General features: G+C 52.8%; 55 protein-coding genes, 1 other RNA gene and 1 riboswitch. Of the genes, 36 read left to right on the top strand and 20 right to left on the bottom strand.

The window, feature by feature from the left end:
- Positions 1-547 precede the first annotated feature (547 nt).
- Complete coding sequence (locus EKM83_RS09680) at positions 548-1153, top strand: ATP-binding cassette domain-containing protein (RefSeq protein WP_225418653.1); 606 nt, start codon at positions 548-550, stop codon at positions 1151-1153.
- Between the two features lie 123 nt (positions 1154-1276).
- Entirely contained in the window at positions 1277-1411 is a 135-nt protein-coding gene (locus EKM83_RS09685) for a type II toxin-antitoxin system RelE family toxin (protein WP_125576889.1), read from the top strand.
- A 146-nt stretch (positions 1412-1557) separates the two neighbouring features.
- Here EKM83_RS09685 and EKM83_RS09690 read toward each other — a convergent pair whose 3' ends face one another.
- Together EKM83_RS09690 and recU are read right to left on the bottom strand one after the other, a co-directional pair.
- A complete protein-coding gene (locus EKM83_RS09690; RefSeq protein ID WP_125576891.1) occupies positions 1558-3885 on the bottom strand; it encodes a transglycosylase domain-containing protein in 2328 nt (775 codons plus the stop codon).
- 44 nt (positions 3886-3929) lie between these two features.
- Positions 3930-4532: a Holliday junction resolvase RecU gene (gene recU, locus EKM83_RS09695; RefSeq protein WP_125576893.1), complete on the bottom strand. Its 603-nt coding sequence runs from the start codon at positions 4530-4532 to the stop codon at positions 3930-3932.
- A gap of 251 nt (positions 4533-4783) precedes the next feature.
- On the opposite strand from recU, the gene EKM83_RS09700 reads away from it, so the two are divergent.
- The 5 genes from EKM83_RS09700 to EKM83_RS09720 all read left to right on the top strand — a co-directional run bounded on the left by EKM83_RS09700 (position 4784) and on the right by EKM83_RS09720 (position 7902).
- The gene (locus EKM83_RS09700; protein WP_125576895.1) at positions 4784-5353 is read left to right on the top strand and encodes a DUF1273 domain-containing protein; all 570 of its coding nucleotides are present in this window, start codon (positions 4784-4786) and stop codon (positions 5351-5353) included.
- 55 nt (positions 5354-5408) lie between these two features.
- On the top strand, positions 5409-5762 hold the full coding sequence (gene gpsB / locus EKM83_RS09705; RefSeq protein ID WP_125576897.1) for a cell division regulator GpsB: 354 nt from the start codon (positions 5409-5411) through the stop codon (positions 5760-5762).
- A 19-nt stretch (positions 5763-5781) separates the two neighbouring features.
- An RNA gene (rnpB, locus tag EKM83_RS09710) (RNase P RNA component class B) lies at positions 5782-6161 on the top strand.
- Positions 6162-6365: 204 nt separating this feature from the next.
- The gene (locus EKM83_RS09715; RefSeq protein WP_125576898.1) at positions 6366-7508 is read left to right on the top strand and encodes a THUMP domain-containing class I SAM-dependent RNA methyltransferase; all 1143 of its coding nucleotides are present in this window, start codon (positions 6366-6368) and stop codon (positions 7506-7508) included.
- 4 nt (positions 7509-7512) lie between these two features.
- On the top strand, positions 7513-7902 hold the full coding sequence (locus EKM83_RS09720; RefSeq protein WP_125576900.1) for an HIT family protein: 390 nt from the start codon (positions 7513-7515) through the stop codon (positions 7900-7902).
- A gap of 77 nt (positions 7903-7979) precedes the next feature.
- Here EKM83_RS09720 and EKM83_RS09725 read toward each other — a convergent pair whose 3' ends face one another.
- The 3 genes from EKM83_RS09725 to EKM83_RS09735 form a co-directional block, all read right to left on the bottom strand.
- A complete protein-coding gene (locus tag EKM83_RS09725) occupies positions 7980-8864 on the bottom strand; it encodes an AraC family transcriptional regulator (RefSeq protein ID WP_125576902.1) in 885 nt (294 codons plus the stop codon).
- Positions 8865-9066: 202 nt separating this feature from the next.
- On the bottom strand, positions 9067-9717 hold the full coding sequence (locus tag EKM83_RS09730; RefSeq protein WP_125576905.1) for a sugar O-acetyltransferase: 651 nt from the start codon (positions 9715-9717) through the stop codon (positions 9067-9069).
- Positions 9718-9731: 14 nt separating this feature from the next.
- Positions 9732-12008: an ATP-binding cassette domain-containing protein gene (locus EKM83_RS09735; protein WP_125576907.1), complete on the bottom strand. Its 2277-nt coding sequence runs from the start codon at positions 12006-12008 to the stop codon at positions 9732-9734.
- A 127-nt stretch (positions 12009-12135) separates the two neighbouring features.
- On the opposite strand from EKM83_RS09735, the gene EKM83_RS09740 reads away from it, so the two are divergent.
- The 6 genes from EKM83_RS09740 to EKM83_RS09765 all read left to right on the top strand — a co-directional run bounded on the left by EKM83_RS09740 (position 12136) and on the right by EKM83_RS09765 (position 17832).
- Complete coding sequence (locus EKM83_RS09740) at positions 12136-13056, top strand: helix-turn-helix domain-containing protein (protein WP_125576909.1); 921 nt, start codon at positions 12136-12138, stop codon at positions 13054-13056.
- A 220-nt stretch (positions 13057-13276) separates the two neighbouring features.
- Positions 13277-14614 (top strand): ammonium transporter, encoded by a 1338-nt coding sequence (locus EKM83_RS09745; protein WP_125576911.1) that lies wholly within the window; start codon positions 13277-13279, stop codon positions 14612-14614.
- Positions 14615-15260: 646 nt separating this feature from the next.
- On the top strand, positions 15261-15455 hold the full coding sequence (locus EKM83_RS09750; protein WP_125576913.1) for a hypothetical protein: 195 nt from the start codon (positions 15261-15263) through the stop codon (positions 15453-15455).
- Positions 15456-15558: 103 nt separating this feature from the next.
- Entirely contained in the window at positions 15559-16677 is a 1119-nt protein-coding gene (locus EKM83_RS09755) for an acyltransferase family protein (protein ID WP_125576915.1), read from the top strand.
- Complete coding sequence (locus EKM83_RS09760; RefSeq protein WP_125576917.1) at positions 16632-17105, top strand: 8-oxo-dGTP diphosphatase; 474 nt, start codon at positions 16632-16634, stop codon at positions 17103-17105. Before EKM83_RS09755 ends, EKM83_RS09760 begins: the two co-directional genes overlap by 46 nt.
- A gap of 382 nt (positions 17106-17487) precedes the next feature.
- On the top strand, positions 17488-17832 hold the full coding sequence (locus tag EKM83_RS09765; protein ID WP_125576920.1) for a hypothetical protein: 345 nt from the start codon (positions 17488-17490) through the stop codon (positions 17830-17832).
- A 59-nt stretch (positions 17833-17891) separates the two neighbouring features.
- Here the strand turns inward: EKM83_RS09765 and EKM83_RS09770 are convergent, their stop codons facing one another.
- A complete protein-coding gene (locus tag EKM83_RS09770; protein ID WP_125576922.1) occupies positions 17892-18557 on the bottom strand; it encodes a CPBP family intramembrane glutamic endopeptidase in 666 nt (221 codons plus the stop codon).
- Positions 18558-18757: 200 nt separating this feature from the next.
- Between EKM83_RS09770 and EKM83_RS09775 the strand changes: the two genes are divergently transcribed.
- From EKM83_RS09775 to EKM83_RS09790, 4 genes are all read left to right on the top strand, one after another.
- Positions 18758-19282, top strand: coding sequence for a TetR/AcrR family transcriptional regulator (locus EKM83_RS09775; RefSeq protein ID WP_125576924.1), 525 nt, complete (start codon positions 18758-18760; stop codon positions 19280-19282).
- 219 nt (positions 19283-19501) lie between these two features.
- Entirely contained in the window at positions 19502-21010 is a 1509-nt protein-coding gene (locus EKM83_RS09780) for a carboxypeptidase M32 (RefSeq protein WP_125576926.1), read from the top strand.
- A 99-nt stretch (positions 21011-21109) separates the two neighbouring features.
- On the top strand, positions 21110-21712 hold the full coding sequence (locus tag EKM83_RS09785) for a nitroreductase family protein (protein ID WP_125576928.1): 603 nt from the start codon (positions 21110-21112) through the stop codon (positions 21710-21712).
- A 254-nt stretch (positions 21713-21966) separates the two neighbouring features.
- Entirely contained in the window at positions 21967-23091 is a 1125-nt protein-coding gene (locus tag EKM83_RS09790; protein WP_125576930.1) for an NAD(P)/FAD-dependent oxidoreductase, read from the top strand.
- Here EKM83_RS09790 and EKM83_RS09795 read toward each other — a convergent pair.
- Positions 23067-23471, bottom strand: a complete 405-nt coding sequence (locus EKM83_RS09795; protein ID WP_125576932.1) for a ribonuclease HI family protein — start codon at positions 23469-23471, stop codon at positions 23067-23069. The genes EKM83_RS09790 and EKM83_RS09795 overlap by 25 nt on opposite strands.
- A 36-nt stretch (positions 23472-23507) precedes the next feature.
- On the opposite strand from EKM83_RS09795, the gene EKM83_RS09800 reads away from it, so the two are divergent.
- Together EKM83_RS09800 and EKM83_RS09805 are read left to right on the top strand one after the other, a co-directional pair.
- The gene (locus tag EKM83_RS09800; protein WP_125576934.1) at positions 23508-23924 is read left to right on the top strand and encodes an EbsA family protein; all 417 of its coding nucleotides are present in this window, start codon (positions 23508-23510) and stop codon (positions 23922-23924) included.
- On the top strand, positions 23924-25582 hold the full coding sequence (locus EKM83_RS09805) for a formate--tetrahydrofolate ligase (protein ID WP_125576936.1): 1659 nt from the start codon (positions 23924-23926) through the stop codon (positions 25580-25582). The genes EKM83_RS09800 and EKM83_RS09805 overlap by 1 nt, the downstream gene beginning before the upstream one ends.
- A gap of 614 nt (positions 25583-26196) precedes the next feature.
- Here the strand turns inward: EKM83_RS09805 and EKM83_RS09810 are convergent.
- Positions 26197-26943, bottom strand: a complete 747-nt coding sequence (locus tag EKM83_RS09810) for an alpha/beta hydrolase (RefSeq protein ID WP_125576938.1) — start codon at positions 26941-26943, stop codon at positions 26197-26199.
- Positions 26944-27261: 318 nt separating this feature from the next.
- Here EKM83_RS09810 and lspA point away from each other — a divergent pair, with 318 nt between their 5' ends.
- The 5 genes from lspA (at position 27262) to EKM83_RS09835 (ending at position 33003) form a co-directional block, all read left to right on the top strand.
- Positions 27262-27726: a signal peptidase II gene (lspA, locus tag EKM83_RS09815; protein WP_125576940.1), complete on the top strand. Its 465-nt coding sequence runs from the start codon at positions 27262-27264 to the stop codon at positions 27724-27726.
- A complete protein-coding gene (locus EKM83_RS09820) occupies positions 27726-28649 on the top strand; it encodes an RluA family pseudouridine synthase (protein ID WP_125576942.1) in 924 nt (307 codons plus the stop codon). The genes lspA and EKM83_RS09820 overlap by 1 nt, the downstream gene beginning before the upstream one ends.
- A gap of 137 nt (positions 28650-28786) precedes the next feature.
- A complete protein-coding gene (gene pyrR / locus EKM83_RS09825; protein WP_125576944.1) occupies positions 28787-29320 on the top strand; it encodes a bifunctional pyr operon transcriptional regulator/uracil phosphoribosyltransferase PyrR in 534 nt (177 codons plus the stop codon).
- A gap of 24 nt (positions 29321-29344) precedes the next feature.
- Complete coding sequence (locus EKM83_RS09830) at positions 29345-30424, top strand: carbamoyl phosphate synthase small subunit (protein WP_125576947.1); 1080 nt, start codon at positions 29345-29347, stop codon at positions 30422-30424.
- A 2-nt stretch (positions 30425-30426) separates the two neighbouring features.
- Positions 30427-33003, top strand: coding sequence for a carbamoyl phosphate synthase preATP-grasp domain-containing protein (locus tag EKM83_RS09835; RefSeq protein WP_125576949.1), 2577 nt, complete (start codon positions 30427-30429; stop codon positions 33001-33003).
- 470 nt (positions 33004-33473) lie between these two features.
- Here the strand turns inward: EKM83_RS09835 and EKM83_RS09840 are convergent, their stop codons facing one another.
- Positions 33474-35180: an NFACT RNA binding domain-containing protein gene (locus EKM83_RS09840; protein WP_125576951.1), complete on the bottom strand. Its 1707-nt coding sequence runs from the start codon at positions 35178-35180 to the stop codon at positions 33474-33476.
- Between the two features lie 199 nt (positions 35181-35379).
- Between EKM83_RS09840 and EKM83_RS09845 the strand changes: the two genes are divergently transcribed.
- The 6 genes from EKM83_RS09845 (at position 35380) to EKM83_RS09870 (ending at position 40781) form a co-directional block, all read left to right on the top strand.
- Positions 35380-35808, top strand: coding sequence for a MarR family winged helix-turn-helix transcriptional regulator (locus EKM83_RS09845; RefSeq protein ID WP_125576953.1), 429 nt, complete (start codon positions 35380-35382; stop codon positions 35806-35808).
- Between the two features lie 115 nt (positions 35809-35923).
- Positions 35924-37192: an alkaline phosphatase family protein gene (locus EKM83_RS09850; protein ID WP_125576955.1), complete on the top strand. Its 1269-nt coding sequence runs from the start codon at positions 35924-35926 to the stop codon at positions 37190-37192.
- Positions 37179-38426: an MFS transporter gene (locus EKM83_RS09855; RefSeq protein WP_125576957.1), complete on the top strand. Its 1248-nt coding sequence runs from the start codon at positions 37179-37181 to the stop codon at positions 38424-38426. Before EKM83_RS09850 ends, EKM83_RS09855 begins: the two co-directional genes overlap by 14 nt.
- A 61-nt stretch (positions 38427-38487) precedes the next feature.
- Positions 38488-39354 (top strand): DegV family protein, encoded by an 867-nt coding sequence (locus EKM83_RS09860; protein ID WP_125576959.1) that lies wholly within the window; start codon positions 38488-38490, stop codon positions 39352-39354.
- A 50-nt stretch (positions 39355-39404) separates the two neighbouring features.
- Positions 39405-39502: riboswitch (THF riboswitch) on the top strand.
- Positions 39503-39526: 24 nt separating this feature from the next.
- Positions 39527-40069, top strand: a complete 543-nt coding sequence (locus tag EKM83_RS09865; protein WP_125576961.1) for a folate family ECF transporter S component — start codon at positions 39527-39529, stop codon at positions 40067-40069.
- Positions 40070-40340: 271 nt separating this feature from the next.
- Positions 40341-40781, top strand: a complete 441-nt coding sequence (locus tag EKM83_RS09870; RefSeq protein ID WP_125576963.1) for a GtrA family protein — start codon at positions 40341-40343, stop codon at positions 40779-40781.
- A 433-nt stretch (positions 40782-41214) separates the two neighbouring features.
- Here EKM83_RS09870 and EKM83_RS09875 read toward each other — a convergent pair whose 3' ends face one another.
- From EKM83_RS09875 to EKM83_RS09885, 3 genes are all read right to left on the bottom strand, one after another.
- Positions 41215-41724: a VanZ family protein gene (locus tag EKM83_RS09875; RefSeq protein WP_125576965.1), complete on the bottom strand. Its 510-nt coding sequence runs from the start codon at positions 41722-41724 to the stop codon at positions 41215-41217.
- A gap of 552 nt (positions 41725-42276) precedes the next feature.
- On the bottom strand, positions 42277-43416 hold the full coding sequence (locus EKM83_RS09880) for a DUF916 and DUF3324 domain-containing protein (protein WP_125576967.1): 1140 nt from the start codon (positions 43414-43416) through the stop codon (positions 42277-42279).
- Between the two features lie 28 nt (positions 43417-43444).
- Positions 43445-44173, bottom strand: coding sequence for a WxL domain-containing protein (locus EKM83_RS09885; protein ID WP_225418654.1), 729 nt, complete (start codon positions 44171-44173; stop codon positions 43445-43447).
- A gap of 507 nt (positions 44174-44680) precedes the next feature.
- On the opposite strand from EKM83_RS09885, the gene nudC reads away from it, so the two are divergent.
- The 3 genes from nudC (at position 44681) to EKM83_RS09900 (ending at position 48179) form a co-directional block, all read left to right on the top strand.
- The gene (nudC, locus tag EKM83_RS09890) at positions 44681-45502 is read left to right on the top strand and encodes an NAD(+) diphosphatase (protein WP_125576969.1); all 822 of its coding nucleotides are present in this window, start codon (positions 44681-44683) and stop codon (positions 45500-45502) included.
- 170 nt (positions 45503-45672) lie between these two features.
- Positions 45673-47202 (top strand): endonuclease MutS2, encoded by a 1530-nt coding sequence (locus EKM83_RS09895; protein ID WP_125576971.1) that lies wholly within the window; start codon positions 45673-45675, stop codon positions 47200-47202.
- A gap of 128 nt (positions 47203-47330) precedes the next feature.
- Positions 47331-48179 (top strand): alpha/beta hydrolase, encoded by an 849-nt coding sequence (locus EKM83_RS09900; RefSeq protein WP_125576974.1) that lies wholly within the window; start codon positions 47331-47333, stop codon positions 48177-48179.
- A 163-nt stretch (positions 48180-48342) separates the two neighbouring features.
- On the opposite strand, the gene EKM83_RS13355 is transcribed toward EKM83_RS09900, so the two are convergent.
- Positions 48343-48480, bottom strand: coding sequence for a hypothetical protein (locus EKM83_RS13355; RefSeq protein ID WP_164505644.1), 138 nt, complete (start codon positions 48478-48480; stop codon positions 48343-48345).
- A 13-nt stretch (positions 48481-48493) separates the two neighbouring features.
- Positions 48494-48919: an SRPBCC family protein gene (locus EKM83_RS09905; protein WP_125576976.1), complete on the bottom strand. Its 426-nt coding sequence runs from the start codon at positions 48917-48919 to the stop codon at positions 48494-48496.
- A gap of 219 nt (positions 48920-49138) precedes the next feature.
- Between EKM83_RS09905 and EKM83_RS09910 the strand changes: the two genes are divergently transcribed.
- Positions 49139-49789 (top strand): endonuclease III domain-containing protein, encoded by a 651-nt coding sequence (locus EKM83_RS09910; protein WP_125576978.1) that lies wholly within the window; start codon positions 49139-49141, stop codon positions 49787-49789.
- Between the two features lie 55 nt (positions 49790-49844).
- On the opposite strand, the gene EKM83_RS09915 is transcribed toward EKM83_RS09910, so the two are convergent.
- Positions 49845-50348, bottom strand: coding sequence for an LURP-one-related/scramblase family protein (locus EKM83_RS09915; protein ID WP_125576980.1), 504 nt, complete (start codon positions 50346-50348; stop codon positions 49845-49847).
- Positions 50349-50745: 397 nt separating this feature from the next.
- On the opposite strand from EKM83_RS09915, the gene EKM83_RS09920 reads away from it, so the two are divergent.
- Both EKM83_RS09920 and EKM83_RS09925 read left to right on the top strand, forming a co-directional pair.
- Positions 50746-51303 (top strand): hypothetical protein, encoded by a 558-nt coding sequence (locus EKM83_RS09920; protein WP_125576982.1) that lies wholly within the window; start codon positions 50746-50748, stop codon positions 51301-51303.
- A gap of 330 nt (positions 51304-51633) precedes the next feature.
- Positions 51634-52131 carry a cysteine hydrolase family protein gene (locus EKM83_RS09925; protein WP_125576984.1) on the top strand — a complete coding sequence of 166 codons (498 nt, stop codon included), beginning with the start codon at positions 51634-51636 and terminating at the stop codon, positions 52129-52131.
- Between the two features lie 231 nt (positions 52132-52362).
- Here EKM83_RS09925 and EKM83_RS09930 read toward each other — a convergent pair whose 3' ends face one another.
- From EKM83_RS09930 to msrB, 5 genes are all read right to left on the bottom strand, one after another.
- Positions 52363-53340 (bottom strand): aldo/keto reductase, encoded by a 978-nt coding sequence (locus tag EKM83_RS09930; RefSeq protein ID WP_125576986.1) that lies wholly within the window; start codon positions 53338-53340, stop codon positions 52363-52365.
- Positions 53341-53411: 71 nt separating this feature from the next.
- Positions 53412-54476: a tyrosine recombinase XerS gene (gene xerS, locus EKM83_RS09935; protein WP_125576988.1), complete on the bottom strand. Its 1065-nt coding sequence runs from the start codon at positions 54474-54476 to the stop codon at positions 53412-53414.
- 1048 nt (positions 54477-55524) lie between these two features.
- The gene (locus EKM83_RS09940) at positions 55525-55974 is read right to left on the bottom strand and encodes an NUDIX hydrolase (protein ID WP_125576990.1); all 450 of its coding nucleotides are present in this window, start codon (positions 55972-55974) and stop codon (positions 55525-55527) included.
- 47 nt (positions 55975-56021) lie between these two features.
- Positions 56022-56543: a peptide-methionine (S)-S-oxide reductase MsrA gene (gene msrA / locus EKM83_RS09945; RefSeq protein ID WP_125576992.1), complete on the bottom strand. Its 522-nt coding sequence runs from the start codon at positions 56541-56543 to the stop codon at positions 56022-56024.
- Between the two features lie 14 nt (positions 56544-56557).
- Positions 56558-57001 (bottom strand): peptide-methionine (R)-S-oxide reductase MsrB, encoded by a 444-nt coding sequence (gene msrB / locus EKM83_RS09950; RefSeq protein WP_125576994.1) that lies wholly within the window; start codon positions 56999-57001, stop codon positions 56558-56560.
- Positions 57002-57097 lie beyond the last annotated feature (96 nt).

Here is a 57097-nt window from a genome sequence, read left to right on the forward strand (position 1 = left end):
AGCGATAATTTCTGTGGTAAGTTCATTCATGGGGAATGCCTCCTGTGATGTTTTCTGTGATTACTAAATATCATAAGGGAAGGCATTCCCTATTTCTATACAATTCAGAAATCTTTTATGCATTTACACAAGATATTTTACGCTCTCAACATATTGGGGGATATACCAATATTAAGAGTTATGCTAGTAAAATATATCAAGAGCAACGGTCAAAGGTGATGCAGTTATCAATTATTTTGGGGTTAATGGTTGGGTTGTTTGTTTTTGAATGTGTGTTGGCATGTTCTCTCTACTTTGGAATCTATCAGCGCACTCATGCAATACGCACGCTAATGGGTCAGTCCTTATTGAAGACACACTATAGGTTTGGACTAGTCTTGGCTGCACTGATCATTAGTGAATGGATGGCTAGTCTGATTATTAGTCAGAGTTTACATCTTACATCAGTGTATTATCTTGTCGATTCTCTAATTACGTTTTTGATTTTCTACGTTAAATCCAAGAAAAATATTACGCACATTGGGGCTAGTCTGAAGGGAGACAACTAATGTTAAAAATATCAATGGCTGCAAAAGCTTTTAATGGCCACCAAATTTTCGAGGACCTGAGCCTGAAGTTTCAGCCGGGGAAAATTTATGCAATTTCAGGTGCATCGGGTGCCGGTAAATCAACGTTGTTGAATTGTATTGCCACCCTAGAGAGCTTAGATAGTGGAACTATTCACTTTCGAGACCAGAACATTAGTGATATTAACAACCGCCGTTACTTACGTGACTACTTAGGGTATCTATTTCAAAACTACGCGCTCATTGATGACGAGACAGTAAAAGCTAACCTAGTGATTACTAAAAAGTATGGTTTAGAACAATTAGAGTTAGCGTTAAAGCAGTTTGGTTTAGATGAATCTTACTTGAATCGAAAGGTTTTTACATTATCTGGCGGCGAATGCCAGCGTGTTGCATTAGCTAGAATGTTACTGAAAGATCCTCCGATAATTTTGGCTGATGAGCCGACTGGAGCTTTAGATGCTGAGAATGAGAATATGGTACTGGATAGTCTAAGGAACTTTGCTCAGATGGGCAAGGTAGTAATCGTTACAACTCATTCTCAGTCTGTGTTGGCAAAGTCTGATGAGGTTGTTCATCTGAGCTAAGATTACAAACGGATAGCAGTAAATATTCGTGGTATTGGATTGGTTGATGATAGTGTAAGGCTTCTCAGAATGGAACACAAGCGTGCAGATTGCCACGAGAGACTGAAATTATGGTACTAATTGATGGCAAACTATTCTGGATATTGGCGTTATCGCGTTGGCAATTATCGACTGATAGCTGTTATCAAAGAACACGAAGTTGTCATTGAGATTATTGCTGTAGGTCATCGACGGATGATTCATCAGCCAAAAAAGTAATGATAATCCTGAAACTGAACGGGGATTATGGTTTCGTTGCGCCTATTTGGCGAACGATAGATAGCCAACTTCTCAAGCTTCTTAATTAAAAAACGCGTCCCCACACCAGGTCCATCGACCGGTGCGGGGGCGCGTTTGTCATTCAGTTAATCATCGTCGTTACTCTTGTCAGGGCTCTTTTGCGTAGTCGTCGTGGCTGATGAGGATTCCGTAGTCGACGTGGAGTTGCTCGTCGTATTGTCATCGTCATCCCCCGCATTGCCGCCACCAGGTGTTTGCTCAGTGCTAGAGGATTCCTTGCTGGTACTGGATTCCGTAGTCGAGGAGCTGGTCTGGGTGGTGTTGGAGTTGGTCGTGACCTGATTGTTGCTACTGTAGGCCGACGAACTTGTGGTATTGGTCGAGCCGTATTGACTCGTCGCTGTGGTATCGGCGACCGTGCCGGCGTGACCCGTGATGTAGTACTCCTTCGACCCGTTCTGCGTGGTCTCGGTGACCGTGCTAGGGGCCGTCCAATCCGTGTTGGTGGACTTGCTAGCCAGGTAGGACATTTCGTACTTGTAGATCTCTTGGGCGATGGTCGTTTGGGCCTCACTGACGTAATGGCCGGTCTGGAACTGCTTGTCATAACCAGTCCAAACGGAGACGGCGTAGTTCTTGGTGTAACCCGTGAACCAGGAGTCCATGGTTGCGCCGTCTGGGACCTTGTCCGCATAGTCGTCAGGGTAAGAGTCCGTCCCGGTCTTCCCGGCTTGATACAGCCCGGAAATGGCCGCTGAACGTCCGGAGCCATTTTCGTTGGTCATGACTCCCTTCATCATATCCGTCAACATGAAGGCCGTGGCCGCGGACATGGCGCGTTTGCCAGTCGCACTGTACTTGTGGGCCTTGCCGTCTTGGGTGACGACCTTGGAGACCAGGTAGGGCTTGTAGTAGGTCCCGCCGTTAGCAAATGCCGCGTAGGCCGCCGCTTCTTGTTCGGAGGAAATGTACAGGCCAATCCCATTTTGCAGGGTCAGCGTCTTGTCAAACGTCATCCCCAAGCCTTTCAGGAAGGCCGTGGCCCGTTTGATGCCGACGTTTTGTAAGGTCCGAACGGCAGGGATGTTTCGGGATTCGACCAGGGCTTTGCGCATGGTGATGGTCCCTTGGTAGCGCCGGTCCCAGTCGTAAAGGTTCTTATCCGTCCCAGGGTAGGTGAAGGCCGTATCCTTGACGGGTTCATAAGTCGGGTAGTACAGGTGCTCAATGGCCGGACCGTAGTCCATCAAAGGCTTAGCCGTCGAGGCACTGGACCGGTCCGTTTGGACGGCACGGTTCAACCCGAAGGTCACGTTGCCAGTCTTCCGACCACCAATCATGGCGACGACTTGACCGTTGTTTGGATTGACAATGGTCGACCCGACCTGGAAATTGTCGGATGGGAAGCTGATGTAGCCAGTGCCGTTGACGATATCGTACAACCGCTTTTGCGCGCCCATATCGAGGTTAGTGTAGACTTTCAAGCCCCCGGTCGTGGTGTTGTAGCCTTTAGACTTCAACTCGGCGTAAACCTGCTTGAGGTAGGCGTCAATGACCTTGGTGGTCTTGGGGTTGGTGCTGGTCGACTTGTGAGTCTTGGTCAAGCCAGCACTGATGCTGGTAGCTTCGGCTTGTTGCGCCTGGGCGGAGGTGATGACGTTGTTTTTGGCCATGGCCTCTAAGACCAGGTCCCGCCGTTTCTTCGCTAAAGCGGGGTAGGTCGTTGGGTCATAGTTGGTAGGTGACTGTGGCATCCCGGCCAGCAAGGCCAACTGCGCCAAGTCGAGGTGCTTGAGCGTCTTACCGTAGTAGTATTGTGCGGCCGTCTGCATGCCGTAGACGCCGTTACCCATGTAAACCTTGTTAATGTAGTATTCCAAAATTTGGTTCTTGGAGTAATCATGATCCACCTTGAGGGCTAACCAGGCTTCTTGGGCCTTACGCTTCAAGGTCCGGTCGGAAGCGGCCGTTGAGAAGACGGACAGCTTGACCAGTTGTTGGGTCAACGTACTCCCACCTTGCATCCCCAGCGAAGAGCCAGTGACGTTGGCGAAGGCCGCCCCCATGATTCGAATCGGGTCGACCCCGTTGTTCTTATAGAAACGCCGGTCTTCGGTCGAAACGACGGCTTTTTTCAAGGTGTCCGGAATGTTTTTATTTTTGACGTAATTCCGGTTCTGCGCCCCCAACCGGGAAATCACCCGGCCGTTGGCATCGTAGACGCGCGTCGAGGTGTCACTGGACAGGGCGCCCGCGGTGATCTTCGGGGCGCTTTGGGCGTAGAAGAAGAACAACCCAGCGCCAGCCAGCAGGCCCAAGACCACGATGGCGACGATGACAAATAAGATACGGCGGAAAGTCCGCCAACCCGTGTGCGGCTTTTGCGGACCGCTGGGAGTCCGCTCGGCATTGCGGCTCATGCGCGTCTGGCGGGTTTGATTGTTACTAGACATGGTAATCTCCTTTGCGTTTTAACGTGTTTGGCCACTCTGAGGTGCTAGAGCAGTTGATCCACGGCTTTGAGATAGGGGATGGGTAACTGAAGCTCTGCGGTGATTTGAATACCCTTAGCCGCGATATCGGCGTAAGGGATCGACTTGCGACCACCGGTTTGTTGCGCATCCCAAAAGGCATACAGGTCCGTCGCTCTGTACAAGAAGACTTCTTGGCGAGTGACAAATTTAATAATAGCAAAACAAATTCCGCCTTGCGCGGAACAGGCCCGCATGTGGTCGATCTGGTGTTGATGAAAGTTCTTGAGGGGAAACGCGGATTTGTTCCGGGTCTCCTTGGCGTCAAAATCCAGGTAGTGTCCCTGGTAAACGCCGTTGTAGTCGGTGGTCGAGGCGGTACTGAAGTAGGCTTCTTTGATGACCGCCGCGCTACGCTTGGGGTAGTCGACCTTGACGATCTTGATGGGGGTCGGTTTCTTGTGAACGACGGCCTGACCCGTTACTTCATAGTAGGTATTGCTTTCGTTCAGTTCCTCTTCCAACGTCATTCCCCGTTTGCCATAGTTGGTGTAGGTGCTGGGAAACTTGGGCCCCGTTGGTGTTGCTGGTGCTTGATAGGCATTCCCATTGGGATACCGAATAGTCATTGACTCCTCACACTCCTTGCCTGAAAAAAACATCTGCGCAGCCCCGGGCCTGAGCGCCGTTTGACACAACGCCGGCGGCAACGGGCTGAACAGTCTGGTGGCCCAGTTATTGATATTATACCAAGCTGACCCAGAAATAAAAACTCTAACTGGTCTATAAATGGTCAAATTCCCCGAATTTAACCGGAATTTAATTGCGTCGCGCGATTTTTTTCGCTACACTAGTGAGGTACACTTAAAGGGGGAGTGACATGAGTCGGTTATGGTTGACGGGTTACCGCAGTTATGAGCTGGGGATTTTCGGCAGTCAAGACCCGAAACTCCTGGTGATCAAGGCCACCCTCAAGCAGGTCTTGATCAATAAGATTGAAAATGGCACGGACTGGCTGATTACGGGTGGTCAACTGGGGACCGAGCAGTGGGCCGCTGAAGTTGGTCTGGCCTTGAAGGCAGACTACCCAGAACTAAAGATTGCGATGATGACGCCGTTTGCGGAATTTGGCAGCAATTGGAATGAGGCCAACCGCAGTTTGTACGCGCAACTGGCCAGCCGAGTAGATTTTCACCAATCCGTTAGTGAACAACCTTATCATGGGCCCCAACAGTTAAGAAACTATCAAGAATTTATGTTGACCCATACAGATGAGGCCGTAATGGTTTATGATTTAGAGCATGAAGGAAAACCACAGTACGATTACCGCGCCATACAGCGTTTTGGCGAGCAACATGCGTACCCGTTGACCCTGATTGATATGGACTGGCTACAAGAAAGTGCCAATGAATATCAAGAAAATTTAAATAATGGTTCCCAAATGGAATAAAAACTGGTATTATAGATATCGCCGGTTTGATTACGATAACGAGGTGTAATGATCGATGGAAAACGTTAATTTCACTCCTAAAGAGATTTTGCAAAAGCAATTCCGTCAAAAGATGCGCGGTTATGATCCTGACGACGTTGACAGCTTCTTGGATAACGTCATCAAGGACTATGACACTTTTGTGAAGGAGAATCAACGGCTTCAAGACGAAAACGAACGGTTGTTGGCCAAGGTCGACGAATTGACCCGCCAAGTACAAGTTGGCGCTAGTCAGCCCGCTGCCACCACAACCAGCCAAGCAACTTCAAGTGTCACCAATATGGACATTTTGAAGCGGCTCTCCAATTTGGAACGGCACGTTTTCGGCTCACAATTAGATAATGATCCAAACGAGTCACATCGTTTGTAGAATTATAAAGACTGGTGTAAATCCTGAGTAATCGCGGTCGGCTTAAGTCGGCTGAGGAAAGTCCATGCTCGCACAGACTGCGATGTCTGTAGTGTTCGTGCTCGGTGAAAAAATAAGCCGGGGGACGTTAGCAATAACGTTACGGCGGGAAAACACGGCTACGGCTTCGGCTATGCCCTAGTATCCCTGAAAAGTGCCACAGTGACGATACGTCTAAGGAAACTTAGGCGGTGGAACGCGGTAAACCCCTCGAGCGGGCAACCCAAACTTTTGGTAGGGGCGCTTCACATATGGAAATGAACGAAATGTGGGGGGAGAGGAAACTCTCGAGATAGATGATTACTGCCAGTCAGTCGTTTGCCTGAAACGGCTGGGTGGTACAAAACATGGCTTACAGGGATTTACACCATGTCAGGTGGGTGGGAGCTTGCTCCCGCCTTTTTTTGTACGTAAATTTAAAGTGACTGGCTAGCCGGGCCTGTCGGCGAATCCAGAACTATTTCGCCAGAGTGGTATCAGGTGACCGGATAAGATGGTAAAATAGGCTAGGTAGAAAGTTAACTGACCGGCTTAAAAGAGCCAAATTGAAGGAGTACAACTTACATGAAGAAATTTCATTTATACGCGGCCACTGCCAGTGGAATCGAAGCCATTGCTGGCCGTGAATTACGGGACCTGGGGTACGAGACCCAAGTCGAAAATGGCCGGGTGCGGTTTGACGGCACGATTGAAGACGTGTTGCGGGCTAACCTGTGGCTCCGGACGGCCGACCGGGTGCGGATCATCGTGGCCGAATTTGATGCTGTGACCTTTGATGAGCTGTTTGAAGCCACCAAGGCCGTGGCCTGGGATGAACTGTTGCCAATGGACGCGGCATTTCCCGTCGAAGGGCGCTCCAAGAAGTCGCAATTGCACAGTGTGCCCGACGCCCAAGCCATCGTGAAAAAGGCGGTCGCCACTAAGCTCGCGGCCGTCTATCACCGGCGGACGCGGATGCCCGAAACAGGGGCCACTTACCCGCTGGAAGTCATGATCGACAAGGACCACGTGATGTTGACGTTAGACACGACCGGTTCTAGCCTGTTCAAGCGTGGTTACCGGGTCGGCAAGGGGGGCGCGCCACTGAAGGAAAATATGGCAGCCGCCTTGATTGCTTTGACCAGTTGGCACAAAGACATGCCGTTCTGGGATCCCGTGTGTGGGTCCGGGACGATTCCCATCGAAGCCGCAATGATTGGTCGCAATCTAGCACCGGGCTTTAACCGGGATTTCACTTGCGAAAGCTGGGATTGGGTTCCCCAAGAACTCAGCGACAAGTTACGTGACGAAGCTGACGCCAAAGCCGACTACGACACGCCGCTCCAGATCTTTGGGACCGATATCGATGAGAACATGGTCGCCATCGCCAAGCGTAACGCCCAAGAGGCTGGCTTGTCTCAAGACGTGACCTTCAGTCAATTGGCCGTACAAGACTTCAAGACGGACCTCAAGCACGGGGTCATCGTGGCCAACCCACCATACGGGGAACGGCTGAGCGACCAGGCTTCCGTGCGTGAGCTTTACAAGCAGATGGGTCAAGTTTTCAAGCCGTTGACGGACTGGTCGAAATACATTTTGACCGCCGACCTGGAGTTTGAACACTTCTACGGTCAAAAGGCCACTAAGACGCGGAAACTCTACAACGGGGCGCTACGGACGGACTACTTCCAGTTCTGGGCCAAGCGGCAACCACGGCACCGGGACTAAGCCCATGATCGAAGCGGATTGTGTTTTTTGCCAAAAGAGTGAAATCGTGTTGGAAAATGACCTGGCCAAGGCCTTTTGGGATATTCATCCCGTGCGCAGGGGCCACCTGCTGATCGTGCCCAAGCAGCATTACGCCACGTACTTCGATGTGCCAGCGACCACTCGTCAGGCCATGGATGACTTGACGTTTCAGGCCAAGGCACTGTTGGATGAAAAATTCGCGCCGGCCGGTTACAACATTGGCATCAACGTCGATGCGGCTGCCGGGCAGACCGTGATGCATGCCCACATTCACCTGATTCCCCGGTATGTGGGGGATGTTAAGGACCCGCGCGGCGGAATTCGCAAGATGATTCCGCGGGCGGTGCGCCGTCTAGGGACGAAGCGAAAATAAGCGCAAACTAAAAAGTGACCAACCATTGTTAATCCTAATGATGGTTGGTCACTCTTTTTGAATGTATACTTCATATTTCAAGACACTGAATCGCCCACTGTGGGTTGTCGCGATTGAGGGGTCACGGCAATCCATATTTCACTTTTTACATCGGCGCTACCGAACTGAGAAAAAGAAATCTCGGGCGCATCGACCAATTCGTAGCCAGAAGTAGGTAACCACTCGCTGTAAATGCGGCCCCAGGTCTCTTGAAGCCGTTGCGGGAAGGGACCCTGGTTCGGGAAGATAGCCCAAGTGTGGCGGGAAACCGCCAGCTGGGTCAAGTCAGCATAGGGGTTTTCCTGGGTGGTGGCAAATCCAATCAACTGGGTAAGTTGACCTTGCTCGACTAACCGGCCGTCATCAAAGGCGTAAGACGCGTTTAAAACCTGATGGGGGTAGAGATCACCTAGCGCGTGCATATGGCTTTTTTGCGCGGGAGTGATGCTTTGTGCCAGCGCTTGGATGGCGGGGTTTTGTCCGGAAAACTGAATAGGGATACGCTTGGTGACACCGACTAGGTTAAAGGCGGGTTTCTGTTCAATTTTGAAGTTCATGGGAATGCCTCCTTTGATTTCGAGGTGAAATGAGAGTCTAGGGAAGGTCTTCTGCAAGCCGCTCTGACGGACTTCAGATGGAAGATGGCCGCTCCAGTTACGAAAGGCTCGGGAGAATCCCTCAACGGACTGATAGCCGTACTTAAAGGCCACGGTGGTGACGGCTTGGCCATTGACCAAATCACCATTGGCCGCGGCTAGCCGTCGGTTGTGGACGTAATCATGGAGCGACATGCCAGCGATAAAGGAAAAGGTCCGGCGCAGATGGTATTCTGATAGACCGACCTGATGTGCAACGACCGAAAACGAGATATCGTCTGTCAGGTGGTCTTCGATGTAGTCGATGAGCTGGTTGAATGGTTGCATGGAAATCCCCCTTCATTTCAAGCTTCAGTCTATCCGATAAGTCACCGTCGGACTTGATAAGTGGCGGTCAAATTTGGTCGGATAATTACTGATACTTTTAGTGTACAACATCAGGGCCAAGACGGGGCGGCAAATCTTTTGGTAAACGTTGGTCGCAAAAAGGACCCGAAACAATTTGTCTCCGGTCCCCTAAAACTTAATTTTACAAATAACGGTCCTGAATTTCTTGCGGAACGCGTTTGCCCTTTTCGTAGAAGACATCGTCGTCAGGGGTGATGTCGCGTAGCTTTCTAGCAGGATTACCGACGACGATCGTGTTGGCAGCCACGTCCTTGGTCACGACACTACCGGCTCCCACGACGGCGTTATCGCCAATGGTGACGCCGGGTAGGATCGTGGCGTTGGCGCCGACCCAGATATTGTTGCCCAGCCGAATGGGGTGGTTGAACTGCAACTTGTGGCGCCGCAATTTAGGTGAAATTGGGTGTAGTGCGGTAGCGAACGTCACGCCGGGGCCGACCATACAGTCGTCACCGATATAAATATCGCCGTCGTCTACGAAGTTACAGTTGAAGTTGATCACAACGTTTTGGCCGAAATGCACATTGCTCAAGCCGGAGTTCGCATAGATTGGGGGGATGACGTAAAGGTTTTGGCCGTAGGTGCCGACCATGTCGCGCAGGAGACGTTCGCGTGTTTGGAGACCAGCCGGTGTTTCGGCAGTATTGTTATAGTCTAAGACTTTTTGGACCAGAGTGTGCTGGTAGGTGATGAATTCATCATCCATGCTGGCGTAGATGTCGCCTGAGTTCGTGAGTTGTTTGAATTGGTTAATTTTTTCTGGTGAGATCATAAGTTTACGCTCCTTTAGTTAGTGGCTAGCCGCAGATATTTTGCGGTCAGCGAATTTTGACAAGTTAATAAATCAGCGGGGGTTCCCGCAAAGTTGAGCTGGCCACCGCGTTCGCCGCCGTGGGGACCGAGGTCAATGACCCAATCCGCTTGGCTGATGAGGTCTAAATTGTGCTCGATCAAGATGACGGTGTTTTGGTTGGTGACCAATTGGCGTAGTAGTCGTAAGAGGACCTGAACGTCTTGAGGGTGCAGGCCCGCGCTGGGTTCATCCAAAACGTAAGTAGCCCCCTGCTTTTGTAATTCAGCGGCGATCTTGATCCGTTGAGTTTCACCGCCAGACAGGGTGCTGGTTGGTTGGCCCAATGTCAGGTAGTCGAGACCGACGTTGGCCAAGCCGGTCAGTTTAGCCGTAATTTTCGCGTCGTTGAAGAAGTCAAGAGCTTGGGCAATCGTCAGTGCTAAGACCTGTTCAATCGACTTTCCTTGAAAGCGATAGCTGAGTGCCTGGGAGTTGTAGCGGCGACCTTGACACGCTTCGCAAGTGACCTCGACCGCGTCGGCGAAGGCCATGTCATATTTGATGACCCCCTTGCCATGACAGATAGGGCAGGCCCCTTTGGCATTGAAGCTGAACCATGACGGCGAAACGCCATTGGCCTGGCCGAAAAGCTTGCGGATGTCATCCATGACCCCCGTATACGTCGCGGGGGTCGAACGAATGGAAGTGCCAATGGGTTGCTGGTTGATGGTGATTGTCTGCGGATGTTGTGCGACGAATTCTTTGCTGATCAGCGTACTTTTTCCCGAACCTGCGACACCGGTCACTGCGGTCAACACCTGTTTAGGAATCGAAACGTTAAGGTGTTTGAGGTTGTGTCGATGGGCATCGGTGATCGCGTAGCTGTCGTGCCACGGTCGCGGCGTTGGATTCACGGTGAGGCGGCGGCGTAACGCCTCGCCAGTCGGGGTCGACAACTGTTGAATATTGGCGACGGATCCCTGGTAGCTAATCTCACCACCCTGGCTGCCGGCCAAGGGACCAATATCAATGAGTTGGTCGGCAAGCCGCATGATCTGCGGGGCGTGTTCGACGACCAGCACGTTGTTATGGGCGTCGCGCAACTGCTGCAGCATGGTCCCGATTTTGCGAATATCTGCGGGGTGGAGACCGGTCGTAGGTTCGTCGAAGATATAGGTGATGTTATTCAGGCTACCACCGAGATTACGGACGATTTTGAGCCGTTGTAATTCGCCGCCGGACAAGGTGTTAGCGGGCCGGGCTAAAGGCAAATAGCCAATGCCGATATCGACCATGCGCTGAAGCGTGGTGGTCAACTGATTGACCAGGGAGATGCCCCGGGGTTCAGTGATACCGGTCAAGATGGTCAGCAGCTGTTCGACGGTGAGTCGCATCATGTCGATGATGTTGTGGCCGTTGATCTTAGAGGCTAAGGCCTTGGCATTCAGTCCAGTTCCCTGGCAGGCCGTACAAGGGACGGTCGTGATGTGTTGGGTAATCTCAGTGCGGAGTTTCTTGGCGAGTTTCCCGATGTCGCGATTGAGATACAGACGCTTGAACCGGGGGATGACGCCTTCATAGGCGACTTGATCGACGCGTCCCGAAGTGTTTGAACGAATCTCGACCTTGAGGGGGTCTTGCGGGCCGTCGCGAAGAAACTGCCATTCGGCTGGCGTGAAGTCACGTAATTGTTTGTGGGGGTCTAAGACAGAATTATCGGTATACAGGGTGCTTTGCCAACTAGCGCTGAATTGACTGAAGGTGATGGCGCCCTCAGCTAAGCTCTTGGTCGGGTCAAATAGACTATCGGCGTTGAGCTCCTGTCGTTTACCGAGGCCGGTACAAACGGGACACATGCCGGCCGGGTGGTTTAAGGAATACGCCATAGAGCCACCGGCGCTGGGATGGCCGATTCGGGAGAACAACAGGCGGAGTAGCGGTGCGGTATCCACGATAGTGCCGACCGTAGAACGCCCACTAGGTGTCGTGGCCCGCTGGCGAATGACGATGGCCGGGGTGAGATTTTGAATCTGATCGACCTGGGGGCGGGTGTAGTGCGGCATCTTGTTGCGAATGTATTGCGAGTAGGATGCTTGCCATTGACGCTGGCTCTCAACAGCTAGGGTGTCAAAAACCAATGAGCTTTTGCCAGAACCGGAGACACCGGTGAAGACGACGATTTGATTCTTGGGGATGCTGAGTGAGATGTTTTTCAAATTGTGCTCGTGAGCATTGCTGATGGTGATGGGATCTTCCAGGTAAGTGGACATGATGACGCCCCTCCTATGCGAATTTTTTAGTCAATATGTGATATTATAGTGACATGAATAACGGAATAAAAGCCACATTTGCGAAGAATGATGTCACTATCGTATCAAACACGTTCAGGAGGATGCTATGCCACAGAGAAAATTGATTCAGTTAGAAAGCGACTTGCGCGAGCACATTACCTATGATAATCACGTCATCCCCTTGTCGATTTGTGTGGACCATTTCGATGACTACTATCAGCGGGAATGGGATTGTCACTGGCATGAGGAGTACGAGTTTGGCGTGGTCACACAGGGAAAATTGCGGTATACACTTTACGGCGGAGCAGATGGGCCGCAAGACGTGGTGCTGCATCCGGGAGAAGGTATCTTCATCAACGCCAACGTCTTGCATAGCGCTAAGGCATTAGTGGCCAATACGGTCATCGACTGTTTTGTGTTATCGAAGACTATTTTCAAGTTGAAATTATTTGACGCCTTCGGAGAGCAAGTACTGGAACCAATTGCCCAATCAGGATTGTCCGGGTTGTTTCTGCCACCCCATGACCCGCAGAACCGGGAGATTATTGCCAGTATTCAAAAACTGTGCGCGCTACCAGAAGCGGGAATCACCTACGAATTACAGGGGTTGGAGTTGACCATGCACATCTGGCGTCATCTCATCATTGCGATTCAATCACGCCCCGAAGCGGCCGAATTGGGCGGCTCAACTAAGACGGATGGACGACTCAAACGAATCATTCGCTTCGTGCACGAGAATTACCGGCGAGACATCTTGATCGATGAATTGGCCCAGCAGGCCCACATCAGTCGTGCCGAGTGTTTTCGGATTTTTAAGGCAACGCTGCACAAGACGCCGACGCAGTACGTGACCGACTATCGAATGTCCATGGCCACGATGCTATTGACGGATACGCAGCGAACACTGGCGGACATTGCGGTCTCCTGCGGGTTTAAAACGGCTAGCTATTTCGGGCGCAAATTTCGGGCGCGCTTTGGGATGACTCCCCGGCAATATCAGGCAAAGATGGCTCAAGAAAATGCGTAACTAGGACGGCGCTGGGGCCTTGATGTGCGCGTTCAATACTGAAATGTCAGAAATCCTAACACAGCTTTCAAATCTTAAGAAATTCGTGAAAACACTTGTGCCACCGCCGTTTGGTTCGTTCAACGTCGTATTTAACCGCTGCCTTTGAGAAAGTCACTCATGACTTTTCTGAAAAATAGTGTTAGGATTCCTTACATAAAAAGTAAAGAGGGCGGCGTCAATGAATCTTGCGAACACGGCATTCATTTTGATTGCGAGTATTTTAGTGTTGTTTATGACTCCTGGTCTAGCCTTTTTCTATGGTGGCCTGGTCTCAGAGAAAAATGTGGTCAACACCATGCTGTCGGTCTTTATCATGACGGGGGTGGCGATTCTCCTGTGGGTCTTTCTGGGGTACTCGCTTGCCTTTTCTGGCAATGTGGCTGGTATCGTGGGGAACCTACACCACGTCTTCATGGCGGGGGTCAACTGGGCTAGCGTCACGGCGACCCACATCCCACTGGGCGCCTATTCCCTGTTTCAAATGATGTTTGCCATCATCACACCAGCATTGTTCGTGGGCGCGGTGGTCGGCCGAATTCGTTTCAAGTTCTTACTGCTGTTTTTGATTGCTTGGTCCATCTGCATTTACTATCCAATGGTCCACTTGGTTTGGAGCCCACTGGGGTTATTAGCCAAGCTGGGCGTCCTCGACTTCGCTGGTGGGACCGTGGTCCACATCAACGCGGGGGTCACGGCGCTGGTCTTGTCGGCATGGCTAGGGCCACGGCTGGCCAAGGACCATCCGGGTCAACACTACAATTTGCCCTGGGTCTTGTTAGGGACCGCGATTTTGTGGATCGGTTGGTACGGCTTTAACGCTGGTAGCGCTTTGGCAGTCAACGGCGTAGCCTTGCAGGCGGCGATTACCAGTACGGTGGCGACCGCCACGGCGATGGTTGTTTGGATGTTTTTGGATATTTTGACGACCGGTAAACCCACGCTGGTCGGTGTTTGTACCGGGACGCTGTGCGGGCTAGTCGGCATCACGCCAGCCGCCGGGTACGTGACGGTCATGGGCTCCGTGGCGATTGGCGCCTTGGCGACCTTGGCTAGCTACGGGTTCATTCAAGTCTTGAAGCCAAAATTGGGTGTGGACGATGCCTTGGACGCCTTTGGTTGTCACGGTGTTAGTGGTATCGTCGGCAGTATCCTGACCGGGGTGTTTGCGACCAAGGCCGTCAACCCTACAATTGGGGAAAATGGCTTGTTGTACGGTGGCGGCTGGCATTTGTTAGGGATTCAAGTCTTAGCGACCGGTATCACGATTGCCTTGGTTGCGGTGATGGGCAGTGCCCTGATCTTGATCTTGCGGCAACTGACGCCAATGCGAGTCGATGCGGCCGAAGAAGAAATGGGCTTGGATCAAGGCGAACACGGCGAACAAGTCGATTACACGGTCGGCTTGAGCGAACGGCTCACGGCCTTTCAACCCGACCAAGAACGCTATTCGCAAGAGTTCAAGGGCCAGCTGCAGCACCTGCAGGATCCCCAGGCCAACCACTTCGGTAGTCATTGAGTGTTGCTTTAGTTAATGACTAAAGGTTGAAAGGTGAATTAATGTCTTGACTCCCGGAGCGACAGCGTTTTGTCCACTAAAATTAGCGAAACCAGGGCCTGCGTCAGCCAGGGTTCCGCCTGCTCTGGGGAACACCTCCAGCCTGAGAAACGGGCTTCCGGTTCGCTTTGAAGCCTTGCCAAAAACGCAAGTCTCCAAAGTCGTCCCACGCTGTAGGCTGAGACAAAACCTCAGCCAACACCGTTGCCACAGCTGGCGCCACCCTGGCTGCCTCCGGCGGAGTTGGCGATTATCAGCAAGACGGCGTTAGTTAAAGACTAGTTGTTAAATCAGCCGCTAACTGGGGCTAAGCCAACCGTCACTAGCACCCATAGTTGGCGGACGGTAGGCGGCCAGCTCAAACTACGAAGCTGTAAACGACTAATTCTTACGCCATGAGTCGCGTGGTGACAATACTTCTAGCTGATTTTCATTTTTCAACCTTCAGTTAGTGACTAAGCTATTGAAGTCGGGGAAAGTTAAGTGAGGAACAAAAAGATTAATTTCTTTCTTAAGTTCGGGCCAGATGATTGCTGTTTGGCTGGCGGCTTGCTAAACTAAGGGTGTGTTAGGGGACACACTAGATTTAGAGTTTGGGGGAATAATCATGAAAAAAGATCGTTGGGCAGTCATTGCCTTAGCCGTAATGGCCGTTTGTGGCCTGAGTTTAGTGTTACTGCTGATGAAGTCACCAGTTTGGGCGTTCGGCTTTCCACTAGCCTTCGCCGCATTAGGCGCAGCGTGCTACGGGATTGAAGACGTCGTGACTAAAATGACGAAAAATGATAATCGTGAAGCGTAAGTGAAAAATAACGGACGGCCGGTGAGCCGTCTTTTTTGTTGCCCTGGGGTTTACACCGCCGGAAAGTCCTTGCTAGAATAGAAGGCAAAGGCGATGATGAAGGGTGATTCAGAAACGAGCGGCGCCGGTAGCGGATACCGGCGATTATTTGAAGGCGTTTGCCTGTACGGCGGTCATGGCCCAAACGGTATTGAGCTTCGCACTGACCACGGCGGCCGGGCGCCAGTTGCAAGGCGGTATTGCGGGGGTGTATTTGGCGATTAAATTCACGGCCCCAGCCTTTATTTGTGGCATCGTCATGACCACGATGCGCGTGAGTCCGGCGCGACCGCATTACGGCCAGTACTTGCGGCAACAGTGGTCGGCCCTGGGGGTGCCCACGCTGGTTTGGTCGCTGGCGTACCTACTCTTATTGCCTCAGCTTCAGCAGCACCACGCTTTTCAAACGGTGGGGCAATTTGGCTGGCAATTGGTGAATGGGAATGCCGCCCCGCACCTGTGGTACAACACGATGATGCTCCAGATCATTTTCCTGATGCCATTGTGGTGGGCGTTGCGCCGCGGTTGGGCCCGGCATCACGGATTAATTAGGGTAGTCACGGTCCTGTTACTGGTCGGCTGGCTGGTCTGGTACAATGGTGTGGCCGTGCCCACTGGTCAAGCGGCCAAGTGGTATTTATTGGACCGGGCTTGCTGGGGCTTTGCCGTCTATGCTGTATTGGGCATCGGGCTGGCCTCGTCGCCGACCCACTGGTTACGCGGTTACACGTGGTTGGGACTGGTCGTTTTCGGTGGCCTTACCTGGGCCTGGCAAGACCATCAGTTGTTACACACGGGCAGGCCCCTCGACCTGAATCGCAGTAGTTATTACCTGCCGGCCACGGTGGGCTATGGGCTGTGCGTGATCTTACTGCTGGTCTGTTTGGCGCATTGGCACCAGCGCCGGCAATCACGCTGGCTACCGGTGATTCACTGGTTAGCGACCTACGCCTACCGCGCCTATCTGGCCAACGTATTTTGGCTGGAAGTCATCTGGTTGCTCGGTGGGCGCACGTTAACGGCTGCCCATCCCGTATGGGGCATCGTCGGCTGCTACGTCCTGACGTGGTGCTGGTCATTTGCGACGACGTACGGCTTACATTTACTCGAACAGAGACTGAAAGGAACGGTGAGAAGATGGCGACAAGCAAGGCAGACCGCACGCAACCGGTCGAATTGGTGACGATGATCATGGTCACGGACCCCGCCACGAAGCGGGTCTTAGTCGAGGACAAAGTAAACGTCCCCTGGAAGGCGGGGCATAGTTTTCCGGGCGGTCACGTGGAGGTCGGCGAGAGCTGTGCGCAGGCCGCCATTCGCGAGGTATTTGAGGAGACGGGCCTGCGGCTAAAGGCCGTGACCTTCTGCGGGACCTGCGAGTGGTTCGATGCCAGTCGGCAAAAACGCAAGCTGGGCTTACTGTATCGTGGTGACGATTTCACGGGTGAACTGCAAGCCAGCACGGAGGGCCAGGTGAGCTGGCTACCGTTGAGCGAAATGACACCGGAGAAGAGCGCCGAGAGCATGGCGGCCTTACTGCGAGTCTTTCGACGTGAGGTGCCCGCGGTCGTCAGCGATGAGTGGAACGGCGCGCTACGCGATGATCGCTAGGTTGAGATTGTTTGGTCGTTAGGGCTAAGCCTACAGCGTGGGACGACTTTGGAAACTGGCGGGGTTTGCCAGGCTTCAAAGCGAACCGGAAGCCCGCTTCTCAGGCTGGAGGTGTTCCCCATAGCAGGCGGAACCCTGGCTGACGCAGGCCCTGGTTTCACTAGTTCTGGTGGACAAAACGCTGTTGCTCCGGGAGTCAAGACATTAATTCAGCTTTCAACTTTTAGTCGGCCATTTTAAAGTAGATAGACACGAGCTGGGGATACAAGTGGTCCCCGGCTTTTTAATCGGTGAAAACGACAAGACAAGTTTATCTATTGTAAGCGGTTACAAAAACGTGTAAACTAAGGGTGTAAAGATTGTGATAAAGGGAGCGATAATCGTGAAATCAACTGTTCAAACGCAACGCTGGTACGGTTACTTCTTTATCGGGCTGAGTGTTGTCGCACTAGGACTGACTGGCCTACTGGCAATGCCACTGATTGACCGGGCCTTACTGTTGACGACGGCTTTGACCTTACTGGTTTACGGGCTGACCTATCAACCGCAGATCAAACGTGGCTGGTGGCGCCTATTACTGGTAGTGAGCCTGATTGTCGGGGTCGTTGACGTCGCTTTGACGTTAACGGTGGCACCGGTCTTATTGACGGCACTGTTCAGCTTTGCTTTACCGTTTGCATTTTTAAGTGTTCTCTTAGGCTACCTGAAGCGGCGGGTGCACGCTTAATCTGGTGAGTCGAAAAAAAACTGGTTTCTGGGCGAAATGTCCCAGAACCAGTTTTTTGTTTATCCAAATAAGGTGACCAGAATATCCCAAGTCATGTGCGTGGCAATGCCGGGCCATAACGACCGGCTTCGAGCATACAGCCAGCCGAACAGCAGGCCCAAGATGAAGACCGAGAGGAGATTGCTGATCCAAACGCCAACGCTCATCGCCGGCACGGTCGTGAGGTAACGAGGAATATGCATGCTGGCAAAGGCCAGGGCTTGTAGCACGTTGGCCTTACCTAGCGAGAATTTTTGTAAGAGGGCGTTTAAGAAATACCCGCGGAATAAAAATTCTTCCGTGACCCCCACGACTAGAAAATACCGACCCCAAAATTGTGGCTTGAAATTGGCCGCCACGGTCAAGCCGTGATGGACCAGCCAAAACTGGGCCAATAAGTAGACCACGATGATCCCCCAGACCAGGTAGCCAGCGCCAAATCGCCAAGCTGGTCGCCACTGTTCGGCGTTACTGAGGCTGAGGTTACCGGGGCGGGCACGCTTGAGCAACCACCAGGCGGCCCCTAGCCAAACGATCAGCTTGATGGCATCCAGTGCAATCTCTTGTGGCCAGCCACTGAGGTGCTGCTCGATGGGGGTGTTGGCCCCGATTTGAACGACCAGCCAGATGAACCAAAATACAATGAACTGTCCAGCTAGCCGTCGATTTGATACGGGTTCTGACATACAGCACACTTCTCTCTTAATAGGTTAAGTTAAGTTTAAGCCAAGATGGGACAGATAAACGTAAAGATTCTCTTAGGTTTCTGAACCACTACGAATAGCGGCGATTTGACGTACATGTTATCACTGTTTACTTTAAATGTAATCAGTGATAACATAAGGATAAACACAGGGATACCCACATTTGAGAGGAGACTTTAATCATGACGAAATTACCTTATCATCGGCAGAACTTAGCCACACTGATCCAGCAACAAGCGCGCCAACAATTGGAAGAACAGGGGGCCGAAAAGCTATCTTTGCGGCAGATTGCCCGGTTTTTGGCGGTGACCCCCGCGGCAGTCTACCGGCATTTCCCTGACAAGGCTAGTTTGCTCGCAGCGTTGCGGGTTGAAATTACCGAGGAGCTCGCAGCGGCGTTGCGAGCTGGCGTGTTGGATTCGGCTGATGCAACGGCCATGCTACAACGGATGGTCAGCAATCTATTGGCCTTTGCGGCGGCTCACCCACGAGCAGTTCGCTTCGTGTTGACCGCACCGTTAGCGGCCCCCCAAAGCCTGACGACCGTGTTGGCCCTGGTCAATGCCCAGCGCCAGGTCACTGGCTCACCAACCGATACTACGGCGGTGTGGACTTTGTTAGTGGGGGTGTTGTGCCAGTTGCCGAACCCCCAGCTGACGGCTAAGTGGCTGACGACACAGGTGCTGAGCTTGTTGAATCACGAGTGAAAAGCTCCTTGTGAATAATGAGCATGAATAGGCCTGCATATTGTGATTTATTCACTGCTAGGACGGGAAGCCACTAATGGCAAGGCTTTAGCCACATCGTTACCTTAAAAAGAAGACAGCGTTGTTGTCGAAATAAATTAAATTATAATGAGAAAAATGACAAGACATTTAGATTCTCCCATGGTACACTGAAACCAATTAACGACGGGAGGCTTGGCTATGGACAACACACAATCAGCATTTTTAGCTTTGGTGAAACAGGTAAGTCTTGTTCGCATGAATCTCACGCTGCTGGGGTGGGATACACGCACCTACCTGCCACCAGCCGGGACTGATTTTCGCGGCGAACTGACGGCATCCTTGAGTGCTCAGGAGTTAGCGTTGAGCGCGGGGCCACAGATGGGGGAAATGGTCGCTTACTTTACGGCACACCCAGATGAATTGGATACCCAAGCGCAGCAGGTCTTACGCCTGGTCAAACGTGATTACGAGTTGAACCACGAGATTGACGCGGCCGATTACGCCGATTATCAGCGCACGTTGACACACGCCCAGGGTGTTTGGGAGACGGCCCGCGACGCGCAGGACTTTTCCTTATTACAGCCGGATCTGGAGAAAATCGTGGCCATGCAAAAGGCCTTCATTCCCAAATGGCGTCACGGGCAGGCCACGGCTTATGACGTCTTGCTCGACCAGTATGAACCGGGGATGACGGTCGCCCAGTTGGATTCGATTATGGCGACGTTGAAGGCCGGTATCAAGCGAATCCAGGACTGCCTGCAAACGCAAGGGGTGGTCCCCCGGGCTGATTTCATGAGTCGGGCGGTCCCCGAAGACTTACAAGAGCAGCTGGTCCGAACCGTCGTGCAGCGCTTGGGCTACGACTTTTCTAAGGGTAACTTATCCCGAAGCACGCACCCGTTCACGGTCCCGCTCGACCGCAACGACGTCCGCATCACCAACCGCTATGACGTGCACGCCTTTCAAATGTCACTGTTAGGCGGCATCCATGAAGCGGGTCACGGACTGTACATGCAAAACTTCAATCCGGCCTACGACTACACGCCGTTAGCGGACGCGCCGTCGATGGGGCTGCACGAATCGCAGTCACTGTTCAACGAAATCTTTATCGCGCGGAATCCGGCCTTTTGGCAAGGTGAATACGCCCGCTTCCAACAGGCGACGGGAACGATTTTTGCGGACATTGATGAGCCGACCTTCTACCGCGGTTTCATGACGACGCAGCCCACGCTGATTCGGACCGAGGCCGACCCGTTGACGTATCCGCTGCACATCATCGTGCGCTACGAGCTGGAAAAGGGCCTGTTCAATGGTGAGACCACGGTCGCTGAATTACCGGCGTTGTGGCGGCAAAAATACCAAGATTACCTGGGCATCACGCCGCCTAACGACACGGTGGGGGTCCTTCAAGACATCCACTGGGCTGGCGGTGACTTTGGCTACTTCCCGACGTACTTGCTGGGTCAATTGTACGCAGCCCAGTTCATGCACACCATGAGCCAAGAATTACCAGTGGCCGATATCCTGCGTAGTGGCGACTATCAGCAAATCACGCAGTGGCGGCGCGAAAGGATCCACTGGCTCGGGGCCAGTGTGACGCCGCAACAGCTAATCCAAAAAGTCACCGGTGAGCCCCTGAATCCGCAGTACTGGCTAGATTGGATGACCCAGACCTTTAAGACGGCTTATCAGGTAACTGACAAATAGCTTTACTTCCTAAAAGTAAGTGGTACACTAGTCATATAAGTTTTAAGGAAACTACTACCCATTACCGGGAAACTATTCTAAAGTGAGGTTATTTAATCTATGGAAACCAAATTTAGTGAATTAGCCAAAAAGCGTCGCAGTATTTACGCCCTAGGACGCAACGTGCAGCTGTCTCAAGACGAATTAGTCTCATTGGTCAAGGACAACGTCAAGAACGCGCCAACGCCGTTTAACAACCAAACGACGCGGGCCGTGATCTTATTCGGGGCGTCACACGAAAAGCTGTGGGACATCGTCATCGACCGCTTGAAACAAGAGGTGCCCGACGAGGCCGCATTTGCCAAGACGACGGCTAAGATCAATAGTTTCAAGGCAGCCTTTGGGACGGTCCTGTTCTTTACCGAAACCAAGACGGTCAAGGAATTCGAAGACAACTTCCCACTGTATGCGGACAACTTCCAAGACTGGTCCGAACAAGCCCAAGGTAGTGCGCAGTTCTCCGTGTGGACCGCGCTGGCCGAAAATGGGTTGGGCGCCAACCTGCAACACTACAACCCGCTGATCGACGACGAGGTGCGGGCTGCCTTCAACTTGCCAGCTAGCTGGCATCTCCGGGCTGAAATGGACTTCGGGTCCATCGAAAGTCCAGCTGGGGACAAGGACTACATGGCCGACAGTGACCGGTTCTTGGTCTTCAAGTAAATTTAAGCAAATCACAAAAGGGCTCTCGAGTCACGTCAATTGGCGTGTTCGGGAGCCTTTTATGATTTCACAGACACTTCCAGCGTTTTCAATGGGGGAGTTATGCTAAAATGAAAGCGGGTCACATCGGCGTTAGTTTGGTGATGTGCGGATGGGGACCCAGCGGCTCATGGCGAAGCGTGCTGCGCCTAAAAGTCGCGGTCAACTAGGGTGCCTCGACTTTTAGGCCGGACACTGAGGAGGTCAATTTCGTTATGGAAAAACGTATCGCAATCATTGGCGGTGGCATTGTCGGGGCGACCGCTGCCTATTATCTCAGCATTTTACCCGGCAGTGAACAAACGCAAGTCACGTTGTTTGATGACGGCACGGGACAGGCCACGACGGCTGCGGCGGGCATCATTTCGCCCTGGCTGTCCAAACGCCGGAACCAACGCTGGTACCGTTTGGCGAAGGCCGGCGCGGCGCTGTTTCCTGAATTAATGCACCGGGCACGATTGGGCACGGACGTTTATCAACAGACCGGGACCATCGTGACGCGCGAGGTCCCCACGGATCTGGAGACGCTGTTTGACTTGGCACAAGAACGCCGGCAAAGCGCGCCGACCATGGGACAAGTCACTACGTTAACGGCCGCTGAAGTGCAGGCCAAAGTGCCTCTGTTGACGAATCCACAGCCCGGGGTCTTCATCTCCGGCGGTGCACGCGTAGACGGAGCCACGTTAGTCAATGGCTTGTTGGCTCAAGCAACGGCTAAGAACCTGACGATTCGCCACGAACGGGTCAGCTTCACCTCTGACGGGCAAGTCGTCACCTCGATGGGCCCACGGCAATTTGACCGGGTCATCGTCGCGGTCGGCGCGTGGCTCAAAGAAGTCGTGGCGCCTTTAGGGGTGACTGCGGCGGTGCGGCCACAAAAGGGCCAGCTGATCGAATTAAACGTCAAGGACTACCCGCTTCAAGAAAATATGCCCGTCGTCATGCCTGAAGGCGAACGCGACTTTGTGCCATTTGGTCACGGCAAACTGATCGTGGGGGCCACCCATGAGGACGACGGTAAGTTTAATTTGGCCGTAGACCCGGCCGTGACGCAAGACCTGCTGGGCAGTGCCCAACGCCTCATGCACGACGTTACGGCGGATAACATCACCGCCGTACGGGTCGGCACGCGGGCCTACACACCAGACTTTGCGCCGTTCTTTGGCCCGATTCCGGAACACGAAGCGATCCTAGTGGCTTCCGGGTTAGGCTCTTCTGGTCTGACGACGGGGCCAGAAATTGGTCGGCTCTTGGCGGGGTCTGCGCTTTACGGCGGGACGCCTGACTGGAGCGAGTATGAATTGCCGCTGACGACTTATTTAACGTCTTCAGCGGAATGAAGTGCCTGATTGGCTAAGGTGTGGGCACCACGGTTTTCCCGTTCCGGGACCCACTGCGTTAAGACCAACTGGAAGGGGTCCTGGACGGCTAGCAAGGCGTCGACCCACAGCTGGTAGTGCTTGGCGTAGCGCTTGGCCACACTGTCACTAACGATTTGACTGTCGGTGTAAAAGAGGACGGTCGTGGCCGCGGGCTCCGCCGTCAGGGTCAACAAGTGTTCAAAGCCGATTCGGGCGATCTCGAATTCGGCCGTGTGGTTGGTCGTGGCCGTGAGCACGGTCTTGAGTTGCGTTTGGTGGTGGTCTTGAATGATCAAGATGCCGCCCGCACTGAGGCCGGTTTGCGGTTGCGTGGCCGCATCAGTATAAAGAGAAAACAAAGAATCACTCCAATCTTTCGTGAGGTGTTTAAATTAATGATAACCCAGGAACGACGATTTTTGTATCAACCCAACCCCTTGAGTAGCATCATCAACTGGAGCTGGACGCTGATGGTCCTTTTCATGGGCGCCATCTTCTGGCTAGAGGTCACGCATTTTAACTGGTACACGCTGGGCTTCTTTGCGGCCTTTGCCTTCTTGTGCTGGTTGGAGATTCATTTTCGAAACATCACCATGGCCAACGGCGTGTTGACCGTCAGTACGGTCTTGAATCATCACCGGTTAGTCATACCCTTGAATAAGGTGCGTAACGTCCAACAGTCGCGTTATCGGCTGGGTATCGTGGCGCAGGGAAAAATCTATCAGTTCCTGTTACCGCGGAACTCGGCGATTGAACTGGCCGGTCTATTGCGTGAAGCGATGGCCGCCAATAGTGTGAAGGAGGAAAATTAGTGAGTAGCGATATTGAGATTTCACAAGCAACCCCGTTAGAACCTATTGAAAAAATTGCGGCCAAGGTCGGCTTGACCCCCGAACAGATCGAACCGTACGGCCATACCAAGGCTAAGATCGACCTGCCACTGACCGGGCAACACACCCCGGGCAAGTTGGTCTTAGTCACGTCGATCAACCCGACGCCCGCTGGTGAGGGCAAATCCACGGTCGTGGTCGGCTTGGGCGATGCCTTGAACTTGTTGGGCCACCAGACCGTGTTGGCCTTGCGGGAACCGTCGATGGGCCCCGTCATGGGGATGAAGGGTGGCGCGACCGGCGGCGGGTACGCCCAAGTCGCCCCGATGGAAGACATCAATTTGCATTTTACCGGGGACATGCACGCCTTGACCGAGGCTCACGATACCTTGGCGGCTCTGATCGACAACCACATCCAGCAGGGCAACGCCTTGAACTTGGACCCGCGGCAGATCGTTTGGAAACGGGTCTTAGACATCAACGACCGTGAATTACGTCAGACCGTGATCGGTTTAGGCGGTCGGACGTCGGGGATGCCCCGCCAAGACGGCTTTGACATCACTGTGGCCAGTGAATTGATGGCCGTGTTGTGTCTGAGTGAGGACCTGGCTGATTTGAAACGGCGGGTCAACCGCATCTTAATTGGCTACACCTACGACAAGGAACCCGTCACGGTCGCCGATTTACAAGTTGGTGGCGCGATTACGTTATTGTTGAAGGACGCGCTTAAGCCCAACCTGGTCCAAACGTTGGCCCACAATCCCGCCATCATCCACGGCGGGCCATTCGCCAACATCGCTCACGGCTGTAACTCAGTGCTGGCCACCCAAACGGCCCTGCAGCTGGGGGACTTCGCCGTGACGGAAGCCGGCTTTGGGGCCGACCTCGGGGGCGAGAAGTTCATGGACATCAAGACCCCCGTGTTGGGACAAACCCCCGACGCCGTGGTCATCGTCGCCACGGTCCGGGCCTTGAAGTATAATGGCGGCGTCAAACGTGCGGATTTAGAAACGGAAAACGTGGCGGCACTTCAGACCGGTAGCGCCAATTTGAAACGCCACATCGCCAGCATGCAGCAATACGGCGTGCCCGTGGTCGTGGCTATCAATCGCTTCACCAGTGACACTGACGCAGAAATTGCGGCGTTGACCGCTGACGTGGCTGCGCTGAACGTGCCGGTCGCCACCACGACCGTTTGGGCCGATGGTGGGGCGGGAGCGACGGACCTGGCCGAAAAGGTCGTTGCCGCGACCCAGCAACCGAAGCACTTCACTCGTTTAGCCCCGGCTGGTGCGGACCTGATGACGCAGATGACGGCCATCACCCAGAAAATCTATGGTGGTGCCAAGGTCGAATTATCCGCGAAGGCTGCCCGGCAGTTGAAGACGCTCGCCAAGCACGGTTGGGACAAGTTGCCCGTCTGCATGGCTAAGACCCAGTACTCGTTGACCGACGATGCTCATCAATTGGGCGCCCCCAGTGACTTCACGATTCACGTGCGCGAATTTGCGCCCCGACTCGGCGCTGGCTTCGTGGTCGCCTTGACCGGTAACGTCTTGACCATGCCTGGCCTGCCGAAACACCCGGCGGCCTTGGACATGGACATTGATGCCAACGGGAAGATCACGGGACTATTTTAAAGAATGTTAAGCCAAACAAACGGACTAGAGAGGATGCTCTCGGGTCCGTTTTTAGTTAGGTTGCTAAAAGATGAAAGCTGAAAATCAGCTATAAGCACTGTCACCACGCAACTCACAGCATAAAAATTAGTTGTTGACAGCATCCTAGCGAGGACTGGCCGGTTACCGTCCGCCAACTATGGGTTGGAACGCGATGGTCGGACCGAGCCGAGCCCTGAGCCTAAGGAACGGTCTCGGCCTCGCTTTGAGACGCGGACTCTCGGCTACTAGAGTATGTACTAGTAACTATCTGCTTAGCCCCAGGTAACAGCTGATCCGGCTATTGATCTCTAATACCGGGTTGCTGATAATCACCAACCCGCCGGAGACAGACAGAGATGGAGCCAGCTGTGACGACGGTGTTGGCTGAGGTCTTTTCTCAGCCTACAGCGTGCGGCGACTTTGGAGACTGGCGAGTTTTGCCAGGCTTCAAAGCGAACCGGAAGCCCGCTTTTCAGACTGGAGGTGTCCGCCATAGCAGGCGGAATCTCTGGCTGACGCAGGCTCCTGGATTCGCTAATTTTAGTGAACAGAATACTGTCGTTCCGGGAATCAACGTGTTAATTCTAGGTTACTTATGGCTGAATAAAGTGAGTCGCGAGGTCCAGCACCGTTTCTCTGGCCTGACCGTCGAGTCTGTGGCTGGCGCCTGGCAACAGGTGGTAGACACTGTGTTGGTAAACGTCGTGATACCGCTTAGAAGCCAGCGGGTCAACGATTTGGTCGGCATCCCCGTGAATCAGGCAAACGGGTCCGGTGAAGGCTTGCGCGGTTTCATAGATGGGCAGGAGTTGGGCCGTGCGCAAGTAAAAGCCGCCTAACGTCAAGCTATCACTCAGCGGCAAAGTCGCCGGAATGTGGTGGGGGTCGTAAACGAGACCGCGCGTGTGCCCGGCGATGGCGTCATCTTTGAGTGTCGCCGCGGGGGCCATTAAGACCAGCTTGTGGATGACATCGGCTTGGTAACCGGCCAACATGCTAGCGACGACCCCACCTTGCGAGTGGCCAAGCAGGTCGATGTGTTGGGGAGCCAGCCGCGTTTGGACCGCCGCTAAAACGGCTTGGGCATCCGCAATCTCGTTGGGCACGGTCATGTCGACAAAGGCGCCATCGCTGTGTCCGTGGCCGTTAAAGTCAAAGCGCACGGTCCCGACACCGACTGCTCGCAGCCGAGTCGCCAACTGAACCAACAGGGCGGATGCGTCGTAGCCACGATTGCCGGTAAAGCCGTGCATCAAGATGGCAATGGTCCCATTCGGGTGCTCGGCGGGTTCATAAATGCCAGCTAAGTTCAAGCCATCGCGTTTAACGTTAAATTCCATGGAAAAAGACCTCCAGTTTGTTAAGGATTACTATGAAACTCTGCGCAGACGCTGTCAAGGTGGCTGAGTGGGTGAACTGAGAGCAGTTCAGTCGTAGCGTCGATGAGCGGCCAGAGAGAGACCGTGTTGCTAGAACGCCTCGCCTTCACTAAGTACTAACGAAATTCCCCGCGATTTTGTGACCACCAATTCGTGAACTTAAGAAAAACTTAGAAAAACGTCCACCCAATTAATTTTTATCAGCAGGAAATCGCCGAAACCCGCGTTTTTCTGGTATACTTTTCGGTAACGACTTATAGGAAAGGTGTTCCGGACTTTATGCTGATTGCAGATACACTTTTAATCGTGCTGCTGGTCGTTATCGATCAGTTGATCAAGCACGCGGTGGTGGCTAATATCGCCCTGGGTGGCGAGCACCCCTTGATTCCCGGGCTCCTGTCACTGACCCATTTGCGCAACAATGGTGCGGCCTGGAGCATTTTACAGGGCCAGATGTGGTTCTTTGCCGTCATTGCCGTGTTGGCCTTGGGCATCATGGGCTACTTCTTTTGGCAATACCGCCGGCAGGGCGATCACTGGGTCGAAGAACTGGGGTTGGCCCTCATGATGGCCGGGACCCTGGGTAACTTCATTGACCGCTTGACGCAGGGGTACGTGGTCGACATGTTTCAGCTCGACTTCGTTAATTTCCCCATCTTTAACTTTGCCGACAGCTGTTTGACGGTCGGCGTGATTTTAATTGCGATTGGCGTGTACCTCGCTGATCGCCGGGAGGCACATTAATGCAAGAATCAGAATTTCAAGTGACGACGACGGAACGGTTGGATAAATTAGTGGCGGATAACGTGGCCACGATTTCCCGTTCCCAGGCGAAAAACGCCATTGAGGCCGGGCAAATCACGGTTGATGGTCAACCAGCCAAGCCCAAGGACAAGCCCAAGGCCGGCGCGACCATTCACGTGGCCTTACCGGACCCGCAGCCACTGGACTTGGCGCCAGAAAATATTCCGCTAGACATCGTGTATGAAGACGATGACGTGTTAGTCGTCAACAAGCCCCAGGGGATGGTCGTGCATCCCGCACCGGGCCACCCCAATCATACGTTGGTCAACGCCCTGCTGTATCACAGTCCGCTGTCCAGCATCAATGGGACCTTGCGCCCGGGCATCGTGCACCGCATCGACAAGGACACATCGGGGCTCTTGATGGTCGCTAAAAATGACCACGCCCACCAAAGCCTGTCCGCACAGTTACAGGCCAAGACCAATCTGCGTGAGTACGTGGCGATTGTGCACGGTAACTTCAAGGAAGAAGAGGGCACCATCAATGCGCCACTCGGCCGCTCACCTAAGGACCGTAAGAAGCAAGCCGTAGTCGCGGATGGTCGTCCCGCCATCACCCATTTTCGGGTACTGGAACGCTACGGCAACTACACCTTAGTGGCTTGCCGGTTGGAAACGGGCCGGACGCACCAAATCCGGGTGCATATGGCCTACATCAACCATCCGGTCGCGGGCGACCCCTTGTACGGGCCAAAGAAAACACTGAAGGGTGCCGGGCAATTCTTACACGCTCGGGAGCTGGGCTTCAAGCAGCCGACGACGGGCGAACAGTTGACCTTCACCGCTCCGGTGCCCGCCAACTTTGCCAAGGCGGTGCGACATTTGCGCCAACAAGCCGGATTACCGGTTGACAAAGTTATCTAGATTTTTTAAGCTAAACACAATCAGATAAACGGGTTTGCCGAATCAGGCGGGCGGGTTTCTTCACCATTTTGCCGAAGAAACGCGCCCGTTTCCTGCACTTACGCTAACGCCGTGAAACTTTTAAGGAGGAAATACAGATGGCAAAGGTAGTTGTGGACGCAATGGCAATGCAACGGGCCCTGACCCGGATCACTTACGAAATTATCGAACGCAACAAGGGTGTTGATGATCTCGTCATTTTAGGTATCAAGACGCGGGGGGTCTACTTAGCGCGACGGATTGCTAGTCGCTTGCAACAACTGGAAAATGTCTCGGTCCCAGTCGGCGACTTAGACGTGACCCCGTATCGCGACGACATCGATCACGATGCCCAAGGCGAACCAGAAGTCACGGCCACGAACATCGATTTTTCGGTTGAAGGTAAAAAAGTCATTTTGGTCGACGATGTCTTGTACACCGGCCGAACGATTCGTGCGGCCATGAGTGCCATCATGGACCTGGGCCGACCGACCAGCATCAATCTGGCCGTCTTGGTCGATCGGGGTCATCGGGAATTACCGATTCGCGCCGACTTTGTGGGCAAGAACATTCCCAGCTCCCAACGTGAACGGATCAAGGTTTCCGTCAGTGAGATCGACGACCGCGATGCAGTGGAGATTCAACAAGCATAGAACTGGTAAAGGGGCCGATTTTGCATGGCAAAACGCTATTTGATTTTAGAAGACGGCTCGGCCTACGCCGGTGAAGGTTTTGGTGCCGGCGCCACTACGAGCGGAGAAGTCATCTCCAATTTAAATCTGTTAGGCTATCAAGAAACGATTACCGATCAAATCTATCACAACCAAATTATTATCTTTGCCCAACCCGCCATCGGCAACGTGGGCATCAACCATGACAGCTATGAATCCATTTTGCCCACGGCCAAGGGGATGGTGGTCAGAGACGTCACGAACATCTCGACCAACCGGTTGTCCCGGCTGTCGCTGGATGAATTTCTCCAGCAGCACAACATTCCCGGCATCAGTGGCATCGATACGCGGCATTTGATTCGCAAGTTACGCGATGTGGATGGTCCCATGAAGGGCAGCATCGTCGACGTGGCGGATGCCCACGCCTTTGACCAACTGAACGCCACGGTCTTGACGAACCGTCAAGTCGACCAGGTGGCCACGCCCAAGCCGTATCCCAACCCGGATACCGGTAAAAATGTGGTGGTCATCGACTTTGGTCTGAAGCACGGCATCTTGCGGCAATTGTCGGAGCGCCGCTGTAACGTCACGGTCTTGCCGTGGACGGCGAGTGCCAAAGACGTGTTGAACCTGGATCCGGATGGGGTCTTACTGTCGACGGGTCCCGGATCACCGCTGGATCTAGGGGCGGGCGTCTTGGACATGATTCGCACGGTCCAAGCCGAGATTCCGCTGTTTGCGATTGGGTTGGGCCACGAATTATTTGCCCTGGCCAACGGCGCGGAACTGACCATGTTACCGGTCGAGTATCACGGCAGTAGTCACCCGATTCGCCGGATCATCACCAACGATATTATTTACGCGACGCAGGGCCAAGGGTACGCGGTCATTGCCAAGTCGATCGACCGCGACCGCTTGATCACGACCTACGTCGATCTCATCAACGGGACCGTGCAGGGGTTGCGTCACCGGGATTACCCGGCGTTTTCCGTCCAATTCTTTGCGGACGGTGCGCCTGGTCCCCACGAAAGCCGCGACCTGTTTGATGAATTCATGGAAGCTATGACAGCACGCCGGGAGGGATAAACTTGCCAAATTTGAATGAAATTCAAAAAGTTTTGATCATCGGCGGGGGACCGACCGAGATTGGTCACGAAACGGAGCTGGACAGTGCCACCGTGCAGATCATTACCGAATTTAAAAAGCACGGGGTCCGCACACTGATCATTGATAACAACCCCTTTTCGGTGGCCCTAGAAGAGATTCAGCCGACCAACATGTATGTTCAGGCGGTCACGACGGCTAACGTCCGTCACATCATTGAAAAGGACCAACCGGACGCTATCTTGCCGTCACTGGGCGGCCTGCTGGGGATTCGGATCGCCCAGGAGCTGATTGAAAACGGCGACATTGGCCGTTATGGCATCACGATTCTGGGGATGCCCGCCGCTACTTTGCGGCAGATCAACAATCCAGCCGCACTGAATGCCACTTTAAAGGAGATTCACGAGCCGGTCATTGAGGCCCAAATCGTGGCGACCGTTGATGAGGCGATGGGGTTAGTCGATACGATTGGCTTTCCTTTGATCGTCAAGCCGGTCGCCCCGCGGCTAGACACCAACCGCACCGTTTGCGAGAACGTCGATGACATGGTGACGGCGTTGAACCAGGGCTTCCAGCAATCACGCTTTGACCAATGTACCTTGGAGCGTAGCGTGGTCGGCTATAAGGAAATTGAAATGGTGGCCGTCCGCGACGGCGCCGGGACCGCGGTACTGATCAGCGGGTTGGAAAATGTCGACCCCATTGGCATCCACTCCGGCGATTCCATCGTGGTCGCGCCACCGCAGACGTTAAACGACCGGGAGTACCAGGATCTGCGAGATGTGACCTTTCGTATTGCCGCGGAGCTGAGCATCGTCGGGGTCTTACACCTGCACTTTGCGCTCAACCCGGACAACCAACATTTCTACGTGACTAAGATTGCGCCGTACTTCTCACGGGGCGTGGCACTGGCCGCGCGGACGTCGGGGTATCCCATTGCACTGGTGACCGGTGCTTTGCTGCTAGGACAACGGCTGGTCGATGTGAAATTACCGAGTCGTTTCACGAAGCAAACGGCGATCATGGAACCGACCATCGACCACGTCAGCGTGCGCATTCCGCTGTGGCCCTTTCAAGAGGTGCCTGACGCGGACCAGCATTTAGACACCGTGATGAAGGCGGTGGGGTCGACGGTTGGCATTGGCCGGTCCGTCGAAGAAGCCATGCTCAAGTCGGTCCGGAGTTCGCAGTTCTCACCTCGTGATGTCTTGCCATCCGTCAGCAATCTCAGTGACGGCGAAATGATTCGCCAATTGATCCATCCACTAGCGAACCGTATTTTGGTGCTGATCGAAGCCTTGCGCCGGGGGTATGCCCCCGATGAACTGAGTGAATTAACGAAGATCGATAACTACTACTTCGTTAAATTGCGGCACCTATTGACGATTGAAGAACAGATTCAAAGCCACCCCCTGGATGTCGACGTACTCCAGCGTGCGCGTTACTTTGGGTTTGGGGATGGGATGATCGCCCGCATGTGGCAAACGGATACCGCCGCGATTCGGCAACTATCCGCCAGCGCCAAAATCATGCCGACCTACAAGATGATCGAGCCGACCGCCGGGGAATTTCCGGAGGACCTGAGCGGTTACTACAGCACCTTTGAATACGAAAATGAAAGTCACCCGTTAGGCGACCGGACCGCGCTAGTCTTGGGTCGGGGCGGCAACCAACTGGGGCCCAATTCCGCCGCTGAATATTTCACCACAGAAATGTTGAAGCAGCTCAAGCGCGCCGGGTACCACACCATCTTGATGAATACCAATCCCAATGCGGTCGGGGTGGCACCGGAATTTTCCGATAAGCAATACGTCGACCCGATTCAGTTGGGCGACGTGCTCAACGTGATTCAAGTCGAACACCCAGACATCGTCATCGTGCCCGGCAACCGGCACTACCTGACGCGTGAGTTAGGCAAGTTAGACGACGTGAACCTTCACGTCTTGCCGCCAGACCAAGAGACCGGGGAACCAGCCCCAGAAATGGCGACGATTGGCGTGAGCCTGTTCGTCCACGGCCAACAGAAGATTGCTGCCGGGGTCATGGACATGATTGCGCCGGGGATGAATAAGGCGCTGTCGCAGGTCACGGCATTTCGGATGCCAGCGGAACTGCCGAAGGCCAAACGGGTAAATTTGGTCGAAGCTGCTAAACAGGCCGTGAGTGAGCGGCAGGTGACGGGGATGATTCAGGTCTTGTTTGCCCCTAAGAGTCCCGATTCCCAGCAACTCAAGGTCGTGGGCGTCCGGCCGACGCGGTTGACGGAAATGGCCTTCTTGAGTAAGGTCACCGGGGTCAACTGGGTCCGCATGTTGACCCGGCAGCACATTGGCACGCTGGATGACGATGAGCTGGCAAAGATCACCATCGACATCAACAGTAATCGCGTTGCCCTGATGAATGCCGCGTTCCCGTTCCGGCAGTTACACGTCTTGAACCGACCAGGAAGTACGGATCAAGAGGTCGGGGCGACGATCGCCTTTGGGTCAAGTGAGGCATTGACGCTGACAAATCTGAGCGACACCGCCGAGTTGGACCAGATTATTAACCGAACGATTTAGAAAAAAGCGTGCGTCAACAGGTAGCATCAGTTGCCTGTTGGCGCACGCTTCAGTTATGTTGCGGGTAAGGCTAAGTCATCCGCCTTACCGTTCACTAAATATGGGCTGGAACGCGGTGGGCGGACCGGCCAAGCCAAAGGGCGGTCTGGGCCTCGCTTTGAGCCGATGGCCCACGTCTCAAAGACGCCAGTTTCCTAATCAGCAAGGAGCGCTAATAAGGGAACTCCCACGGCTGAGCCCATATTTAGTGAACTCACGGCTACGTGGATGATTAGGACTAAAAATTGGCGTAAACTTTGTAGCTAGCCAACCTGAGTATTGAGAGTCGACAACTATCCTGGTTAAATTGATGAAAGCAGGCAAACAGCCATCTTAAAAATTACTTGTAGCTAACAAAAGCGCGTCGCACCAGCAAATTGGTACGACGCGTTTTTTAACTTTAAAATTACTTGTAACTAGCAATTAGCAGGCTAATCCGCTAATTTTTCGACCAAATCGCTTTGCGGGGTCACGTAAACGGTGCGCTGGCCGGTGAAAATCACGTAGCCGGGTTTGGCACCGTTCGGCTTGTGGAGCCGCTTGACGGGCAGGTAGTCGACGGGGACGTTACTGGATTCGCGCCCCTTGGAGAAGTAGGCTGCCAGGTTGGCCGCTTCCATGATTGTGGCTTCGCTGGGGTGGTCGGCGTGAATGATCACGTGTGACCCCGGCATGTCCTTGACGTGCAACCAAATATCCGTGCGCTTAGCCGTGTGCAGGCTCAGCTGGTCATTTTGTAAGTTGTTTTTACCCACGGAGATCTTGGTGCCGTCGCTGGCCGTGAAGCGGTCGGGCTTGCTGACCTTTTGGCGACGTTGCTTCTTGCTCTTCTTTTGGTGATCATGGTCTCGCAAATAGCCGCCTTGTTGGAGCTCGAGACGAATATCGACCAGGTCCTTGGGGGCAGCCAGTTCGATTTGGGCCATGATGTTGGTGAAGTAGTCCACGTCGGCTTGGGTGATCTTGAGTTGCTCATTGACGTAAGTGACCGCGTTTTTGGCCTTTTGGTACCGTTTGAAGTACTTTTGGGCGTTTTGGTTCGGGGACAACTGGTTGGACAGCTTGATTTTTAGCGGCTGGTTGTCGTCGTAGAAGTTGGGGAGGGAAACCTCGGTTTGGCCCCGTTGGACCTGATTGAGGTAGGTCGTGAGAATCTCACCCTTGATCCGGTACTCATCGGCATTTTCCGTGGCGGCTAACGTCTTTTCCAGTTTCTTTAACTTCGTACGGTTCTTCTTGAGCTCATTGCGGACGACCCGAATCAAAACGCTACCTTGTTGCTGGACCCGGTCGCGTTCGGCCTTGTCCTGGTAGTAGGTGTCAAGTAGTTCACTCAAGGTGTCACTCGACTGCTGCGTGCCCGCGGTGGGGTACGGAAAGGCCGTGAAGCTGGTCTTGTTTTTCGGCGAGATCTCAAGCGTCGGTTGAGGCTGGTCGAAGCCCGCAAAGAAGGCCGTGAACTGGGCGGTGTGATCGCCTGGCTCGTGCAATTTTGCGGCTAAGGCCGCCGCCGTATCCTTGCCGAGACCTTGGTACTGCTGCTGCAGGGTGTGGGCCAAGACCTCTTGGTTCGGAAATTCCCGAATCGTTTGGTCAAGGTCCGGCCGAGCCCCGGCAAAGGGATCGTTTAAATCTTGCTTCGGTGGCTGGATGTATTGTGCCCCTGGTAACAGTAGCCGGTAGCGGTTCTGATCGGAACCGACGTGTTTGATAGCGTCTAAGATCTTCATGGAGGCACTATCCACTAAGATGACGTTACTGTGGCGGGCCATGATTTCAATGATCAACAGTAATTCTTGTTGGTCACCCAGTTCGTTACGAGACGTGAAGTGCAGGTGCACGACCCGGTCGTTGGCGACCTGACTGACTTCTTTTAAAATTGCCCCTTGCAAGTATTTACGTAGGATCATGGTAAAGTTCGTGGGGACCGGGGGATTCACGTACGGAATCTGGGTGACTTGGATCCGCGCGTAAGTCGGATTGGCCGACAACAAGATGGGGTAGTTGTGGCTGTTGGCCCGAATCGTCAACACGATTTCGTTGGCGTAGGGCTGATTGATTTTGCTGACGCGGCCGGTCGTGAGTGTGTGACTCAGCTCGTGGACCATGGCGTGGGTGAAAGAACCATCAAATGACATCGCGGAACAACACCTTTCTATAAATAGATTTATTTTACGTTCAAAAAAGCAGTACAAGTTAAAGTATACCGGCCTTACCGCCGAAGTGCAAAGAAGTTCCCCTGAAATCCGCTGATTAAATCCCCGAAATTCCTGACTTTTCTACTTGTGGTCGGCAACCAAATCGTTGTACAATACAAGCAAAAGGAGTGAGGACCCCATGAAATCAAGTTTAGCAGCCTTGATTGGCATTAGTAAGGTTCAACAAACGTTGCTCCAGCGCATGACTAAGCAACATCACCTGACCGTTTCCGAGTGGCAGCTTCTCGACCACATTGGGGGCGGCGAAAACACCCAAGAAATTTTAGCAGCCAAAACCAATTTAGACACGTCAACTTTAAGCCGGCAACTCAAGGGCCTGGTGACTAAGAATATGGTCACCAAAAAAGCCATTGGGCGGGATAAAAGACAGTTGGTATATACAATAACGGACCAGGGCACGGCTACGGCCGAAGACATTAATTCGGCTTTTGAGTCGCTATCCGACGACGTCTTTGAGCATTGGTCCACGGATGAACGCAATTTATTACAAATTTTATTGAACCGCTTGGACAAAAGCATGGACCGGCAACGGATGGTCAAGGGCTAAGACCCTGACAACCTGGCGACGGCGGTGTCGATTCAAAATCGGCACCGCGGCTACCAGTGAATCAAAGGAGTGAGTACCTATTCAGCACAGATTAGTCATTATTTCGTTAGACGCGATGGGTAGTCGTGATCTCGATGAACACCTCGATGAATTGCCGAATTTGCGGCGATTGGTGGCGACAGGGACGCGGGTTCGGCAAGTGCGGGGCATTTACCCGACCCTGACTTACCCGTCGCACACGACCATTATTACGGGGCAATATCCCCGGGTCCACGGCATCATTAACAACACCAAGCAACAGTCACAGCGGCCCTCGCCCGATTGGTACTGGTACCAACGCGACGTGAAGGTGCCGACCTTGTACGACCTGGTGCGCCAACACCATCGTAAGACGGCGGCCTTCTTGTGGCCGGTGACCGCCGGCAGTAAGATTACTTATAATTTAGCGGAGATCTTTCCCAACCGCATTTGGACCAACCAAGTGTTGGTTTCCTTGAAGGCTAGCAGTCCGGCCTTCCTATTACGCATGAATCAAAAATACGGTCATCTGCGGCGGGGCATTCAACAGCCTGAGCTCGATGACTTCATCACGGCTTGTGCGGTGGATACCTTGAAGAACCGGCAGCCGTGGTTGACGTTGATCCATCTGGTCGATATGGACAGTATGCGTCACCGTTACGGCGTGCGATCCGCGGAGGCCATGGCCGCCTTGAAGCGACTGGATGCGCGCGTGGGGCAACTGATCGACGCCACGATTGCGGCGGGGACCTTTGGCGAGACGAATTTTGCCATCCTAGGTGACCACTACCAGATCAACGTCGATCACATGATCCATTTGAATCAGGCCTTTGCTCAGCGCGGGTGGTTGACGCCCACGGCCAACGGGACGGTCAAGTCCGACTGGCACGTGTGGGCCAAGTCATGTGACGGCTGTACCTACATTTATACGCGTAACTTTGCGGATACCCGGACGCTCCGGCGCTTGCTGGCAGACACCGCGGGCGTGGCCAACGTCATTGACGGCGCAGCGGCAGCTAAACGCGGGGCCGACCCGCACTGCCAATTCATGGTGGAGGCTAAAGCCGGGTATTACTTCACTGACGAGACCCATCGGCCAGCCGTGGTTGAAGCCGTTGATCCCGCCAGCTTGGGGCAACCGGACCGCTACCACGGGGTCCACGGCTACGACCCGAATAAGCCCGATTACTTCACGACGCTGGTCTTGAACGGGCCGGCCGTCGTCTCCGGGCAAACCATCGACTCGGCACGCTTGATCGATGAGGCGCCGACCTTCGCCAAGCTCTTAGGCGTACAGTTTCCCGAACCACTACCGGGTCAAGTGCTGACCGCGGCATTGAAGGGGGCTAGTCATGAGACTGACTAAAGAACAGTGGAGTTGGGTCTTTTATGATTGGGCCAACTCCGGTTACGGCATCATCGTGACCACGGCGGTGTTGCCCATCTACTTCAAGGGAATCGCCGAAGCCAGTGGCGTCAGTGCGGCTAATGCCACGGCCTATTGGGGGTATGCCAATAGTGTGGGCACCTTACTGGTCGCTTTGCTGGCACCATTTTTAGGGGCGTTAGCGGACTACCAGGGCTTTAAGAAACGCCTGTTGACGGGCTTTGCCTCGCTGGGGATGATCATGACGCTGGGGTTAGCCCTCTTGCCGACGAATCAGTGGCAGTGGCTGCTGGTGGTCTACATCCTGTCGGTCTTAGGCTATTCCGGGGGAAACCTCTTTTACGATAGCTTCTTGACCGACGTCAGTGATGATCGGCAAATGGACCGGCTATCCAGCGTCGGCTACGGCTTTGGTTACCTGGGTGGGGTGATTGCCTTCATCCTGTTCATGGTCCTCCAACTGACCCACGGCTTTGGCCAGCTGTCGAGTACGGCCGTGGCGCGCTGGGGCTTTATCTTAGCCGCCATTTGGTGGGTCGTGTTCTTTATCCCGATTCAAAGAAATGTCCACCAACGCCATGCCTTGACCGTGGCTCAGGCACCGTTGAAGCAAAGCTGGCGGCGAGTCTGGACCACACTGGGTCATATTCGTCAGCACAAATACTTAGCTTGGTTCCTGATTGCTTATTTCTGTTACATTGATGGGGTCGACACCATCTTTACCATGGCGACCTCGATTGGCCTGGACATCGGCATCAGTAGTACCACGCTGATCGTGGTGTTACTGGTCGTCCAGCTGGTGGCCTTTCCGTTCTCCATTCTGTATGGGTGGTTGGCGGGCAAGACCAGCACCCGGTTTGGCATTATGGTGGCCATCGTCATGTACCTGTTGATCTGCGTGGCTGCTTTGAATTTAAAGACAGTCGGCAGCTTTTGGTTGTTAGCCGTGTTGGTCGGGACCAGCCAGGGCGGTATTCAAGCACTGTCTCGGTCGTACTTCGGCCGGTTAGTGCCTAAGGAACGTTCCAGCGAGTTCTTTGGCTTTTATAACATTTTAGGAAAATTTTCTGCAGTCCTGGGGCCGATACTTGTTGGCTTGGTCACGCAATGGACCGGCCAGTCGCGAATCGGGGCGGCTTCGTTATCGCTCTTATTTATTTTAGGTTTGGTTATTTTTTGGCGGATTCCCCGGTCTGCGGCGGACAATGCCTAGGCGTTACGCCAGTTTTATGTTATCCTAGGTGAACGAATGAAAAGATAAAGTAGGTGTAAAAATGAAGATTGCTGTGGTCACCGATAGTACCAGCTATTTGTCCGCAGAAGAGGTTGAGCGGTATCACATTCACGTTGTCCCAATTCCGGTGATCATGGATGGTCGCTCCTACGATGAAGATGTTGATATTACCACCAGTGAATTCTACGAACGGTTAAGAAATTCCAAGTCGTTTCCCAGCACGTCCCAACCACCGCTGGGTGAAATGATCAATCTCTACAACGATTTGGCCGCCGAAGGATACGATGCGGTGATCAGTATCCACTTGGCCAGTACCATCTCCGGATTTGTGAACCAGTTGAAAAATATTGCCCCCACGATTGAAAATATCCGGGTGATTCCGTATGACTCGCAAATCACGGTCAAATTGATGGGTTATTTGGCCATTGAGGCCTCGCGAATGGCCGCCAAGGGTGCGGAGCCTGAGGACATCATTGCGCGCTTAGACGACTTGCGGTCGACGATTGGTGAATACTTCGTGGTCGACGATTTGCAAAACTTGGTTCGGGGCGGGCGGTTGTCCAATGCTTCCGGATTTATCGGTAGCGTCTTACGCATCAAGCCGTTATTGACCTTTGATGACGAGACCCACGAGATTGTGGCCTTTGAAAAGGTCCGGTCGCGTAAAAAGGCGTTGGCCCGGGTCGAACAACTCTTTGTGGAGGCCCAAGCCAAGGTCGATTATCCGCTACGAGCACTGGTGATCAACGCCAATGATCCGGAGGGTGGTCAGACCTGGGCCGACAAGATTGCGGCGCAGTATCCGGCCATTCCGGTCGAACAATCCTACTTTGGCCCAGTCATTGGGGCCCATTTAGGTGAGAAGGCATTGGCACTAGCCTGGATTAAAGATTTTGACCGCGCATAACGCGTGCAAGTTGGCAGTGAGTATGGTATGCTATTTTCTGTAATTAAATTTACGGAGTAGGAAATAGGGCGTCAAGTGCTGGTGGAACGCAATGTGAACACCGGACGAAGGGAATGTGTCCCGCGATCTTATTTCCGCATTGACCGCAGCAATGTGGCAACTCCCTTAGGAGATGTCTGAATTGAAGACGATAGCAAGAACCCAGCTGCCCAAGCTGGATACGTTGAGTGTTGTGACGATGGGCCTGTTGATGGCTCTGCAGCTGGTGATTAGCCGCTTTTCAATCGGGAATAACTTCATCAAGTTTAGTTTTACCTTCCTGATCGTGGCGTTGCTGGCGAAGTGGTTTGGCCCCTGGTGGGGGATGATGACCGCCGCCGTGGTCGACGTCGTAGGTACCCTGATGACAGGGGGACCTTTCTTCATCGGCTTTACACTCTCGGCCGTTTTGGGTTCGTTGATCTTCGCGCTGTTTTTGTACCGGCAAAAGGCGTCCTGGGTGCGCATCGCGTTAGCCGCCATCACGATTGCGGTGGTGGTCAACACCTTGCTCAATACCTTATGGGTCACCATCATGTATCAGACGCCGTTTTGGAGCCTGTTACCAATCCGGGTCTTAAAGCAGCTGATTGTCACGCCGATTCAAATTGTTTTGCTGTACTGGCTGTTGAATAGCCGGGTGATTCAGCAAATTCAGGAACGTTTAAATCGTTAATGTGATGAGCACCGTTTCGGAGAAATCCGGGACGGTGTTTTTAAATGGGTTGCATTAGGCAAGATTAAATTAATTACTTTAACTTATTTTATCTTAAAATATCCCCACACCAACACCCCAACACAAACCAACCACACTAGTCAAACTAGTCACCAGGGTAAGGGCAGTGGCCGAACCTTTAACTTTTTCTTTGAAATCGGCCAATTGTCTTGCGTCAACGCGGATTTTCGCTTATAACGAGGAAAGATAAGTATCCAGGGAGGAACAACACATGCAACGACTTATACGATTATATAAAAAATATCAGGACATTTTGGCCTACCTGATTTTCGGGGGGCTGACCACGCTGGTGAACCTGGTCGTCTTCTACGTGACGGTGACCCTCTGGGGCTGGAACTACCAGGTCGGTAACGTGTGGGCCTGGTTCTTGTCCGTGCTGTTTGCCTACGTGACCAACCGGGTGTGGGTCTTTCATTCTCATTTCACCACGATCAAGGCACTCATCAACGAAGCCGTGTCCTTCTTCTTAGCGCGGGGCGCCACGCTCATCATGGACATGGCCATCATGTGGATTGGGGTCTCACTCCTGCAGCAAAATGAAATGCTCACCAAGTTGGTGGACCAGGTCGTCGTGGTTTTGGCGAACTACTTCTTTAGTAAATGGTTTGTGTTTAAAAAGAATAAGGCAACGTCGGCCGATGAACAAAATTAGCTATTTAGCTGACTAACTAAAGACGAGGTTGAAAGGGGCATTTACGCGGTAACTCCCGGAATGACAGTGTTCTCCACTAAAATTAGTAAAACCAGGGCCTGCGTCAGCCAGAGATTCCACCTGCTATGGGGAACACCTCCAGCCTAAGAAGCGGTCTTCCGGTTCGCTTGAAAGCCCGGCATAACCCGCCAGTCTCCCAAGTCGTCCCACGCTGTAGGCCGAGAAAGAACCTCAGCCAACACCGTCGACACAGCTGGCTCCATCTCTGGCTGCCTCCGGCGGGGTGGTGATTATCAGCAACACCGTGTTAGAGACTAGTCGCTAGATCAGCCGATACCTGGGGCTAAGCCGACTTTTACTAACTAACCCAAAAACGTCCAGCACAACTTTAGCCTTGAGGCTAGATTGTGCTGGACGTTTATTTTTATGAGCTTCAAGCCGCCACGCGATTGGCGTGTTGGTGCTTGGCAGTCAGCCAGTAGTAGACCGCCACCGCCAAACCACCAATCAGAATACCTAACGCGTTAGCCAAGACGTCGTTGATGTCACTGCTACGGTTGATCAGCCAGTGGTGCGATAAGATGTACTGCAACGTTTCAACACCACTACCAACGAAGAGACCACTCAGGCCAATGCCAACGAGTGACAGCTTAGGCAACGCCCATTTGAGCAGGAGACCCAGCGGAATCGTCAAGACGATATTTTCTAAAAAGCCCAGGCTGAAGACGTCTAGATTGGTTAAATTTACTCGGCCAATGCCCACAGGCATGATGTAAACGGCCGTACCGTCAAACGAAATCGGTGTGAACAAAATCGCAGCCAAGCCGGTGAAGTAGCCGAGTACTAAGAGGGCCAGCCAGCGGCGTTTACCACCGGTCGCGACGATGAGTAGGCCACTTAGTCCCGCCATTAAGATAATCAGTAATAAGGGTTCCCAACGCATCGAACCACCTCCAGTAGTGTGTGAGTCAGTGTTCTGTCGATTAACATGTTTCTAGACTACACCCAAAATCCCAATCATGGGGGATTTCGCCGTGAGCTTTAAGGTTTCTTGGGGGCCTTAGGAAAACCCTAAGAACTTCGTCGCAAAATCATCACACTTTTAGCTAAGAGGGACCTCCCAATGGCGTAAAAATGGGCGTTTACCGCGTCATGGTTCGAACTGGCCGTAACTATGGGTTGGAAGACCGAGCCTGAGAGACGGTCTCGGCCTCGCTTTGATCCGGAAACCTGGCTGACGTAGACCCCGTTTTCACTGATTTTAATGGATAAAACACTGTCGTTCCGGAATTGCCATGCGGCCGTCAATAATGCTGGCGAAACCAAAACAAAACGACCGTGTAAGCCGATTAGTTTACACGATCGTTTTGTTTTACCTAAGCCAGGTGCTACTGACAATGCCGAGGTCATTAGGCGCAGTCCTAGCAGCAATGCCACCAGTCGAGAAGTTTACCTGAACTGACCACTAGTTTAGTGATCAGTGGGGCATTCACCGTTAGGACTTGGGTTGTGACTGATTTTCATCTGATTTTGGCTGAGTGGCCGCCGTATCGGTTGTTGTGGTCGCTGCAGTCGCGTCGATGTCATCATCAGCGTCATCTTTGTCGGAGCCCCGTTTGCCTAACCAGTAAGCCAGCAGAAGCAACAGAATCACTAACAGGATGGCGAGTAATAACCAGATCCACCAGTAGTTGGGTTGCTTGGAATGAATCGCGGCGTTGTGCGTCCGCACGGTCTTGCCGGATAGACTGAAGTCACGGCTGAAGTTCCAAACCCGTTTGCCACTGGTTGCGTGCAGTTTCAGAACGTATTGCCCAGCGGTCAAGGGCTTCTTGCCTAAGCCGATGCCGAAGTTGAACCAGCTGTTAGGCGCCATTGAACCGTTCTTTAAGGACTGCGTTAAGACTTGTTGGCCCGTACTCTTACGCAAGACTCGCGCTTGCACGTTAAACTTACCGAAGAGCGTTGGCGTGACGTTACGCAACTTGGCCAAAACTTGTGGTTGACCATTTTGCTTTTTAACGCTCACGTTAGCCAACTTGAGGTCGATTGGTAAGATTTGGTTCGGATGACACCATAAGGATACGGCCACGACTTCCGCGTAACGGTTTTCCAACGTGAAGTCACTGGTTGAAGAGGACCGCCGAGCCTTAGGATTCGTGACGAAGAGGCCGCCTAAAACTTGACCCGTGAACCCCGATGCGGGGATTCGTGTGGTAAAGGTGACAGTCTTGCCCTGACGCGCCGCCAAATGAACGGTGACGGGGCCGGAAGTCATCTTCGTAAAGGTCGTTTGAGCGGAAGGGTCCGTCCGATTGGAAGGGACGTAGACTGCCCGACCGGTATCAGAAGTCGTCGCGTTGATGGGCATGACCTGCAGTGTCCGTGGTGATTTACTAGGATTAGTCACGGATAACTTCAGCGTTTGTGTGCCGCCAGGTTCTACCTTGAGGTCAAAGTAGCTGACCTTAGTAGACAGCTGATTTTTGGGCAACAATGGCGTTGCCGCAAAGTCAGAGTCTGGCATGGGCGCGGCCTTGGAAGCGGCGTTTGCGGAAATTAGCGACCCACCACCTAAGAGACCAACGACTGCCAAAAACGCGACGAACCACCCTTTAATCCTATTCAAATTCATTGTCAGCACCACCCTTAGTTGTTAAAAATTATGAAGCGACCGTTGCAACAGGCGCATCTTGTAAGGCCCAGAAGAGCGTGGAATCATAAGTCCCACTGGTGGCCAAAGTCTTACCGATGTTCAAGCTAGTATTGTTGTTCAAGGTCGCACTGTTACTACCTTCACCAGTGTTAGCAGGCGCGTTCCACAAAGTTGTTGGGTTAGAAATCCAGCCGCCAGTGACCGTTCCTGGTGTCAAGGCAACAGTTGTTGGATCAGGGGTTTCCGTGTTGGCCAGGCTATTAGGCGTAAAGGCCAAGTTCATCGTGGTCCCGGTAATCGTGGCAGCACTCGTCAAAGACGTGAAGGGACTCATCCCGACCGTCAAAGACCAGCCGGCATGTGACCCCCGGTAATCGGTAATATTCAGATTACCGGAATTGTTCCCGTCATAGGCAACACCGCCGACAGTCGGGCCGCTAGCTAACTGCAACTTAGCGTCCGCATTGGCCAAGTCACTGATACTCGTGTTGCTCAGTAAAATGTTAGGTACGTCGTTCAGCGTTAACATTCCTGGCGTCACTGAGAATTGGGCGTTAGAAGTCGCCTCCGCATTACTAGTCGCGTTGGCAACGTAACCGGTGGAAACCGTCGTCAAGTTACTGGTGGCGGTCCCAGGACCAGCCGCGTTGGCGATTACTGGGGACAATCCCAAAGCTAAAGCTACAACAGCAAGACTACTGCTGGCACGATTGATTATTTTTTTAATACTCATCATCATATATTCCTCCAATCTAATTGTGCCAAGTCTAGACAAGCTGATTGAATCGTCGTCACAACGAGCAATCCAATCATGAAATTAATTTAGATATAATTAATTTAATCATTACCCTCTTTGCAACTCTATAGTAGCAGGTCTCTTGAGTGAGATAGACTGTTTAGCTTGTTTGATGATGTCTGTATACTAACCGCTAATAGTGAGATATTTAGGTTGACTTGGCCGGTTCAGTGTCACCACTAGTGAGGACGGCTGACTGATTTAGGGGGTCGACTGACCTGACAGTTTTACTGGTTTTGTCTATTAAACGCGGAGGCGGGAATCGGTGGGCCACTGAGAAATGAACTGCAGCGTGGTCAACCAACTGGCCGTGGCCACGCTGACAGGCAGTGGCTCTGGCTTGTTTTTCACCAGTCACCCAGTTATCATGGAAGTTATCTGATCAAAATGTAGCGGCCTGGCTGGAATAGGCCGTCTGCTATGACCCAATCGAAAGGAAGTCGACTCATGCTTCAAGATATTGCGCCGCACGTCTTTAAAAATCAATTCGATCAACGCCGCGACCCGCGACCGACTGATGGGGTATTCGTTTACCATGACGGCCAGTTGCTCGTCAGTGACCAGCAGGCCATCCCCCGCGTCAGTGACCTAGCAAAATGGGGCGGGTCGACCAGTCAATTGACCTATCTGTTTACGATTGATGAGACGGCTTACTACTTAACCTTAGAATCATTGGCGCCCACGACGACGCGGCAGTACCAGTCAGTCAATGCGCTACGCCATTCACAGCCGCAAGCATTAGCGTTTGCCAGTGCCACGGCCGCTCACTTGGGCCATTGGTACGCCAGCAATCAGTTTTGTGGTCGCTGTGGTCATCGGTTGACGCCCGGCACGACTGAACGTAACTTGGTCTGTGACCACTGTGGCAACCAGCTGTTTCCCACCATTGCGCCAGCCATTATCGTCGGTGTGACCCACGGGGAGCAGCTGTTACTGACAAAATTTTTGACTGGTTATGACCGCTACGCCTTGTTATCAGGGTACGTGGAAATTGGCGAGACTTTAGCAGACACGGTACGCCGCGAAGTCCATGAAGAAGTCGGCTTGGGGGTCCACAACATCCGCTACTACGGAAGTCAGCCGTGGGGCGCTTCGGGGTCGCTACTGATGGGCTTTTTCGCTGATTTGAATCAAGACGTGGCCATTCGCCTAGAAAAAGACGAGTTGGCACAAGCCCAGTGGTTCGACCGGACCGAGTTGCCGCACGATGATACGACCGCCAGTCTGAGTTGGCAAATGATCGAAGCCTTTCGTCACGGGAACGCCTGACGCCCGCTGAATTTGCACGGGGCCCGCGCGATGTGGTAGAGTGGATTTCTAATCAAGAGGTGACGTGAATGCGGGTAAACCATTGCCGTGAAGTGTCCGGCACGCAACCGTGCAAGTATTAGTGAACAGCCAGAGGAAGCCTTCTCCGGGCTGTTTACACAAGGAGAAAAATGGATTTAAAAGAAATTACGCAATTAGATCAAATTTTAGCGACCGTGGCGACTTACACCCACAGTCAATGGGCGGCCGATGAACTCCAGGCCACACCGAACCAAACGGACCTGGCCGTCGTCAAACGAAATCTGACGCTCACGGCGGAGGCCCATCGCCTGTTAGCGCACAACGTCTTGTTCACGTACTTTGACCTCGACCAGCTGACGGCCTTACAAACCAAGCTTGACCAGGGATTATTGCTGAACGCCACGCAATTGGGGCTCATCAGTGAGTTCTTGACCAACTTGCAGCGGCTGAAAACGACCCTGCACACGCATCAAAAATTAGCGCCCCAACTAGACGCACTCATGCAACCGGCGAGTCAACTGAGTGGCCTGCAGGGCCGATTAGCCCACATCATCGTGCACGGCAAGGTCGCCGATGACGCAACGCCCAAGCTAGCAGATATCCGCCGGCAAATGACCAAGCAACGCCGGCAGGTCCAAGCGGCACTGACGCAATTCGTGCAAAAGCATCCCCATTCCGTTCAGAGCACCCGGCTGATCACCCGTAACGACCGGGTATCCATACAGCTCAAGGCCAGCGAAAAGCACCGCTTCAGTGGCCAAATCATCGACCAGTCCGCTACCGGGTCCACGGTCTTCTTTGAACCGGCCACGGTAGCCAAAAAGAGTGCCGTGTTGGCCGACCTAGTCGCCGACGAGAGCGCGGAGGTCTACCAGCTACTGGTCACCTTGACCGGCGACGTGTTGAACAGCTGGGACGACTTGACGAAGAACCAGGAACTCCTGAGCCAATTTGACCAAATCATGGCCCGGGGGCAATATGGGTTAGAAATGAATAGCCGTCTACCGGAACTGAATACGGACCAGCACGTGAAAATCGTGGCGGGGCGGCATCCCTTGTTAAAAGACGCCGTGCCATTAGACATTGAACTGGCGCCGCAACAGGGACTCATGATCACCGGAGCCAACTCCGGTGGGAAAACGGTGGTCTTAAAGACGATTGCACTGTTTGCCCTGATGGTCCAAGTAGGCTTGGAACTGCCGGCTGCGGCGGGAACCCAGATGGCCGTCTTCAGTCAATTTTGGGTCGACATTGGCGACAACCAAAGCATCACGGCCCAGCTGAGTACGTTTGCTGCCGAAATGACGACGTTGGTCGACATGACCGACCACATCCAGGCCAACGCACTGGTCTTGCTTGATGAAATCGGCAGTGGGACGGACCCAGAAGAGGGCTCGGCGCTGAGCATCGCCATCATCGAGTACCTGCGCCAGCAGCACGCCACCATCATTGCGACGACCCACTTTAGTGCCATCAAGGAATACGCGGTGGACTGTCCGACCTTCATGACGGCCACTATGGCTTTTGACCCCCAGACGCTTCAGCCGACGTATCGGTTGTTGCTCCACCAAGTCGGGGCCAGTGAAGCCATTTGGTTGGCAGAACGCTTGGGGTTGGCCCAGCCCATCATTGCCGCCGCTCGACAACGGTTAGCGGATAAAGACCCTTCAGAGCAGTAGTCCAACAAGCGCCGGTGTTTCCCTGATAGTTGGGACACCGGCGTTTTGGTTTTGGCAAGGCCTTTTGCTTGCCCTTGACCCACTCGAGGCTGGTATGATGAGGGCATCATCAGGAACGGGGGAGAAAAATGCATGTTAAACCAAGTAAATTGTTCATCGCGGCACTGCTAGTCACGGGGTTATTGACTGGCTGTGCACGACGCCTGGCCACGGACCGGTACGTCCAGTCAGCAACACCGACGTTGTTCTTTCATGGTGCCGGCAGTAGCTACCGGGCGGAGGAACACATGGCCCAAGCGGCGAAAAAAGCCGGCGTGACCAACACCATTATTCGGGCGATGGTCGACCGTCAAGGACAGGTCCGGCTAGCGGGGCAAATCAAACCGGGAGCCGTCAATCCCATCGTTGAGGTCAACTACGCGGATAACCGCCAGTTGAATTACCACCAGCACGGGGTCTGGGCGACGCACGTGGTCCAAGCCTTACAGCGACAATATCACATTAAAGCAATCAATATGGTCGGTCATTCGCTGGGCAACATGTCACTGATCTATTATTCCCTGGAAAATAGCCAGTCGCAGAAATTGCCTAAATTACGCAAGCAAGTCGACATCGCCGGGCACTTTGCCGGACTAAATTTCCGTGACGTACCGGCGGCTATCCAGCAACCGGCGGGCCTTAAGCTCAATGCGGCCGGTCGCCCCAACCACATGAACGCAACGTATCGCGACATGACCCGGTTGCGGCGTGTGCTACCTAAAGGCCAGGTCCGGGTGCTTAACTTGTACGGCAACATTGGTCACCACACGGATGGCACCGTGCCCAACGTCTCCAGCCTGGCCCTTAAGTATTTGGTTGCCCCGCATGCCAAGTCGTATCAGGAACATGAATTCACGGGGAAATTGGCCCGTCACAGCAAGCTTCATGAGAATCCACAGGTGGACCGCGTGTTGATCCAATTTTTGTGGGGACGGTAGAAAAGAGAGTGGGACAAAAGGCGGTTATCAGTTTTAAGCGGAACCAGCTGCCTTTTGGCGCAGGTTTCAACCATTTAAAGTTGGTGCACAAAAAGGCGTTTGGGCAGGTTCCCAAACGCCTTTAATGTACCAATTTTCGATGATTGGAAACCACCTCTTGAGCTCATCTTTTCTTCTGCCACAGCCAGTATAGGCCGCCTAATAACAAGATGACCAGGCCAGCGCGCAGCCCCCAGCCAATCAACCAAAGGGTCAGAAACTGTTGGAAAATGGGTTGCCAATCGGTTGTTAGTAAAATCATTTGGGACACCCTCCTAAATCCTATCCGGTGTGGTAACAGGGGCAACCAGCAGGTGCAGGTTCCGGGCAAAGGCGGCTTGGGCGATGGGGGCCAGTAGTCGTAGCGAGTTGGCTAATGCCCCGGGATCGACGAGTGTTAAGGTCTCTGTGAGCTGGGTGCCCGTTGCCGTGGCGACAAACGTAAAGGTCAACGTGTAGGTGAGGTGGTCCCCCGTTCTGTGGTAACGAACTTGCGTGGCGGTCGTGGTGACAGTCACGTCTTCGCTATGATTGAGCGCTGGTTGTTGGCGCGTGAGGTGCACACCGGTCGCTGTGGGTGTCACCTGAGTGATAGCCGGGTTCCAGCGCGGCAGGTCGGTCAATGCTAACAGGCGCGTGCGAATCTGTTCGGGTGTGAGCGTGGTGGCCAGGGTGTTTTGAAACAGGGGTGTCTGAGTCATGGTTAAAGCCTTCCTTCAATTGGGATGGCTTTAGCATACCTGAGTCGGACTAGCGTCGATAATCAATATTCTGATAGAGGTGAGCCGCTTTTGCTGAAAAAGGTGACCACTACCTGATGAGCTTCGTTAGTTAGGATTCGGGCAGTGGTTAGTCGCTGGTGTCATTTTTAGGCCAATTCGGGTATCATAAAGGTAATGAAATTAACGGAGGCGGAAACGATGTTAAAAGACGAGCAAGTTGTGTGGGCGATTCATCAGATGGAAGCGGAAATGGGGCCGGTGGGACCGTCACTGGACTCGCGAACGCCGTTTCAGTATTTGGTCTCGGTAATCTTGAGTGCCCAGGCCACGGACGTTTCCGTCAATAAGGTGACGCCGGTGTTGTTTGCCAAATACCCGACGCCTAAGGACCTGATGGCCGCCGACGTGACCGACGTGGAAGCCATCATCAAGAGCGTGGGTCTCTTTCACAACAAGGCCCGTAACATCATCAAGACGGCCCGCATCGTCCATGAGGAACTCAATGACGTGGTGCCGACCGACCGCAAAGGTATCATGGCTTTGCCGGGCGCAGGGCGGAAGACGGCCAACGTGGTGTTGAGTGACGTTTTTGCCCAGCCGACATTTGCGGTGGACACCCACGTTTCCGCCATTTCCAAGCGGCTGCACTTCGTTGACCAGGCGGCATCCCCGCTACAGGTTGAAAAGCGCATCGTGGGGGTGCTCCAACCGGAGGAACTGCACCAGGCGCACCACACGATGATTGAATTCGGCCGAAAGTATTCCATGAAATTGACGCCGGAAAAGGAAGTCTGCCAGTTGATCAAGGATTGCGACCAGTTGAATGAGGAAAATGAGGCGCTGGGTTAACTGGGTGATCAATGGCCGGGTCGTTGACGGCAATTTACCCCATTTTAAATAGAAATTAGTTACCAGTACTGGATGAGTTGGCGGCCGCCTGGGCCTGGCGCTTGACGTAGTCGATGGCCAGCACCAGCCCAACTAGTAGGAGGCTGTCGGTATCGTCTTGGCTGGTAATCTCATACTTGTCGCCGACGCTGAACCAACGCTTGGCCACGGTGCCGACGACTTGACCACGACGCGAGACGGTAAAATTCATGTCCCAAAAGTCCCCAGTTACGGTCAAACCGGCCGCTACCAGGTCGTAGCGCGGTTTGAATAGGCTAAATTGTTTTTGAATCGTCGCCACTGGCTGGCCGCCGATTTTTAGGTCGAAGCGGGGTAACCAATGCAGCGGTTGTTTGGTCACACTGGCAACCACGTGATCTTGTAAGTCGAAAATATCAAAATGCTTAGGAATCTTAAATAGACTGCCCTGAGCGCGGTAAACGGGGCGTTCACGGTCATCGTAAATCGTAAATTTTTCGCGGACGGACCAGATTTTTTGATCTAAATAGAGTTTACGCATGAATTGTGCTCCAATCTTATGGTTTCGTTTGAAGCCTATGATACCGGAATTCTGGGCGGTTGCCTAGGCTTGATGTAAAAATGGGGATTAAACTGAGAAAAGGGGTCGTCAAATGGCTGATGCCAATCAACGTCTTCTGTTTGCCGTGATGACAAGGATAATTACGGTAAAAGTTAGACCAATCGGCCCATTTCGGAAGTTGTATTGACGCTAGATGGGGCGGGTAGTTAGACCACTATGACTTGGCTGAAATTGCGCAGTTTTAGGACTTGCTCGGCCGTTCAGAGGATGCTATAGTTTAGCTAGCTTTAAAGATACGGGATAGTAGCTGAAGTAATATTTTTATACTTATAAATCGGCAAATAGACGGTCTAAAGTGATATAAGGAGGAACTGATATGCAGCGAAGCGGGAAACGACATTCTGCGCGGAATATTACGATGTTAGTGATAGTTTTGGCTTTATTATTTGGTTTGGGCCTAGCCACCACAACGGCTGGTGCAAAGTCGACCAATGAACGGAAGACGCACACCGAGAAGGTTCAGTTGATGAAGAAGAATGATCGAGCCTTAAAGGCCGCCACATTAAATGCGAAGGGCTTGTCGATCGCGTGGAAGGACGTGCTCCAGCACAAGGTTAAATTGTTAAAGCAACTGAAGACGACGATTGCCAAGGAAAAGGGCAATGTGTATTCGGCCCGTCAAGTCAGGACCCTCACGCATAAGATTGATCGGCTCAATAAGAAATACACCCACAAGCTTAAGAAGCTAAAAACCCACAGGGATCCGGCCAGTATTCACTATGCTCGGTTTAAGGAGAAAAATGGCTATACGGTATTCACGAAGGAAAAGATTAAATGGGTCGGGAATCGCGCGTACGTTGTCTGGGGAATTCAAGAGCACGATGGTAAGTTTATCAATTATGGTGGTCACGGAAACGGCTTCACGACAGATTAATAGGGGTTAAAGGTCTGGAATTGCGTTTCCAGATTTTTTGTACTCTTATCTTTGCGGTCCCCTTGAAGCGATTATTCAGAGGCGGGTCAAAATTAATTCGATTTTTTGCAACTTTCTGCTTGCATTGGAGTCCACATGAAGGCTTAACCTAGGGTCATTCAAGTGTTCAGAAGAGAAAGCTCAGAAGCGTACATGCGAGCAAATCGGTTGTGTTTATGACCAAAGACGAATCTGGTGGTGTCTCTGTAAAAATCAGGACCGCAAATTGAGTTGTTTCCCAACGATAAGTCGTGTAGACTTAAGAGCAAATATGGTTGAGGAGATGGCATGATGGCTGATGCGCTACTGATTATTGATATGCAAAATGGGGTTTGTTTTAGCGAACCGGGGGTGGCCAATGCCGCTGCGGTGATTGACGGGATTCAGCGACGCATCACGCACTACCGCCAGTTAGGCCGGCCGATTATTTTCGTGCAGCACAATGACGAAGATTTGGTAGCCGATAGCTTGGCCTGGCAGATCATCCCCGCTTTTCGCGTGCAGCCGACAGACACAGTCGTTCAAAAGACACACGCCAACGCCTTTTACCACACCAATTTACGGCGCGTGCTGACCGACTTTGCGGCAGAATCGCTGGAAATTTGCGGCGCGCAGACCGAGTACTGTGTGGATACCACGACCAAGGTGGCGCATGGTATCGGGTATGATTTGGAAATGACGCCCGGGCTGACGACCACGGTGGATAATGCCTTTATGACAGCCGACCAAACTATTGCTTTTTACGAAGGTATTTGGAACCATCGCTTTGTCACGATGCTCCAGGATTAAAGATGATGACCGGGGGTGACTGGCGAGACGTGTCAGTCACCCCCTTATCTATACCAACGAAATTGGTGGGGGATTTGTAACCGGCTGTCGGAGAAGCTTAAGGGTTTCTTAATTAAGTTGTGGGCGTAGACCCTGGCTAAGGCCAAAATCATTGCTTAAATGAAAAGTTCTCAAGACTATGAAAAATAATCTTGAGAACTTTTTTAAGCTGTTAGAGATGTTTAAAACTGACTACCACAAGTATTCAACCGGGTTTTTAATATACTGGTCATAAACGTCCTGCACGATTGCCATTTGGTCGGCTGTCAGTGGCGCTAACTCAGCGGCAGAAGTGTTGCGTTCGATTTGCGTCGGGTTGCTGGCGCCAGGAATTACGGCGGACACGGCATCATACATCAAAATGTAGCGTAAGGCCGTGGCGGCTAATTGCTCGGTCCCTAAACGCCGCTTGAGTTCGTCAGCAGCCTTGACCCCGGTGAGGTAATCAACGCCGGAGAAAGTTTCCCCCTTATCGAAGTGTTGGCCATCCCGGTTGTTGGTCCGGTGATCTTCGGGCGCAAACTTGGTGTCGGCGGTGTATTTCCCACTCAGCAAGCCACTGGCCAAGGGGACACGGGCCAAGATGCCAACGTTGTGCTGCTGGGCCAAGTCAAAGAATAATTTAGCTGGGCGCAAGCGGAACATGTTAAAGATGATTTCGATGCCAGCGACGTTGTAGTCGAGGGTTTTGATGCCTTCTTCCACCTTTTCCACGCTGACCCCGTAATTGCGAATTTTGCCCTGTTGCTGCAAGCGGTCGAGTTCAAAGAACGTCTCCGGTTGGTAGTACACCTGGGTTGGCGGGCAGTGGAGCAGGACCATGTCCAACGCATCCAAACCCATATTCTGTAAGGATTCCTCGACGTAGCGGTCAATGTTGGCCGGACTAAAGTGGTCAGCCGTCAGGGGTTCTTCCTTGCGGCCAATTTTAGTGGTGAAATGCACGTCGGGGTGGCTCTTGATAAATTGCCCCACGGCCCGTTCACTGGCGCCGTTTTGATAGCCATCGGCAGTGTCAAAAAAGTTCACGCCTTGCGCATAGGCTTCGGCTAGCGTGTCTTCCGCGTCCTGTTGACTGAAGGGCAGTCCCCATTTGCCCCCGAGTTGCCAGGTGCCAAGGGAAACTTCGCTAATATTGAAACCGGTTTTACCAAAATTTCGATATTCCATCTGTTTATAACTCCTTTAATGGGTGATTAATGGTCATATCACTAGTTTACTACTTATTTTAAGAACCAGGTCTACATTTTTTCCAGACCCTGTCGCTGTTCCTCGTCAATGATGTGCGTGTACAATCCCGTAGCGCTGGTCGAATTCTGGCCAAGCTGGGTCGCCACGAGCTGCTCGTTTTTGGTGGCTAGATAGAGTTTGGAGGCCAGCGTGTGCCGAAGCTTGTGCGGTGTGATTCGGACCTTGAACGCTGATGAGTATTTGGCGACCATTTTTTCCATGGAGTTGGCCTGCATCCGTGAAGCTTGACCGCGATAACTGCTGAGAAACAGTGCTCGGTCAGTGCTAGTGGCATGGTAAGTTGCTTCACGGTGGTCAATGTAAGCCTGGATATACGGCAACGTCCACGGCGCAATCGGTACAGTATCACGCTGGCCACCTTTACGAACCACGCCAATCGTGCCGGTCTTGAGGTTCAGGTGCCGCAGGTCGGCATTGGCCGCTTCGGATACCCGCAGGCCACTACCGAGCAATAAGGCATTGATGGCCAGGTCACGGCGTTTGTCACGGTGGAAGTAGCGCTTCTTGGCCGGTGACAGCAGAGCCTCGTATTTCTGATCAATGAAGTCCAAGTATTCATGGTCGGTGTTGCCCAGCATCAGCTTGGTTTTGAGATTGGCGGCACGCGTGGCGTAGGTCTCACTGGTGCGGACCAGGGCGATCTTGTGCATGACGTTGCGGTCAAAATAAGCCTCGCCATTGTCGTCTTCGGTATCCTCAGTCAAATATTTAAAGAGCGAAGACAGGGCGTTGAGCGACCGATTGATGGTGGGGTGCGTCCGGCTACCGGGAGCCCCCGTCAATTTGGTCTGGTTCAGTAGGGCGGACTTGTACAGTTCAACCGTTTCTTTCTTCAGAGTCGCTAGGACCTGGATGTCAATATCGGCGGGGCGGGTAGCGGGGGTCAAACCTTCGCTGATCAACCAGTTGAAGAAGCGGCGAAACTCCGTCAGGTATTGGTATAGGGTAGCGGGCGATAAAGGAATGGTCGCTTTGGCCTGGTAATATTCCTGGACGTACCAGGGGGCGGTGGCCAGTTCTTCGTCAATTAATTTTAAGTAGTGCTGCTTTTCCATAGAAGTGGCCTCCAAACATATGTTCTCATATATTCTATGATACCGGTGAATGCCGAAATTAGCAAGCCCCCCGCTTGTTTTTTTACGGACTACTATCTTTAAAATATTTGTTTTAATGAAAGTAGTCAGCTGAGGAAATAGCCAAGAGCTAAAGCCGGTTAGTAGACTGGCCAGCCTTCAGTGAATCGTCTAAACGTGATAAAATGCGCTGAAACGTTGCTGCACGGCGGTTTAGCGGACCTGAGTACGTTTTCTGATTGGACTGGATTCAGTTCGCTTGAAATGACCGTTTCATTAAAGGCTATCGCTAGCCAATCGCTGTTAGAACGGCGTTTATCGGACTTTCAGATAAGATGGTCAGAGGCCTGAGCCGAAGCTGATTGATCAGTATCGTGGCAAGTACGCCGCTGAACGCAGCAAGTCCATTGCTGGCAATTCAGCCAGCGACAACTGCTAACCAAGCCAGTTCATCAGCAAGTTAGCACATAGCTGGCAAGTCTCACGGTCTGATTTAGCCGATGAATGGAACCATCAACCATGAAATTGGTCAAGCCAGCCAGCACTCGGTACATAGCGGTCAACGACCAATTTTTAGGGAAAACGACGTTGATTCTGAGCACACGTTCAGGTGTTAGCTGATCAAGGTATCACGAAAATGACGTAGAAACCGCCTGCAAATTGCGACTTTTTTGCGGTCAACGACCAGTAGGTTATGGTTACTGACGGCTGGCTGGCCGCTGGCAGTCAGCATGGATAATCAGCCAACCGCCAATGAGTTACTGGCAACGACTGAGGTAGTCGACTCAGTTTCAAGTTATGAATTGTCAGTAACGCTGAAAGAACTTGCTGACAGGATTGACGGGACCAACACCATCATAAGGAACATAGCTAACAGGGAACCGGCACTTTTCCCGTCAAAGTCTTTTTCTCATTCTACTTTACATAATATATATTATCGAAAGTAGTGGTTCAATCGTCAGCAGCCCCCGGATTAAGCCAAATTAAAACCAGTCAGCAAGTTTTTTACTCACCAACTGGTTTTTAAACTTTACTTCGGTTGACCCACCGCCAACGTTTTTAAAATCTCTCGGGTCAGCGGCGTCAGTTCCGTTGGCAATTGATCTAGCGGGAAAAATTTGGCGGCACTGGTTTCATCGTCATCACCATTGGGTTCGCCAGTCGCCGTGACTTCATAAACCACCGTGACCGAATCAATCTGATCACCATTGGGATATTGATATTGCATGCCAGCGCCACTCACGACCGTTAGCAATTTGGCGGCTTGCGCTGTCAGACCGGTTTCTTCAGCCAATTCGCGTTGAGCCGTCGTCAGCGTGCTTTCATTGAGTTCCTTCGAACCCGCTGGCAAGCCCCAAAAATGATTGTCCGTGCGGTGCACCAGCAATAACGCGGCTTGCCGATACACGACGGCCGCTGCACCGACGACGATCAGCGGCGTATGGCCGACTTGCTGGCGTAAATTTAACACGTAACCCACAGTTTCTCACCCGCCTTTTTACATGATTGTACCATACAAAATGGGCGTTAATGCCATTTGTTCTGAATGAAGTCTTGACGACCGCCCATTTCTTCAATTTGGTAGCGAAATGGGTTCTTGCGGTAAAAGTCTTGGTGTTCATCTTCTGCGGGATAAAATGGTTGGGCGTCTTCAATGGTCGTCACGATGGGCTCATCAAACCGGCCACTGGCGGCTAATGCGGCCTTGGACTTCTCCGCTGCAGCCCGTTGTGCGGGACTATTTACGAAGATGACCGGCCGATAGCTGTCGCCGCGGTCCTGAAATTGGCCACTGGCATCGGTGGGATCCGTTTGCCGCCAGTAAATTTCTACCAGTTCAGCGTAACTGATGATGCTGGGGTCGAAGGTGATTTTGACGGCTTCCGTATGGCCCGTCGTGTGGCTGGCGACTTCTGCGTACGTCGGGTTGACCGTGTGACCGCCGGTATAGCCGGAAACGACCGAGTCAATGCCTGGTTGCGTGTCGAAGGGCTGCACCATACACCAGAAGCAACCGCCCGCAAAAATTGCTGTCTCTTTTTCAGTCATGCAATCGCCCTTTCTTATTTGTCAAAAAGCTGTTCAAAATCGTGGTAGCCATTTTCTTCAAGCTTGTCGGCGGGAATGAACTTTAAAGCCGCTGAATTGATGCAGTAGCGTAAGCCGCCCTGGTCTTGCGGGCCATCCGTAAAGACGTGGCCTAAATGCGAGTTGGCGTCTTTACTCCGGACTTCTTGGCGAACCATGCCAAAGGAGTGGTCCGTATTTTCCTTAACGTTGGCGACATCGATGGGCTTGGTAAAAGATGGCCAGCCACACCCCGCGTCATATTTGTCAGTTGAACTGAATAGTGGTTGGCCGCTCACAACGTCCACGTAAATGCCATCTTCGTAAAAGGCATCATACTTACCGGTGAACGCGGCTTCTGTGGCCGCATGTTGCGTTACCGCGTATTCCTCTGCGGTTAGCCGTTGCTTCAAGTCTTCCTGATTTTCTTGTTGCTTCATGCTAATTCCTCCAATCAGTTGTACGCAACTTAATCGTTACTACTCCCAGTGTAAGACTTTTTACCGGAAACGCAAGGAATTTGACAAGCAAAAACC

Origin of the sequence: Levilactobacillus angrenensis, assembly GCF_003946085.1 — a bacterium.
GTDB classification, from domain to species: Bacteria; Bacillota; Bacilli; order Lactobacillales; family Lactobacillaceae; genus Levilactobacillus; species Levilactobacillus angrenensis.

Bases quoted from the DNA above. Each gene is read 5' to 3' on its own strand.
- EKM83_RS09855 (WP_125576957.1), top strand. From the start codon at position 37,179: ATGAGACTGACTAAAGAACAGTGGAGTTGGGTCTTTTATGATTGGGCC.
- EKM83_RS09850 (WP_125576955.1), top strand. From the start codon at position 35,924: ATGGGTAGTCGTGATCTCGATGAACACCTCGATGAATTGCCGAATTTG.
- EKM83_RS09930 (WP_125576986.1), bottom strand. From the start codon at position 53,340: ATGGAATATCGAAATTTTGGTAAAACCGGTTTCAATATTAGCGAAGTT.
- EKM83_RS09910 (WP_125576978.1), top strand. From the start codon at position 49,139: ATGTTAAAAGACGAGCAAGTTGTGTGGGCGATTCATCAGATGGAAGCG.
- EKM83_RS09840 (WP_125576951.1), bottom strand. From the start codon at position 35,180: ATGTCATTTGATGGTTCTTTCACCCACGCCATGGTCCACGAGCTGAGT.
- gpsB (WP_125576897.1), top strand. From the start codon at position 5,409: ATGGAAAACGTTAATTTCACTCCTAAAGAGATTTTGCAAAAGCAATTC.
- EKM83_RS09870 (WP_125576963.1), top strand. From the start codon at position 40,341: ATGCAACGACTTATACGATTATATAAAAAATATCAGGACATTTTGGCC.
- EKM83_RS09680 (WP_225418653.1), top strand. From the start codon at position 548: ATGTTAAAAATATCAATGGCTGCAAAAGCTTTTAATGGCCACCAAATT.
- EKM83_RS09745 (WP_125576911.1), top strand. From the start codon at position 13,277: ATGAATCTTGCGAACACGGCATTCATTTTGATTGCGAGTATTTTAGTG.
- EKM83_RS09720 (WP_125576900.1), top strand. From the start codon at position 7,513: ATGATCGAAGCGGATTGTGTTTTTTGCCAAAAGAGTGAAATCGTGTTG.
- EKM83_RS09885 (WP_225418654.1), bottom strand. From the start codon at position 44,173: ATGATGAGTATTAAAAAAATAATCAATCGTGCCAGCAGTAGTCTTGCT.
- EKM83_RS09810 (WP_125576938.1), bottom strand. From the start codon at position 26,943: ATGGAATTTAACGTTAAACGCGATGGCTTGAACTTAGCTGGCATTTAT.
- EKM83_RS09820 (WP_125576942.1), top strand. From the start codon at position 27,726: ATGCAAGAATCAGAATTTCAAGTGACGACGACGGAACGGTTGGATAAA.
- EKM83_RS09740 (WP_125576909.1), top strand. From the start codon at position 12,136: ATGCCACAGAGAAAATTGATTCAGTTAGAAAGCGACTTGCGCGAGCAC.
- EKM83_RS09730 (WP_125576905.1), bottom strand. From the start codon at position 9,717: ATGATCTCACCAGAAAAAATTAACCAATTCAAACAACTCACGAACTCA.
- EKM83_RS09845 (WP_125576953.1), top strand. From the start codon at position 35,380: ATGAAATCAAGTTTAGCAGCCTTGATTGGCATTAGTAAGGTTCAACAA.
- EKM83_RS09760 (WP_125576917.1), top strand. From the start codon at position 16,632: ATGGCGACAAGCAAGGCAGACCGCACGCAACCGGTCGAATTGGTGACG.
- EKM83_RS09785 (WP_125576928.1), top strand. From the start codon at position 21,110: ATGGAAACCAAATTTAGTGAATTAGCCAAAAAGCGTCGCAGTATTTAC.
- EKM83_RS09735 (WP_125576907.1), bottom strand. From the start codon at position 12,008: ATGTCCACTTACCTGGAAGATCCCATCACCATCAGCAATGCTCACGAG.
- EKM83_RS09920 (WP_125576982.1), top strand. From the start codon at position 50,746: ATGCAGCGAAGCGGGAAACGACATTCTGCGCGGAATATTACGATGTTA.
- EKM83_RS09865 (WP_125576961.1), top strand. From the start codon at position 39,527: ATGTCTGAATTGAAGACGATAGCAAGAACCCAGCTGCCCAAGCTGGAT.
- EKM83_RS09715 (WP_125576898.1), top strand. From the start codon at position 6,366: ATGAAGAAATTTCATTTATACGCGGCCACTGCCAGTGGAATCGAAGCC.
- msrA (WP_125576992.1), bottom strand. From the start codon at position 56,543: ATGACTGAAAAAGAGACAGCAATTTTTGCGGGCGGTTGCTTCTGGTGT.
- EKM83_RS09700 (WP_125576895.1), top strand. From the start codon at position 4,784: ATGAGTCGGTTATGGTTGACGGGTTACCGCAGTTATGAGCTGGGGATT.
- xerS (WP_125576988.1), bottom strand. From the start codon at position 54,476: ATGGAAAAGCAGCACTACTTAAAATTAATTGACGAAGAACTGGCCACC.
- EKM83_RS09790 (WP_125576930.1), top strand. From the start codon at position 21,967: ATGGAAAAACGTATCGCAATCATTGGCGGTGGCATTGTCGGGGCGACC.
- EKM83_RS09925 (WP_125576984.1), top strand. From the start codon at position 51,634: ATGGCTGATGCGCTACTGATTATTGATATGCAAAATGGGGTTTGTTTT.
- EKM83_RS09900 (WP_125576974.1), top strand. From the start codon at position 47,331: ATGCATGTTAAACCAAGTAAATTGTTCATCGCGGCACTGCTAGTCACG.
- EKM83_RS13355 (WP_164505644.1), bottom strand. From the start codon at position 48,480: ATGATTTTACTAACAACCGATTGGCAACCCATTTTCCAACAGTTTCTG.
- EKM83_RS09725 (WP_125576902.1), bottom strand. From the start codon at position 8,864: ATGCAACCATTCAACCAGCTCATCGACTACATCGAAGACCACCTGACA.
- EKM83_RS09895 (WP_125576971.1), top strand. From the start codon at position 45,673: ATGGATTTAAAAGAAATTACGCAATTAGATCAAATTTTAGCGACCGTG.
- EKM83_RS09690 (WP_125576891.1), bottom strand. From the start codon at position 3,885: ATGTCTAGTAACAATCAAACCCGCCAGACGCGCATGAGCCGCAATGCC.
- EKM83_RS09800 (WP_125576934.1), top strand. From the start codon at position 23,508: ATGATAACCCAGGAACGACGATTTTTGTATCAACCCAACCCCTTGAGT.
- EKM83_RS09750 (WP_125576913.1), top strand. From the start codon at position 15,261: ATGAAAAAAGATCGTTGGGCAGTCATTGCCTTAGCCGTAATGGCCGTT.
- EKM83_RS09875 (WP_125576965.1), bottom strand. From the start codon at position 41,724: ATGCGTTGGGAACCCTTATTACTGATTATCTTAATGGCGGGACTAAGT.
- EKM83_RS09905 (WP_125576976.1), bottom strand. From the start codon at position 48,919: ATGACTCAGACACCCCTGTTTCAAAACACCCTGGCCACCACGCTCACA.
- recU (WP_125576893.1), bottom strand. From the start codon at position 4,532: ATGACTATTCGGTATCCCAATGGGAATGCCTATCAAGCACCAGCAACA.
- nudC (WP_125576969.1), top strand. From the start codon at position 44,681: ATGCTTCAAGATATTGCGCCGCACGTCTTTAAAAATCAATTCGATCAA.
- EKM83_RS09830 (WP_125576947.1), top strand. From the start codon at position 29,345: ATGGCAAAACGCTATTTGATTTTAGAAGACGGCTCGGCCTACGCCGGT.
- EKM83_RS09880 (WP_125576967.1), bottom strand. From the start codon at position 43,416: ATGAATTTGAATAGGATTAAAGGGTGGTTCGTCGCGTTTTTGGCAGTC.
- msrB (WP_125576994.1), bottom strand. From the start codon at position 57,001: ATGAAGCAACAAGAAAATCAGGAAGACTTGAAGCAACGGCTAACCGCA.
- lspA (WP_125576940.1), top strand. From the start codon at position 27,262: ATGCTGATTGCAGATACACTTTTAATCGTGCTGCTGGTCGTTATCGAT.
- EKM83_RS09685 (WP_125576889.1), top strand. From the start codon at position 1,277: ATGGCAAACTATTCTGGATATTGGCGTTATCGCGTTGGCAATTATCGA.
- EKM83_RS09860 (WP_125576959.1), top strand. From the start codon at position 38,488: ATGAAGATTGCTGTGGTCACCGATAGTACCAGCTATTTGTCCGCAGAA.
- pyrR (WP_125576944.1), top strand. From the start codon at position 28,787: ATGGCAAAGGTAGTTGTGGACGCAATGGCAATGCAACGGGCCCTGACC.
- EKM83_RS09770 (WP_125576922.1), bottom strand. From the start codon at position 18,557: ATGTCAGAACCCGTATCAAATCGACGGCTAGCTGGACAGTTCATTGTA.
- EKM83_RS09775 (WP_125576924.1), top strand. From the start codon at position 18,758: ATGACGAAATTACCTTATCATCGGCAGAACTTAGCCACACTGATCCAG.
- EKM83_RS09780 (WP_125576926.1), top strand. From the start codon at position 19,502: ATGGACAACACACAATCAGCATTTTTAGCTTTGGTGAAACAGGTAAGT.
- EKM83_RS09915 (WP_125576980.1), bottom strand. From the start codon at position 50,348: ATGCGTAAACTCTATTTAGATCAAAAAATCTGGTCCGTCCGCGAAAAA.